This window comes from Pseudomonas sp. NPDC078416, from assembly GCF_050268485.1.
Taxonomy (GTDB): domain Bacteria; phylum Pseudomonadota; class Gammaproteobacteria; order Pseudomonadales; family Pseudomonadaceae; genus Aquipseudomonas.
In genome coordinates this window covers 1-57,671 of record NZ_JBNNGV010000016.1, presented here as the reverse complement: position 1 = coordinate 57,671, position 57,671 = coordinate 1, and the positions used below count along the sequence as shown (strand labels likewise).

General features: G+C 61.0%; 43 protein-coding genes and 1 pseudogene. 20 read left to right on the top strand and 24 right to left on the bottom strand.

Features of this window, described 5'->3' with window-relative positions; genetic code table 11:
• Positions 1-128 precede the first annotated feature (128 nt).
• From glgX to glgA, 6 genes are all read right to left on the bottom strand, one after another.
• Positions 129-2,315, bottom strand: a complete 2,187-nt coding sequence (gene glgX / locus ACQKEN_RS15405; RefSeq protein WP_427686714.1) for a glycogen debranching protein GlgX — start codon at positions 2,313-2,315, stop codon at positions 129-131.
• 200 nt (positions 2,316-2,515) lie between these two features.
• Positions 2,516-2,971: a DUF2934 domain-containing protein gene (locus ACQKEN_RS15400; RefSeq protein WP_427686712.1), complete on the bottom strand. Its 456-nt coding sequence runs from the start codon at positions 2,969-2,971 to the stop codon at positions 2,516-2,518.
• A 16-nt stretch (positions 2,972-2,987) separates the two neighbouring features.
• Positions 2,988-5,774 (bottom strand): malto-oligosyltrehalose synthase, encoded by a 2,787-nt coding sequence (locus tag ACQKEN_RS15395; protein WP_427686710.1) that lies wholly within the window; start codon positions 5,772-5,774, stop codon positions 2,988-2,990.
• Positions 5,771-7,855: a 4-alpha-glucanotransferase gene (malQ, locus tag ACQKEN_RS15390; protein ID WP_427686708.1), complete on the bottom strand. Its 2,085-nt coding sequence runs from the start codon at positions 7,853-7,855 to the stop codon at positions 5,771-5,773. Before malQ ends, ACQKEN_RS15395 begins: the two co-directional genes overlap by 4 nt.
• Entirely contained in the window at positions 7,845-9,671 is a 1,827-nt protein-coding gene (gene treZ, locus ACQKEN_RS15385; RefSeq protein ID WP_427686707.1) for a malto-oligosyltrehalose trehalohydrolase, read from the bottom strand. The genes malQ and treZ overlap by 11 nt, the downstream gene beginning before the upstream one ends.
• Before the next feature lie 25 nt (positions 9,672-9,696).
• Entirely contained in the window at positions 9,697-11,283 is a 1,587-nt protein-coding gene (glgA, locus tag ACQKEN_RS15380; RefSeq protein ID WP_427686705.1) for a glycogen synthase GlgA, read from the bottom strand.
• A 604-nt stretch (positions 11,284-11,887) separates the two neighbouring features.
• Here glgA and ACQKEN_RS15375 point away from each other — a divergent pair.
• Both ACQKEN_RS15375 and ACQKEN_RS15370 read left to right on the top strand, forming a co-directional pair.
• Positions 11,888-12,379, top strand: coding sequence for a GNAT family N-acetyltransferase (locus tag ACQKEN_RS15375; protein ID WP_427686703.1), 492 nt, complete (start codon positions 11,888-11,890; stop codon positions 12,377-12,379).
• A gap of 517 nt (positions 12,380-12,896) precedes the next feature.
• Positions 12,897-14,453: a TerC family protein gene (locus ACQKEN_RS15370; protein WP_427686702.1), complete on the top strand. Its 1,557-nt coding sequence runs from the start codon at positions 12,897-12,899 to the stop codon at positions 14,451-14,453.
• A gap of 84 nt (positions 14,454-14,537) precedes the next feature.
• Here ACQKEN_RS15370 and ACQKEN_RS15365 read toward each other — a convergent pair whose 3' ends face one another.
• Together ACQKEN_RS15365 and ACQKEN_RS15360 are read right to left on the bottom strand one after the other, a co-directional pair.
• Positions 14,538-16,283, bottom strand: coding sequence for a phosphoethanolamine transferase CptA (locus ACQKEN_RS15365; protein ID WP_427686700.1), 1,746 nt, complete (start codon positions 16,281-16,283; stop codon positions 14,538-14,540).
• A gap of 352 nt (positions 16,284-16,635) precedes the next feature.
• Positions 16,636-16,809, bottom strand: coding sequence for a DUF6026 family protein (locus tag ACQKEN_RS15360; protein WP_427686698.1), 174 nt, complete (start codon positions 16,807-16,809; stop codon positions 16,636-16,638).
• Between the two features lie 321 nt (positions 16,810-17,130).
• Between ACQKEN_RS15360 and gnd the strand changes: the two genes are divergently transcribed.
• The 4 genes from gnd (at position 17,131) to ACQKEN_RS15340 (ending at position 22,349) form a co-directional block, all read left to right on the top strand.
• A complete protein-coding gene (gnd, locus tag ACQKEN_RS15355; protein WP_427686696.1) occupies positions 17,131-18,108 on the top strand; it encodes a phosphogluconate dehydrogenase (NAD(+)-dependent, decarboxylating) in 978 nt (325 codons plus the stop codon).
• The gene (zwf, locus tag ACQKEN_RS15350; RefSeq protein WP_427686694.1) at positions 18,108-19,631 is read left to right on the top strand and encodes a glucose-6-phosphate dehydrogenase; all 1,524 of its coding nucleotides are present in this window, start codon (positions 18,108-18,110) and stop codon (positions 19,629-19,631) included. The genes gnd and zwf overlap by 1 nt, the downstream gene beginning before the upstream one ends.
• On the top strand, positions 19,628-20,446 hold the full coding sequence (locus tag ACQKEN_RS15345) for an HAD family hydrolase (protein WP_427686692.1): 819 nt from the start codon (positions 19,628-19,630) through the stop codon (positions 20,444-20,446). Before zwf ends, ACQKEN_RS15345 begins: the two co-directional genes overlap by 4 nt.
• Positions 20,447-20,543: 97 nt before the next feature.
• A complete protein-coding gene (locus tag ACQKEN_RS15340; RefSeq protein ID WP_427686690.1) occupies positions 20,544-22,349 on the top strand; it encodes a glycoside hydrolase family 15 protein in 1,806 nt (601 codons plus the stop codon).
• 559 nt (positions 22,350-22,908) lie between these two features.
• On the opposite strand, the gene alkB is transcribed toward ACQKEN_RS15340, so the two are convergent.
• From alkB to ACQKEN_RS15325, 3 genes are all read right to left on the bottom strand, one after another.
• Positions 22,909-23,586 carry a DNA oxidative demethylase AlkB gene (alkB, locus tag ACQKEN_RS15335; RefSeq protein WP_427686803.1) on the bottom strand — a complete coding sequence of 226 codons (678 nt, stop codon included), beginning with the start codon at positions 23,584-23,586 and terminating at the stop codon, positions 22,909-22,911.
• Positions 23,587-23,616: 30 nt separating this feature from the next.
• The gene (locus ACQKEN_RS15330) at positions 23,617-23,796 is read right to left on the bottom strand and encodes a hypothetical protein (RefSeq protein WP_427686688.1); all 180 of its coding nucleotides are present in this window, start codon (positions 23,794-23,796) and stop codon (positions 23,617-23,619) included.
• Between the two features lie 80 nt (positions 23,797-23,876).
• On the bottom strand, positions 23,877-24,182 hold the full coding sequence (locus ACQKEN_RS15325) for a DUF1883 domain-containing protein (RefSeq protein ID WP_427686686.1): 306 nt from the start codon (positions 24,180-24,182) through the stop codon (positions 23,877-23,879).
• A 230-nt stretch (positions 24,183-24,412) separates the two neighbouring features.
• Between ACQKEN_RS15325 and ACQKEN_RS15320 the strand changes: the two genes are divergently transcribed.
• A complete protein-coding gene (locus ACQKEN_RS15320) occupies positions 24,413-24,769 on the top strand; it encodes a hypothetical protein (protein ID WP_122534636.1) in 357 nt (118 codons plus the stop codon).
• A gap of 55 nt (positions 24,770-24,824) precedes the next feature.
• Here the strand turns inward: ACQKEN_RS15320 and ACQKEN_RS15315 are convergent, their stop codons facing one another.
• Entirely contained in the window at positions 24,825-25,106 is a 282-nt protein-coding gene (locus ACQKEN_RS15315) for a hypothetical protein (protein ID WP_065987192.1), read from the bottom strand.
• A gap of 180 nt (positions 25,107-25,286) precedes the next feature.
• Complete coding sequence (locus ACQKEN_RS15310; RefSeq protein WP_065987194.1) at positions 25,287-25,472, bottom strand: hypothetical protein; 186 nt, start codon at positions 25,470-25,472, stop codon at positions 25,287-25,289.
• Between the two features lie 349 nt (positions 25,473-25,821).
• On the opposite strand from ACQKEN_RS15310, the gene galU reads away from it, so the two are divergent.
• From galU to ACQKEN_RS15280, 6 genes and pseudogenes are all read left to right on the top strand, one after another.
• Positions 25,822-26,652 (top strand): UTP--glucose-1-phosphate uridylyltransferase GalU, encoded by an 831-nt coding sequence (galU, locus tag ACQKEN_RS15305; RefSeq protein WP_074885507.1) that lies wholly within the window; start codon positions 25,822-25,824, stop codon positions 26,650-26,652.
• A gap of 147 nt (positions 26,653-26,799) precedes the next feature.
• Positions 26,800-28,155 carry a glutathione-disulfide reductase gene (gorA, locus tag ACQKEN_RS15300; RefSeq protein WP_427686683.1) on the top strand — a complete coding sequence of 452 codons (1,356 nt, stop codon included), beginning with the start codon at positions 26,800-26,802 and terminating at the stop codon, positions 28,153-28,155.
• Positions 28,156-28,315: 160 nt separating this feature from the next.
• Positions 28,316-29,974: pseudogene (locus ACQKEN_RS15295) on the top strand (ATP-binding protein); the annotation flags it as partial.
• Between the two features lie 223 nt (positions 29,975-30,197).
• Positions 30,198-30,761 carry an alkyl hydroperoxide reductase subunit C gene (gene ahpC, locus ACQKEN_RS15290; RefSeq protein ID WP_065987199.1) on the top strand — a complete coding sequence of 188 codons (564 nt, stop codon included), beginning with the start codon at positions 30,198-30,200 and terminating at the stop codon, positions 30,759-30,761.
• Between the two features lie 156 nt (positions 30,762-30,917).
• Positions 30,918-32,480, top strand: a complete 1,563-nt coding sequence (gene ahpF / locus ACQKEN_RS15285; protein WP_427686680.1) for an alkyl hydroperoxide reductase subunit F — start codon at positions 30,918-30,920, stop codon at positions 32,478-32,480.
• Between the two features lie 342 nt (positions 32,481-32,822).
• Positions 32,823-33,128, top strand: coding sequence for a DUF1883 domain-containing protein (locus ACQKEN_RS15280; protein WP_074885497.1), 306 nt, complete (start codon positions 32,823-32,825; stop codon positions 33,126-33,128).
• 68 nt (positions 33,129-33,196) lie between these two features.
• Here the strand turns inward: ACQKEN_RS15280 and ACQKEN_RS15275 are convergent, their stop codons facing one another.
• Positions 33,197-34,936: a dipeptidase gene (locus tag ACQKEN_RS15275; RefSeq protein WP_427686678.1), complete on the bottom strand. Its 1,740-nt coding sequence runs from the start codon at positions 34,934-34,936 to the stop codon at positions 33,197-33,199.
• Between the two features lie 323 nt (positions 34,937-35,259).
• Between ACQKEN_RS15275 and ACQKEN_RS15270 the strand changes: the two genes are divergently transcribed.
• Together ACQKEN_RS15270 and ACQKEN_RS15265 are read left to right on the top strand one after the other, a co-directional pair.
• Positions 35,260-36,288, top strand: a complete 1,029-nt coding sequence (locus ACQKEN_RS15270; protein ID WP_427686676.1) for an alpha/beta fold hydrolase — start codon at positions 35,260-35,262, stop codon at positions 36,286-36,288.
• A 219-nt stretch (positions 36,289-36,507) separates the two neighbouring features.
• Complete coding sequence (locus tag ACQKEN_RS15265; protein ID WP_427686674.1) at positions 36,508-37,122, top strand: hypothetical protein; 615 nt, start codon at positions 36,508-36,510, stop codon at positions 37,120-37,122.
• 1,261 nt (positions 37,123-38,383) lie between these two features.
• Here the strand turns inward: ACQKEN_RS15265 and ACQKEN_RS15260 are convergent.
• The 8 genes from ACQKEN_RS15260 to ACQKEN_RS15225 all read right to left on the bottom strand — a co-directional run bounded on the left by ACQKEN_RS15260 (position 38,384) and on the right by ACQKEN_RS15225 (position 48,017).
• Entirely contained in the window at positions 38,384-39,319 is a 936-nt protein-coding gene (locus ACQKEN_RS15260; RefSeq protein ID WP_427686672.1) for a carbohydrate kinase family protein, read from the bottom strand.
• A 32-nt stretch (positions 39,320-39,351) separates the two neighbouring features.
• The gene (gene xylB / locus ACQKEN_RS15255; RefSeq protein ID WP_427686670.1) at positions 39,352-40,845 is read right to left on the bottom strand and encodes a xylulokinase; all 1,494 of its coding nucleotides are present in this window, start codon (positions 40,843-40,845) and stop codon (positions 39,352-39,354) included.
• Between the two features lie 23 nt (positions 40,846-40,868).
• On the bottom strand, positions 40,869-42,386 hold the full coding sequence (locus ACQKEN_RS15250; protein ID WP_427686668.1) for a mannitol dehydrogenase family protein: 1,518 nt from the start codon (positions 42,384-42,386) through the stop codon (positions 40,869-40,871).
• Between the two features lie 34 nt (positions 42,387-42,420).
• Positions 42,421-43,524 (bottom strand): ABC transporter ATP-binding protein, encoded by a 1,104-nt coding sequence (locus ACQKEN_RS15245; protein WP_427686666.1) that lies wholly within the window; start codon positions 43,522-43,524, stop codon positions 42,421-42,423.
• Positions 43,525-43,694: 170 nt separating this feature from the next.
• Positions 43,695-44,528: a carbohydrate ABC transporter permease gene (locus tag ACQKEN_RS15240; RefSeq protein ID WP_108121930.1), complete on the bottom strand. Its 834-nt coding sequence runs from the start codon at positions 44,526-44,528 to the stop codon at positions 43,695-43,697.
• 10 nt (positions 44,529-44,538) lie between these two features.
• On the bottom strand, positions 44,539-45,471 hold the full coding sequence (locus ACQKEN_RS15235; RefSeq protein WP_427686664.1) for a carbohydrate ABC transporter permease: 933 nt from the start codon (positions 45,469-45,471) through the stop codon (positions 44,539-44,541).
• 75 nt (positions 45,472-45,546) lie between these two features.
• Positions 45,547-46,869, bottom strand: coding sequence for an ABC transporter substrate-binding protein (locus ACQKEN_RS15230; protein ID WP_427686661.1), 1,323 nt, complete (start codon positions 46,867-46,869; stop codon positions 45,547-45,549).
• A gap of 242 nt (positions 46,870-47,111) precedes the next feature.
• The gene (locus ACQKEN_RS15225) at positions 47,112-48,017 is read right to left on the bottom strand and encodes an AraC family transcriptional regulator (protein WP_427686659.1); all 906 of its coding nucleotides are present in this window, start codon (positions 48,015-48,017) and stop codon (positions 47,112-47,114) included.
• A gap of 591 nt (positions 48,018-48,608) precedes the next feature.
• Here ACQKEN_RS15225 and cobF point away from each other — a divergent pair.
• Positions 48,609-49,370, top strand: coding sequence for a precorrin-6A synthase (deacetylating) (gene cobF / locus ACQKEN_RS15220; protein WP_427686657.1), 762 nt, complete (start codon positions 48,609-48,611; stop codon positions 49,368-49,370).
• A gap of 10 nt (positions 49,371-49,380) precedes the next feature.
• Here cobF and ACQKEN_RS15215 read toward each other — a convergent pair whose 3' ends face one another.
• Both ACQKEN_RS15215 and ACQKEN_RS15210 read right to left on the bottom strand, forming a co-directional pair.
• The gene (locus ACQKEN_RS15215; protein WP_427686655.1) at positions 49,381-50,586 is read right to left on the bottom strand and encodes a glycosyltransferase family 4 protein; all 1,206 of its coding nucleotides are present in this window, start codon (positions 50,584-50,586) and stop codon (positions 49,381-49,383) included.
• A gap of 88 nt (positions 50,587-50,674) precedes the next feature.
• On the bottom strand, positions 50,675-51,037 hold the full coding sequence (locus ACQKEN_RS15210; protein ID WP_427686653.1) for a response regulator: 363 nt from the start codon (positions 51,035-51,037) through the stop codon (positions 50,675-50,677).
• A 268-nt stretch (positions 51,038-51,305) separates the two neighbouring features.
• Between ACQKEN_RS15210 and ACQKEN_RS15205 the strand changes: the two genes are divergently transcribed.
• The 4 genes from ACQKEN_RS15205 to ACQKEN_RS15190 are packed head-to-tail and all read left to right on the top strand — an operon-like array spanning position 51,306 to position 57,475.
• Entirely contained in the window at positions 51,306-54,815 is a 3,510-nt protein-coding gene (locus ACQKEN_RS15205; protein WP_427686651.1) for a response regulator, read from the top strand.
• A 49-nt stretch (positions 54,816-54,864) separates the two neighbouring features.
• Positions 54,865-55,686 carry a CheR family methyltransferase gene (locus tag ACQKEN_RS15200; protein WP_427686649.1) on the top strand — a complete coding sequence of 274 codons (822 nt, stop codon included), beginning with the start codon at positions 54,865-54,867 and terminating at the stop codon, positions 55,684-55,686.
• Entirely contained in the window at positions 55,683-56,300 is a 618-nt protein-coding gene (locus ACQKEN_RS15195) for a chemotaxis protein CheB (RefSeq protein ID WP_427686647.1), read from the top strand. Before ACQKEN_RS15200 ends, ACQKEN_RS15195 begins: the two co-directional genes overlap by 4 nt.
• Positions 56,294-57,475, top strand: coding sequence for a hybrid sensor histidine kinase/response regulator (locus tag ACQKEN_RS15190; protein ID WP_427686645.1), 1,182 nt, complete (start codon positions 56,294-56,296; stop codon positions 57,473-57,475). The genes ACQKEN_RS15195 and ACQKEN_RS15190 overlap by 7 nt, the downstream gene beginning before the upstream one ends.
• The last annotated feature ends 196 nt before the right edge of the window (positions 57,476-57,671 follow it).

Genomic DNA, 57,671 nt, shown 5'->3' with positions numbered 1-57,671 from the left:
GGGCGCAGACTGGAAAACAGGGGGCCTTAAACGACGCTTGCCCGCGACCGGATCAGTCAACCATTACATCTGGCTGACTGACCCCGTCGCGGGCAAGCAGGTGTCGCTATAAATCCAGGCGCGAACCGTTACGCCTGTGGAGCCTTCTGCAGTTCAAACAGCAACAGCGAACGCGGCGTGACCGTGTACTCGCTGCCAAACTCGAACTGATCCTTGCCATCGATTTCCGGCTGATTGGTGTCGATCAGGCTGGTCCAGTTGAGGCCTTCCGGCACCTCCGGCAGCGTGAAGTTAACGCCGTCGTGGTGGGAGTTGACCACCAGCAGCAGCGTCGCTTCGGAGCCACGACGACGGATACCGGTTTCCTGCGCGCGGCCATCCATCAACATGCCCAGGCAGCGGCCGTTCGGGTCTTCCCACTGCTCGATGGTCATCTCTTCGCCGCTTGGCGACAGCCAGGTCACATCCTTGACGCCCAGCGCGTCGTTGTAATCGCCCACCAGGAAGCGGCTACGACGCAGGATCGGGTAGGACTGACGCAGCTTGATCAGACGCTTGACGAACGCCAGCAAGGCCTTGCCGTCTTCGTCCAGGTCCCAGTTGACCCAGCCGATCTCGCTGTCCTGGCAATAGGCGTTGTTGTTGCCGTGCTGGGTACGGGCGAATTCGTCACCGGCGACCACCATCGGCGTACCCTGAGCCAGCAGCAGCGTCGAGAAGAAGTTGCGCATCTGACGCAGACGCAGCGCGTTGATTTCCGGATCGTCGGTCGGACCTTCGACGCCACAGTTCCAGGAACGATTGTCGTTGCTGCCGTCCTGATTGTTCTCGTCGTTGTCTTCGTTGTGCTTGTCGTTGTACGACACCAGGTCGTGCAGCGTGAAGCCATCGTGGGCGGTGATGAAGTTAACCGAAGCGTACGGCCGGCGACCGCGCTGGTTGAACAGGTTGCCCGACGCCGTCATGCGGTTGGCGAAGTCTGCCAGCTGGCCTTCATCGCCTTTCCAGAACGCGCGAATGTTGTCGCGGAATTTGTCGTTCCACTCCGCCCAGCCCGGCGCGAAATTGCCGACCTGATAACCGCCTGGACCGCAGTCCCATGGCTCGGCGATCAGTTTTACCGAACGCAGCACCGGATCCTGACGGCAGGCCACGAGGAAGCTGTGGCGTTCGCTGAAACCATCGTGGTAACGGCCGAGGATGGTGGCCAGGTCGAAGCGGAAACCGTCGACGTGCATTTCGGTCGCCCAGTAACGCAGCGAGTCGGTGACCATCTGCAGGACGCACGGGTGGCTCAGGTCGAGGGTGTTGCCGGTACCGGAATCGTTGATGTAGAAGCGCTTGTCATCCGGCATCAGGCGGTAGTAGGAGGCGTTGTCGATACCGCGCATCGACAGGGTCGGGCCGCGCTCGTTGCCTTCGGCGGTGTGGTTGTAGACCACGTCCAGGATCACTTCCAGGTTGGCATGGTGCATGTGCGCAACCATTTCCTTGAACTCGGAAATCTTGCCGTGGGCCAGGTAACGTGGATCCGGTGCGAAAAACGCCAGGGTGTTGTAACCCCAGTAGTTGGTCATGCCCTTTTCCAGCAAGTGCTGGTCGTTAACGAAGGCGTGGATCGGCAGCAATTCGATCGAGGTGACGCCCAGGCCTTTGATGTGCTTGATCACGTCGTCGACCATCAGGCCGGCGAACGTGCCTTTGACTTCATCGGGCACCGATGGGTGACGCATGGTGAAACCGCGGGTGTGGGTCTCGTAGAAAATCGTCTTGTCCCACGGCACGTCCACGCGCTGCTCGCGGCCCCAGGTGTAAGCAGGGTCGATGACCTTGCACTTGGGCACGAACGGCGCGCTGTCGCGCTCGTCGAAGCTCAGATCGTCGTCCGGGTGACCGATGGTGTAACCGAACAAGGCTTCGGACCACTTCAGCTCGCCGACCAGTTGCTTGGCATACGGGTCGATCAGCAGTTTGTTGTGGTTGAAGCGATGGCCGTTTTTCGGATCGTACGGACCGTAGACGCGGTAGCCGTAGACCTGACCCGGGTGGGCGTCCGGCAGGTAACCGTGGAAGATTTCGTCGGTGTATTCCGGGAGCTCAATACGCTCAAGCTCCACTTCGCCGGCGGAGTCGAACAGGCACAGTTCGACTTTGGTGGCGTTGGCGGAGAAGATGGCGAAGTTGACGCCAAGGCCGTCCCAGCTGGCGCCCAGAGGGAAGGGCAGGCCTTCACGGATGCGCGATGCGGTGACTTCGGGGCTGCCAGCGTTGCCGGATTCATTCTGTGTAGCGGCTTTCTTATCTTGCGTGCTCATGTGTATTCCTGACGTGCGAATGAGTTCCTGAAGGCGAACAAAGCCGTGGCCTCAGTGCAGGACTGCGCCAGCGATGCAACAGGGTGGGTGCAACAGGGTGGTGCGACTGATTCAAAACTACCGCAGGGAAACGACCGTTTAGCGACGATCCCTGCGGCAGGGGTACTGGCTTTGCGACGATGACGCGTTACGCCTTGGGATCAGGGCGTAGGTGGCTTGGCTGCGGCAGGCTTCTTCGCAGAAGACTTGGCGGCGGGCTTGGCCGGTTTGGCGGAAGCGTCAGCACTGCTCGCCGGAGCCTTGGGCTTGGCAGCAGGCTTGGCCGGTGCCTTGGCCGCTGGTTTTGCGGCAGGCTTGGCGTCTGCTTTGGCATCGGCAGTACCGGCCGGTTTGTCCGCAGGCTTGGCCGCAGATTTCGCAGCCGGTTTTGCAGCGGCCTTAGGGGCAGGTTTGGCGGCGGCAGCCTTGGGCTCCGCTTTGCCGTCAAGCTTGGACTTCGCCGTCTTAGCAGCAGCCGGTTTTTTAGGCGACTTCGCCTCGGCGGCGGCCAGCTTGCTGGCCATTTCCCAGTGGCGGGCGTCTTGCCCATGTGGCTTGCCTTCCGTTTCCCAGATCTGGTGGGCAAGCTCGCTGATTCTTTTATCGTCGGCACTCATCTCGACACTCCCGGTATCACAAGGTTTGTATAAGCAGGTTTACAGAAATTTCCTTGAGCGCTGCGCTGAGCAACATTTCCTTGCTGGATGTGACTGTAGCCTGTGAAAAAAGTCCCTTCCAATTTGGATGTGAATCAGCGAACGGCAGGTTGATTCGTGTATCGCCCCAATTTGCTGCACTGATGAATGGAGTTTGCGCAGTGCCCAATAGTTCAGCCGGCAAGCGCGGAACCACAACAATAGCCCGCATCTCCTTCGTTACCCGGGCAAAAGCGAGGACGTGATCGGCCTGTTCCCCGACCACTTCCAGCGGTTGGTATTCGCCTTCACTGAACAGCGCGGGGTACTCATTGCGCAGGTTAAGCACCTGGGCAATCAACGCCTGCTTGATCCGGCCGTCGTGCCACTGGTTCAACAGCTCGGTGACCGGTGCGGACGCCTGCAACGCATGTTCGCGAGCGGGGTAGTCCACCGGACGACGGTTGTCCGGATCCACCAGGCTGAAGTCCCAGAACTCGGTGCCCTGATACAGGTCAGGCACACCGGGCGCAGTCATGCGCAGCAAAGTTTGCGCCAGACTGTTGAGCGCGCCGGCGGCAGCGATGCGATTGGCCGTGGCACCGATGGATTGACGCAGTGCCAGTCCGTCAGCGTTGAGCAGCACGTGCTCCAGAAACTCGCGGCAAGCGGTCTCGTAGGCTTCGTTGGGCGCGCTCCAGCTGCTGTGCAGTTTGGCTTCACGCAGGGCCTTTTCCTGCCACTGAGTCAGGCGCTTGGCATAGGCTTCGAAGGCGGGTTCGCCTTCAAGGTCCAGCGGCCAGCTGCCGATGATTGCTTGATACAGCATCAACTCGTCACCCGGGCTGATGGAGGTTTCGCCAGCCTTGAAGGGTGCCGACAGCTGCTGCCAGCGCTCGACCTGCTCGGCGTACCAGGGTGCCAGTTCGCTGAGCACGGCCAGACGGGTGCGGGTGTCTTCGCCGCGCTTGTGGTCGTGGGTGGCGGTGGTCAGCAGGTTGTTCGGGAAGGTCTGGTGACGCTCGATGCAGATCTGATGAAACGCCTCCGCCGGCGCACTGAAATGTTGCGGGTGAAAACCCACATCGTTGCGCGACAGCAGCACGGCGGAGCGATAGAACGAGGTGTCTTCCACCGACTTGGCCGCCACGGGCGAGGTCAGTTGCTGGAAACGGTTGCCGGCCTTGCGGCGCATTTCGCGCAACGGGCCCGTCGGGTAGTCGCGCAGCTTCTCGCCGCCCAGCCAGAGTTTCAGCGAATCCAGCACCGGCCAGTCGCCTTCGCCGAGCATTTCCCGCGCACCGTCCATGGCCTGCTGGAAAAAGCGCTCGTCTTCGGCTGAACGGCCGCAGGCGGTGAGGTAGGTGCGATAGACCGGGAAGTTGCTGACCAGCGCCAGCAGCGCGCGGCGGATGGCGCCAAGGGTCATGTCGCGGGTCATCACGTCACTGCGCGACACCTGCAGCAGTGCCTGGGCCAGGTTCTCGAAATCACCCGCCAGCGTGCCGTGCAGCACCAGATCACGAGCCTCCAGCACTTCCTTGTTGAAATCCTCGGTGCGTCCGCTGATGCGGCTCCACAGCTCGCCGAGCACCGCTTCACCTTTCGGATCGTGCTGCAGCAGCGACACCTGGTTCATGAATTCATAACCGGTGGTGCCGTCGACATTCCAGTCAGTGCGCAGCTGCTCGTCAGGGCCGAGGATCTTCTCGACGAAGATCGGCAGGCGATCAAGCTCGGTGCCTGCCGGGCGCAGTTTCATGAGGCTGTCGACGCGACGACGCAGCTTGCGGCAATAACCGCGCGGGTCGGCCAGCCCGTCGATGTGGTCGATGCGCAGACCGTCTACGAGGCCTTCAGCGATGAGTTCGAAAATCTTCCCGTGGGTGGCCTCGAACACCTGCGAGCGTTCGACCTTGAGGCCGCCCAGCTCGTTGATGTCGAAGAAGCGCCGCCAGTTGATGTCGTCGCCGGCTGTGCGCCAGCTGGCCAGACGGTAATCCTGCTGCTCAAGCAAACGGTGCAGGCGGTCGAAGCCTTCCGGTTTGCTGGAATCGAACTGCGCCAGACCGTCTTCGATGGCCTTGATGAGCTCCGGCTTGGCCTTGACCCGTTCCGCCAGCTCGGCTTTGGCCTGACGCGCACGCTCGTAGGCCTGAGGGAAATCGTCGAGATTGGCGAAACGCTGGGTCACATCGTCCAGTTCCGGACGCTTCGCAGCGCTCAGCAGCGGTGCGTAGGTGGCCGGGTTGATCGGGAAGTGGTGCTGATAGTGCTCGGCGTGGAAGCTGCCGGTCTCGGCATCGAAGCGCAGGGGGACCTCGCCGTTCTGCAGCACGGTGCCGTAGTCAGTGCTCAGGAACGGCAGCAACAATTGGCCCTTGAGCAGCGGGTCCGGGGAATTCCACTGGATGTCGAAGAACTTGGCGTACGGGCTGCGTTGGCCCCATTCGAGCAAGTCCAGCCACCAGGGGTTGTCATTACCGCCGACCGCCATGTGATTGGAGACGATGTCGAGAATCAGGCCCATGCCGTTCTCGCGCAACGCGGCAATCAGACGGCGCAAGGCTGGCTCACCGCCCAGCTCCGGGTTGATCACCCGTGGGTCGACCACGTCATAGCCGTGCATGGAACCGGCACGGGCTTTGAGCAGCGGCGAGGCGTAGATGTGGCTGATGCCCAGGCTGGCGAAGTAGGGCACCAGCCTGGTGGCGTCGTCGAGGGTGAAGTCTTTGTGGAACTGCAATCGCTGGGTGGCGCGTAGGGATTTAAGAGGGGTACTCATTTTTGATCACGCTCCGCGGCTTGTTTACGTGCCGCTTCCAGAATTTCAAGGCGTCGCGCTGCATCGGCGTTGTCCAGCAGTGAACCGCTGTCGCCGTTGAGCCGACGTCGCCAATTGGGATGACTGTCGATGGTGCCGGGGAAGTTCGCCTGCTCTTCGATACCGAGGGCGTCCTCGATCGGGAGCAGCACCAGCGGTGCCGGGGTGTGGCCAAGATAGGCAATGCTGTAGTCGATGATGTCGCTGGCGCTGATGTCGTCACCGCTGCCCGGCAGCGTGTAGTTCTGCTTCAGGGCCTTGATCAGACCTTTGCGTTCGCGCTCGCGGCCCTCACGCATCTTCTGCTCGGCCTCGTCATCGACGAGCCCCAGGGTTTTGTTCCACTGAATATCCAGCTCGCTCAGCCAGCCGGTGAGGGTGGGCAGGTCGTGGGTGCTGGTGGTGGCCAGTGCGTCTTTGGACCATTTGATGATCGGCTTGAACGTCGCGTCGTCCTGTTCGAACAGCAGCACGCGCATGCCGAGAATCTCGCGCTCGGACAGTTTCTCGTGCAGGCCTTCAGGCACGGTGCCGAGGTCTTCGCCCAAAACGATCGCTTCGTGACGCCAGGATTCCAGGCTCAACAGACGCAGCATGTCGTCCAGTGGGTAATTCAGGTAAGCGCCTTCACTCGCAGGCGATCCCAGCGGGACCACCCACAGGCGCTGCAGCCCCATCACGTGGTCGATGCGCAGGCCACCGGCGTGGGCGAAATTGGCCCGGAGCATCTCGATGAACGCCTGAAAGCCGTTGCGCTTGAGGCCGGTCGGCGAGAACGCCGAGATACCCCAGCTCTGGCCCGAGCGGTTGAGGATGTCCGGCGGTGCGCCCACGGTCAGCGCGGACAGCAGCTCGTCCTGGCGGCTCCAGGCCTGACTGCCGGCACCGTCTGCACCCACCGCCAAGTCGCCGATCAGGCCGACGCTCATGCCGCTCGAACGTGCTGCGGTCTGGGCGCGCTCAAGGCCGCGGGCGATCAGCCACTGCGCGAAGGCGTGAAAGCCGATCTCTCGCTCATGGGTTGCGGCAAAGGCGTCGAGCGCCGGGTCTTGAGGGTTCTTGTACTGCTCCGGCCATTCGTGCCAGTTACCACCAATGCCCAGCTCATCGCCGGCGTCACGCAAGGCTTCGAAGCGGCAGTGGTTTTCCAGCGCTTCGCCGCCCGCACGCCGGAAGCTGTTGAAATCTTCATGGAAGGGGTGATCGCTGCCGATGAACCCGGCATACAGCTCGCGTAGGAGGGCATATTTTGCCCTGGCGGCGGCGGGCCATTCGATGAGCTCCAGTGATTCCAGACGTTTGAACTCGTCAGCCAGGCCGGTTTTTTCGATCGCCAGCTCAACAGCACGGTCACCCAGAATAGTGCCTGGCGCTGCGTACAGCGCATTGAGGAACAGACGGCTGGACGGCGAGTAGGGGCTGTAGCGCTCGCTGTCGTTGGAAAACATCGCGTGAACCGGGCTGATTGCCACGGCCGAAGCGCCACGAGTGCCTGCGGCGCGAACGAACGCTTCCAGCCCTTGGGTATCACCGATACCGCCATCGCCTTCGCGACGCAGGTAGTACAGCTGAGTGGTCAGGCCCCAGTCGCGGGCGATCGCCTTCTTGCTGGCCATGGTCAGGCTGAAGCAGGTCTTTGGCGCCACGGCGAGGGTCAGATGTTGGCCATCTACTTCCAGTTGGTGATAGCCCACTGTGTCTAGCCCTGGCAGGGCGGCCTTGTCGGTCAGCTTCGCCTGGAGCAGCGAGCCGTCTTCCAGGGTCAGCGTGAACGCGGTGGCCGGCGCGAACCAGTTCGACAGGTCCAGGTCCTTGCCAAGGTCGACGGTCATCAACGGCGGCGGGGTGGCTGGCTGGCTTTCTTGGTTCAGGCGTTTGAGACTCGCTTCGACGTCTTCGTCCGTCTCGGCGGGGTAACCCAGGCCGCCGAGGACCTTGCGCAGGACCTCGGGGCTTACGTGTTGCGGTTTGGCGTTGGCGTCCTTCCAGTCAACCGACAGGCCCGCCTGGGCTGCCAGTTTTTCCAGTTGCTCATTGCTCATCCTGTTCCTCCACAACGTCACTCGATTTCAGGCTGACAATGGCCGTGTATGGATTGAGGGTGGCGGATGGGGAAAGTTCTGCGGACTTGGCGCGGGTCTGATGAAGGACTCTGTAAGCCGCGTAATCATCGGTGTCCACCGCCTCGGTGCCGAGGTTCAGATCGATGCGCAGCTCGCTGCCGTCACCCAGCTTCCAGCGGGCGCTGACCGCTTTGTCGCCGAGCTCTTTCACGCCGAGGGCGCTCGCGCCGTGCAGGCGAGGGAACAGCTCGGTCTTGCGGATGTGCAGCAAGGTTTTGTAGAGCTCAAGCCAGTTGCGATGGTCCTGACCCTTGTCGGTTTCCAGCAGCAACGCATCGAACGCCGGGCGTGAGGCCTCGAAGGTTTTCAGCGCGTTAGGGTCAGGGATCTGCTCGCGCTTGGCCGGGTCCTTGAACGCGGCGAAATCCTTGAACTCGCCGCGACGGCCTTCACGCACGGCGTCTGCCAGCTCGTCATGGAAGTCAGTGAAGAACAGGAAGGGTTCGCTCGCGCCCCATTCATCGCCCATGAACATCAGCGGAATCATCGGTGACAGCAGCAACAGCGCGGTCGCCGCCTGCAGTGCTTGCGGTGGGCTCAGCTGGACGAGGCGCTCGCCGAAGGCACGGTTGCCGATCTGATCGTGGTTCTGCAGAAACAACACGAAGGAGGTCGGCGGCAGGTGGCCGCTCGGTTCCCCCCGGGCATGACCATGGCGGGTGGATTCGCCTTGATAAACGAAACCTTCACCCAGTAGCCGGGCCAGTTTTTGCGTGGGTTTTTCGGCGAAGTCGGTGTAGTACGCGTCGGTCTCGCCGGTCAGCAGGACGTGCAGGGTGTTGTGGCCGTCATCGTTCCACTGGGCGTCGTAGCCCTGATCCATGCGCGCGGCTTCGTTGAATTCGTTTTCCAGGGTCAGCCAGACGTGACGCTCGGCCGGAATCGCATCGCGTACGTGCTGTGCCAGGTCTTGCAGGAAGGTCGGGTCTTCGATGGCGTGTACAGCGTCGAAACGCAGGCCATCGAACCGATAGTCCTGCAGCCACATCATGGTGTTGTGGATGAAGAAGTCGTGCACTTCACGACGGCGGAAATCGATCGCGTCGCCCCACGGGGTCTTCTTGTCGCTGCGGAAGAAATGCTTGGCGTAGGCGCCGAGGTAATTGCCGTCCGGACCGAAGTGGTTGTAGACCACGTCTAGAATGACCGCCAGGCCGAGACCGTGGGCGGTGTCGATCAGGTGCTTGAGCTGGTCGGGCGTGCCGTAGGACGACTGCGCGGCATAGGGCAGTACCCCGTCATAGCCCCAGTTGCGATCCCCCGGGAATTGCGCAATGGGCATTAATTCGATGGCGGTGATGCCGGTATCGACGAGGTGCTGGAGACGTTTTTCAACGCCCTCGTAGCCACCCAGTGCACCGACGTGCAGCTCGTAAATGACCGCCTCGTGCCAGGGCCTGCCTTGCCACCCAGTGTTCTGCCACTGGTAGGCGGTCTGGTCGACAACGATGCTGTAGCCGTGCACGTCGCCATCCTGAGCCCGGGAAGCGGGGTCAGGAACGGTGAGGGTGTTGTCTGCATCGAGGGCGACGTTGTAGCGATAGCGCGTGCCAGCACCACACTCGGTCTCGAGCACGAACCAGCCGTCCTGCTCTGGCTGAAGGGCCTGTGCAGGCCCGTTTTCGAATTCAACGCTGACGCTTTGGGCGTCCGGTGCCCAGAGGGCAAACCGGGTGTGTTGTGGATCGAGCATGACGGCGCCGTGGCGCCAGTTTTGATCCGTGCGCGAAGGCATCCGTAATTCCTTGATCAGTGAGTTATCAATAATGCAGTGCCGCGCCTGCGTTCTTCTTCAGCAGCTCCTGGTAAAGATCGGCATAGGGTTCTACCGCTTTGTGCCAATCGAACGGAGCGGCCATGGCGCGGCAACGCATGGCATTAAGCAGCAATGGACTTTCGAAGACCTTGAACGCGCGGGTCAGGGCCTCGGTGTAGCTCTCAACCGTGGACTCATCGAACAGAAAGCCGGTGCAGCCGTCTTCGATGGTGTCGGCGAGGCCGCCGGTGCGGCGTGCAATCGGCAGGGAGCCGAAGCGCTGCGCATACATCTGGCTCAAGCCGCACGGCTCGTAGCGCGATGGCATCAGCAGGAAGTCACTGCCGGCGAACATGCGACGTGCGTCGGTTTCGTTGAAGCCGACCCGTACGCTGACCTGGCCCGGGAAGCGGGCGGCGAGTTCGCGCATGGCGTCTTCTTCTTCAGGCTCGCCACGGCCGATGATCGCGACCTGGCCGCCGTTGTTGACGATGTACTCGGCAACCCCGATGGTCAGGTCCAGGCCCTTCTGGTAAACCAGACGGGAGACCACGGCGAACAACGGACCGGTGGACGGCTCCAGCTCGAACAGCTCGCGCACGTAGTCGGCGTTGATTTCCTTGCGCGTCCACTCATTAGGCGCGAAGCGGCAGATCAGGTGTTCGTCGGTGGCAGCGTCCCAGCTTTCGTCGATGCCGTTGGGGATGCCGCTGAGCTGGCCGCGATTAGCTTTGCTCTGCAGAAACCCTTCCAGGCCACAGCCGAAATCCGGGGTGGTGATTTCTTTGGCGTAGGTCGCGCTCACGGTGGTGATGTGGCTGGAGTACGCCATGCCGGCCTTGATGAACGACAGCTGACCGTAAAACTCCATGCCTTCCGGGTTCAGTGCTTCGTCCGGGATGCCCAGCTCACGGCTGGAGGCAATGCTGACAAAACCCTGATACGCCAGGTTGTGAATGGTGAAAATCGACGGCGTGGTCTGACCGCGCCATTTCATATACGCCGGCGCCAGGCCTGCTGGCCAGTCGTGGGCGTGAACCAGCTCGGGGCACCACTGGGTCTTGACCGCGCCGGCTGCGAAGTCAGCGGCTGCCAGGCCCAGACGGGCGAAGCGAATGTGGTTGTCTGACCAGTCGCGGCCGTCATTGTCACCGTAGGGCGTGCCTTCACGCTCGTACAACTCGGGACAGATCAGGACGTAGATGACCAGACCGTCTTTCATGTCCATCCGGCCGATCTTGCAAGGAGGCAGCGCGGCATGACCGGGCAGCTCACTGATGATGTGGATCGGGTTGCCACTATTGATTACCTGTGGATAGCCGGGAATCAGCACGCGTACATCGTGCAGGTGGCGCATGGCGCGCGGCAGTGCGGCAGACACATCGCCCAGGCCGCCGGTTTTCACCAGGTCGGCCATCTCTGAAGTCACGAACAGGACTTTCTTGCGGGTAACCGAAGAAATCACTGGTTGAACAGGAGGCAGTTGCAGCACAGGTGCGCTCGTCGTTGCGAAGACCGGCAGATGGGTCAGCTCGCTGGCCGGCTGATTAAAACTCTCTCCCTTCTGGGTTTTGACAGCGGCACTAATCATCGTTTTCTCCAGTTCGATATGCAGTGTTGGTACAGCACTTGGTTGTAAACGGCCATTTCCTATGGCCAGGCACACAAGACCTACGCAAGATCGATACCCATTTACCGACTGCACATTAGAGGACAAGGTGAAAGCGGACTCTGCTTCGATTTTTCAACAGCATAGTTGCTCTATTCACATGACCCCGGCGCCCGTGTAGAAGTTTCGACAATTTTTCAGGGCCGTGTCTGGCATGCAGGGTTGCGATGGGGTGGATCTTGAAATTCAGGGCGCTGTACCGATCTGCAACGCCCTGAGTGCGCCGCTGCGGAGCATGGGGTTTCGGCCCGTGTAACGGGGTGCCGCCGGTCGGATTGTTGGACAATCATCCAGGCGATGGTCTACTCCGGTGCAGCGCCTGCGCTTTTGTGGGACGCGGCGCGCACAATTCGATAGTGCTGCCTTTTCTCGGTGCGTGCCGGAATAATTCCTGACCGATCAGAGACATTTCCTACTTCTGTATAAGGATATTTTTTCGGCGAGGGCGTTAGAATCGCCGCCACGCGGCACGTCGTCCCACAGAGTCGAGTGCCTGTTGAGGTTTCTCCAGCGGTAGAGGAAGTCAATGCAAGCCCCTGAGGTTCTGGTACTGCAAGCCAGCTATAGCAACTCGGTTCACGCAGAAGCGATCGGATTTCTGCTCAATCAATACGCCGAAGATGCCATGGGTGGCGGTCAGTCGCTGTCGGTGGATACCCGTCAGCAACTGGCGATCGAACTGGCCAAGCGCCCCCATGCCTTCAGCGTACTGGCCTTCATCGCCGGCGAGCCGGTTGGCCTGGTCAACTGCTTTGAGGGTTTCTCGACCTTCGCTTGCCGGCCATTGGTCAACGTCCATGATGTCGTAGTGATCGCCTCGGCAAGGGGGCAGGGCATCAGCCAGAAGATGCTGGCCAAGGTCGAGGAAATCGCCCGCCAGCGCGGCTGCTGCAAAATCACCCTCGAAGTGCTGGAAGGCAACGAAGCCGCCAAAGGCGCCTACCGTAAGCTCGGCTTCGCCGACTACCAGCTTGACCCGCAAATGGGCCGCGCGCTGTTCTGGCAGAAAGCGCTGTAGCGGAGTGTTGCCAGCGGGACCGGCTTCAGCCGGGAAGGGGCTCATTCAGGCCCCTGCGCGACACCCGTTAATGATGTCGGGTGGAGACCGTAGGAGCCGGCTTGCTGGCGAATGCGTGGTGCCAGTCGACATCCGCACAGCTGACCCACCGCGTTCGCCAGCAAGCCGGCTCTACAGAGGCAACGCCGGCCCCCTCTTGCGTTCATTCACCATCCCGCCGAATACATGTGCGCGTGGCCTGCAACTGTTGCCCCGGCAACACCTTCCAAACCATTTGTAACAGTTCTGTCCTGTAAGGCGATTCCGAGAGCGCGATAGGATCGCCTCCCGTATTGCTTTCAGGACTCACATGTCGCTTTCTCTGGAACCTCCCAGTCGCCGACTCCCTTCAAACAGGGTCGCAGGCGTTCACTTCGCTTTATCCCGCTTGAACACGATATCTCCCTGGCTCGACTCACTTCGCCGTGTGTCGGGCCTTTTCATGTCCGTCCCATTGACTGTGAAGGGGCGCTGACCCATGGAATGGATTGCAGATCCCACGGCCTGGCTCGGCCTGTTGACCCTGATCGTGCTTGAGCTGGTGCTTGGCATCGACAACCTCGTTTTCATCGCCATCCTCGCCGACAAGCTGCCGCCCGAGCAGCGCGACCGTGCGCGAGTCCTGGGCCTGTCGCTGGCGTTGATCATGCGCCTGGGCCTGCTCGCGAGCATTTCGTGGATGGTTACGCTGACCGAGCCGCTGTTCGAGATTTTCGAGAAGAGCTTCTCCGGCCGCGACCTGATCATGCTGTTCGGCGGCGTGTTCCTGCTGTTCAAAGCGACCATGGAATTGCACGAGCGCCTCGAAGGCCACGTTACCCAGCGGGCAGGCAGCGCGACCTACGCGCTGTTCTGGCCCATCGTCGCGCAGATCGTGGTGCTCGACGCGGTGTTCTCCCTGGATGCGGTGATCACCGCCGTGGGCATGGTCGATGAGCTGTCGATCATGATGATCGCTGTAGTGTTCTCGATCGGCATCATGATCATCGCCAGCAAGCCGCTGACCGCCTTCGTCAACGCCCATCCGACGGTGATCATGCTGTGCCTGGGCTTCCTGATGATGATCGGCTTCAGCCTGACCGCCGACGGCCTGGGTTTCCATATCCCCAAGGGCTATCTGTATGCGGCCATTGGTTTCTCGATCCTGATCGAGGTGTTCAACCAGATCGCCCGGGCACGGCGCAAGCGCAGCGTCAAAGGCGACCTGCCACGCCGCGAGCGCACCGCCCATGCCGTGCTGCGCCTGTTGGGTGGCCGCAGGCCGAGCGCGGAGGAGGTCGGTGAGGAGATCGCCGACATGCTCGATGGCGACAGCGACGAGGTGGTGTTTGACCGCCGCGAGCGGGTCATGATCAGCGGCGTGCTTCAGTTGGCGCAGCGGCCCATTCGCGGTGTGATGACGGTGCGCAACGACATCGACGTGATCGATCTGGATGACACGCCGGAAGGCATTCGCCAGCGACTGGTCACCTCGTCGTACTCGCGGCTGCCGCTAATCCGCGGGGGCCGTATCGACGAGCCGCTGGGCTTCGTGCACAAGAAGGAAATGCTCAACGCCTGGCTGTCCGGCGCCGAGCCGAACATCGAGCACCTGGCGCGACCGACCCTCAACCTGCTGGAGAGCTTTTCGATCCTCAACGCTCTGGAACAGATGCGCGCGCAGTCGACGCACATTGCGTTCGTGATCAACGAATTCGGCGACTTCGCCGGCATCCTGACCATGACCGATATCCTCGAATCCATCGCCGGCGAGCTGCCGGACGCCAGTGAAATCGAGGGCCCGGATTTGATCGAAGAGGGCGAGGGCGTGCTGGTCAATGCCGCCATGAACCTGAGCCACCTGCGCGAACGCATCGGCTTCAAGGCGCGGGCGACCGGTGACTATCAGACCCTCGCCGGACTGGTGGTGAGCCTGCTGGATCGATTGCCGGTGACAGGCGACGAATTGCAGTGGGAGGGCTGGCACATGAAGGTCGTGCAAGTGCAGGAGCGTCGGGTGACCCGGGTGCTGTTGCGCCAGACTCCCTCTTCATAATCGTCGCTGACGTACCCCTCCCGACGGACATAAAAAAGGCCTGCATTGAGCAGGCCATTTCGTTTGCAGCGCAGGTTGACTCGCTTACTTCTGTACGACTTCGGGCATGGCGCCGGGCTGGCTGGCGGCTTTCTCCATGTGGGCAAAGTCGCTCAGGCCTTTCGGCGCATAGGGGTCGCCGATCAGTCGAGGCCGCGCCTTGAAGTCCAGGCTGACCAGGCTCTTGGTGGTGTCGAGTTCATCAAAGCTCAGCCCGGCCAGTTGCGCCCAGGTGTGGATCAGGTTCGAACTGGTGTAAGGGCGGTCGTGGATGCTCTCGAAATTCCAGTCATGGGTCTGCTTCCACTTCGGCGAGGCGTAGGCAATGAACGGCACGGTGTACATCGGGATGGTCGGTTTGTTCTCGTTACGGCCCAGGGTATTGCGGCCTGGCGAGTCATAGACGTCTTCGCCGTGGTCGGAGAGGTACAGCAGGAAGCCGTTCGGGTCGGCCTTGCCGTATTCCTTGATCAGGCTGGAGACCACGAAATCGTTGTACAGCACGGCGTTGTCGTAGCTGTTGTAGAACTCCAGCTTGCTGTCATCGATGTCCGCCGGTACGCCCTCACGTCCGCTGAATTTCGCAAATTCATCGGGGAAACGGTACTGATACGCCATGTGGGTGCCGAGCAGGTGAACCACGATCAGCTTGCGCGGTGCCGCATCGGTCAGTGCCTTGGCGAACGGCGCCAGCACGTCACCGTCGTACTGGCGGGCGTTCTGGTTGCGGTTGTTGTTCAGATAGACCTGCTCGTCAGCCTGCTCGGAAAAGGTGGTCAGCATGGTGTTGCGTTTGGTCATCGTCTGCTGGTTGGTGATCCAGAACGTCTTGTAGCCTGCCTGTTTCATCACGCTGACGATGGACGGCGTCTTGAGATAGAGATCCGGGTTTTCCTCATCCGCGAAGGTCAGCACTTGCTGCAGGGCCTCGATGGTGTAAGGCCGTGGGGTGATGACGTTATTGAACACCTGCAGCTGGTCCTTCATGGCGTCCAGGTTCGGTGTGGTCTGGCGCGGGTAGCCATAAAGATGCATGCGCCCGCGGTTGGTCGACTCGCCGATCACCAGCACCAGGGTGGTGGGCAGGTTGGCCTGCTGGTCCTTGAGATTCTTCAGCGGCGCAATGTTGCTGCTGCTGGTCAGCATGTCCTGCATGCCATCCAGTTGCTGGGTGTAGCGGTGATAGGCAACGATCATCTGCCATGGCACTGCGGGCTCAATGCGGGACTCGAAGGCTTCGAGGGCCGAGGCGGTGTCGTCATGGCGGGCGAACTGTTTGGCCAGCGGGTAGCCGATGATGCCGATCAACAGCGCTGCGGCAACGGCGTAGGCGCGGGGACGCGGCATGTATACCGGACGCAGGCGGGTCCACAGGAAAATTGCGAATGCGGTGTGGGCGATGAACGCCAGCACGATCCACCACGCAAAGTACTGGGTCATGTACTCGCCGGCTTCAGAGATGTTCGATTCGAACATGATGAAGATGACGCTCTGGGAAAACTCTTGCTGATAGATGAAGAAGTAGCCCAGGCTCGCCATGGAGCAGGCCCACAGAATCACGCCGATGACGGCCGCCATGATGCGCGTCTTTTGCGGGAACATCAGCATCGGCGCAAGCCAGATGCCGCTGATGACGAACGCTTGACGGAAACCGGCAAACCCGGTGATGCCGGTCAGTTGAATAAGCAGTTGGGTGATGCCGGAGAAGTACCAGAAAAACACGAACAGCCAGATTATGCCCGCCCAGTCGAAACCTTTCGGAGTCGCAGTGCTCCGTTTCATCGTTGCCATCAAGCGCTCCGCTATAGATCTTTCGGGCGGCAGAACACCGCCCGGATTCATTCCAGTGCCAGCAATTCGCCAGCAACCAACCTGTATAGGGCCGGGATTATGTTTTCAGGCGGGTGAAAATTTTGTCAGAAGAGCGTTGCGAATCGGGAGAGGGCAGCTACAGACACGCACGATAGAGCAGGGCGGGGAACGTAACAGACTGTGTCAGGTCCGACGAAGGGTCGAAATGTGCGCCAGGCACGCGGCAATGAACGCAAGGTATTGGGAAGGTACGGCGGGGGATCGAACGATGCGCCGGCAAGCCTGCAGTTCGGGCTTGCCTTGGATCAGGTGGCGCAGGGGGAGGCGCGGGTCAGGCGTGCAGGGCGGTGCCGCTGCCGATGTGCTGGGCGTGCTGCAGCATCGAAGTCAGCTGGGCGACTTTCTTCTGCAATACGGCGCGTTCTTCCCTGAGCTGGCGCAGCTCGTCACGACGGATGGTGACGTAAAGGGTCTGTGGAGCGTTGGCAGTCAGTACTGTGCCCATTGCACACCTCGCAAATGGCGGATTCAACTTCATAAGGTTCAAACAAGGACGTCTGCTACTCGGCATGTCCTGCTCACTACCTCTATCGGCCGGGATTCTGATTTCTTTTGCGAAAAAAAGGAACTTTTTTATTTTTGATTGTCGCGAACGTTTCTTGATCGCGAAAACGAGCGTCATAGGGCAGTCTTGCAGACCTCTGTGCCGATGCACATGAAACTTTTTTCACCGGGAAACCATAGTTTGCCTCCCCGGACTAACCCACTATGCGGCACTGGGCTATAAACTGAGGCACCTCTGAATTTGATTAAGGAGCACCTCTACATGCAACTCGGGATTGTTGGACTAGGCCGCATGGGCGGCAACATCGCACGTCGACTGATGCTCAATGGCCACACGACCGTGGTCTATGATCGCGATGAGAAGTCTCGCACCGTGCTCGCCAACGAAGGCTCCACGCCAGCCCATGACCTCGCGTCACTGGTGGCGGCACTGGACAAACCGCGGGCCGTCTGGGTGATGTTGCCTGCTGGCGCTCCAACCGAAGACACCATCAACGAGCTGGCCACTTTGCTCGATGCCGACGACGTGATCATCGACGGCGGCAACACCTTCTATAAGGACGACATACGCCGTTCCGTCGCGCTCAAAGACAAAAACCTGCACTACGTCGATGTTGGCACCTCAGGCGGCGTATGGGGCCTGGAACGCGGCTATTGCATGATGATCGGCGGCGAGACCGACGTCGTCACGCGCCTTGACCCGATCTTCAAGACCCTGGCCCCGGGCATCGGCGACATCCCGCGCACCAAGGACCGTGCCAAAGACGCCGATCCGCGTGCCGAGCACGGTTACATCCACGCCGGTCCGCCGGGCGCTGGCCACTTCGTCAAGATGATCCACAACGGCATCGAGTACGGCATGATGCAGGCCTTCGCCGAAGGCTTCGACATCCTCAAGACCAAGAATTCGGACAACCTCCCGGTTGAGCAGCGCTTCGACCTGAACCTGGGCGACATCGCCGAAGTCTGGCGCCGTGGCAGCGTGGTTTCCTCCTGGCTGCTGGACCTGACCGCCGACGCGCTGGCCACCGACCCACAGCTCAACGCCTATTCCGGCTCCGTGGCCGACAGCGGTGAAGGCCGCTGGACCATTGAGGCGGCCATGGAGCAGGCAGTACCGGTCCCCGTGCTGTCCACTTCGCTGTTCGCCCGCTTCCGCTCCCGTCAACAAAGCACGTACGGCGACAAGATGCTGTCCGCCATGCGTTTCGGATTCGGTGGTCATAAGGAACCAAAATAATGGGTTTATCCCGCAGCAAGCAGAATGCGCCGGTCGCTCCGGCGACCACGCTGTTCCTCTTCGGCGCCCATGGTGACCTGGTCAAGCGGCTGTTGATGCCGGCCCTCTACAACCTGTTTCGCGACGGGTTGGTGGGGGAAGACCTGCACATCGTCGGTGTTGACCACAACACCGTCAGCGATGCCGATTTCGCCAAAAAGCTCGAGGACTTCATTCGTCAGGAGGCGGCCAGCAAGGTCGCCCAGGGCGGCGAAGAGCCTCTGGACCCGGCGCTGTGGGGCAGCCTGTCGAAGCGCATCACCTACATCACCGGTGATTTTCTCGACGATTCCACATACGCGGACATCGACGCGAAGATCAAGAGCACGGGCACCCGCAACGCCGTGTTCTACCTGGCGACCGCACCGCGTTTCTTCAGCGAAGTGACCCAGCGTCTGGGTTCTTCCGGGCTGATGGTTGAAGACGACGAGAGCTTCCGTCGCGTGGTGATCGAGAAGCCGTTCGGCCACGATTTGCCCAGTGCGGTGGCATTGAACAACTGCTTGCTGAAGGTCATGAGCGAGAAGCAGATCTACCGGATCGACCACTATCTGGGCAAGGAAACGGTGCAGAACATTCTGGTCAGCCGTTTCTCCAACGGTCTGTTCGAGTCGTTCTGGAACAACCATTACATCGATCACGTGCAGATCACCGCGGCCGAAACCGTGGGCGTCGAAACCCGTGGCAGCTTTTACGAAACCACTGGCGCGTTGCGGGACATGGTGCCCAATCACCTGTTCCAGCTGCTGGCGATGGTGGCGATGGAGCCGCCGGCTGCATTCGGTGCTGATGCCGTGCGCGGCGAAAAGGCCAAGGTGGTCGGTGCGATCCGGCCCTGGTCGGAAATGGAAGCGCTGGCCAACTCGGTGCGCGGCCAGTATTCCGAGAGCAGCATCGACGGCAAGGCCGTGACCGGCTACCGCCAGGAAGACCGTGTCGATCCCGAGAGCAACACCGAAACCTACGTCGCCCTCAAGGTGATGATCGACAACTGGCGCTGGATGGGCGTGCCGTTCTACCTGCGCACCGGCAAGCGCATGAGCGTGCGCGACACCGAGATCTCCATATGCTTCAAACCCGCGCCTTACGCGCACTTTCGTGACACCGATGTCGGCCGTCCCGCGCCAAACTTTCTGAAGATCCAGATCCAGCCTGACGAAGGCATGTGGTTTGATCTGCAGGCAAAAAAGCCCGGGCCGACCCTCGACATGCAGACCATCGAGCTGGGCTTTGCCTACAAGGACTTCTTCGAGATGCAACCGTCGACGGGGTACGAAACCCTGATCTACGACTGCCTGACCGGCGACCAGACCCTGTTCCAGCGTGCCGACAACATCGAAAACGGCTGGCGTGCCGTGCAGCCCTTCATCGATGCCTGGGCCAAGGATCCGCAAGTGGAGCTGTACCATGCGGGCGAAGACGGGCCGTCGGCGGCCGATGAGTTGCTGGCCCGTGACGGCCGCACCTGGCAGCGCCTGGGATGAGTGACGTTTCGCAGTCCCTCATCCAGTTCATGCTGTCTGACATCGACGGCACGCTGCTGCACCCCGATCATAGCCTGAGCCAGGCCAACATCGACGCCGTGCGCAAGCTGCAGGAGGCCGGTATTTATTTCTCGGTCGCCAGCAGCCGTCCGCCGCGTGCCATGCGTCAGCAGATCGAAGCCCTGGGCATCAAGCTGCCGACCGTGGCATTCAATGGCGCCAACATCATCAATCCTGACGGCAGCCTGCTGAAGGCCCACCGCATTGATGCTGCAGCGGCGCGCACCAGCCTGGAGCTGTTCGCCAGCGAGGCGGTGGCGGTCTGGGTGTTCGCCGATGACCAGTGGTTTTTGCTCAATCCCGAAGGCGATTACGTCGACCATGAGCGCAATACGCTGGGCTACGACTTTGTTCAGGTCGACAGCTTCGACGAGTACCTGGACCGCATCGACAAGATCGTCGCCGCGAGCAAGGACTTCGAGCTGCTCAAGCGCCTCGAGGCCAAGCTCAACCCGCTGATCGCCGAGTCTGCACTGGCAGCGCGTTCACAATCCTACTACCTGGACGTCACCGCGCTGGACGCCAACAAGGGCACGGCCCTTGAGACGCTGGCCGATGCGTTGGGCGTGCCGCTGGCCCATACCGCAGCGATCGGCGATGCGGGCAACGACGTGGCGATGTTCCTCCGCGCCGGGCTGTCGATCGCGATGGGGCAGGCCGAAGTGGGTGTGAAGACCCAAGCCAACTATGTCACCGACAGCAATGCCGATGACGGGCTGGCCACGGCCATCGAGCGTTACATCCTGCCTCGATGATTCGGGGCAGCGGTTGCGCTGCTACTCGTGGGTGCAGCTACTCAAGGGCACGGCGCACAACAACGATAAAGTGCTCACCAAGAGAGATAACCGCCCGATGGCTGTATTGATCGAAGATTACGCGCTGCTCGGCAACTGCCGGACCGCAGCGCTGGTGGCCCGCGACGGGGCGCTGGACTGGCTGTGCTTCCCGCGCTTTGATGCGCCGGCCTGTTTCGCCGCACTACTCGGCGACAGCAACAACGGTCGCTGGAAGCTGGCCCCGGTTGACGGCAGTGCTCAATCGCGCCGCCGTTATCGCGACGGCACGCTGATTCTCGAAACCCTCTTCACCACCGACACAGGGCAGGCGCTGCTCATCGACTTCATGCCCATGGAGATCGACAGCAGCGTGGTGCGCCTCATTGTCGGCGTGGAAGGGCGCGTGGATTTCTCGATGGATCTGGCGATCCGCTTTGACTACGGCAGCACCGTGCCGTGGGTCGAGAAGCGCGAGCCGCACACCATGACCGCCGTTGCCGGTCCGGACATGCTGGTCTTGCGCACGCCTGCCGAACTGCACCCGATGGACCACCACACCGAGAGCCTGTTCAGCGTTGAGGCCGGTCAGCGGCTGGGCTTCGCGCTGTCCTGGCAGGCCTCCCACGAGCCGGTGCGCGAGGGCTTCGATGTCGAGTCGGCGCTGCGGCAGACCGAAACGTTCTGGCTTGATTTCTCCTCACGCTGTCCGGATGTCGGGCCCTGGACGGATCAGGTCAAGCGTTCGCTGATCACCCTCAAGGCCATGACCTATGCGCCCACCGGCGGCATCGTCGCGGCGGTGACCACCTCGCTGCCCGAGCAGTTGGGCGGCGAGCGCAACTGGGATTACCGCTTCTGCTGGCTGCGCGATGCGACCATGACCCTGCTGGCATTCATGAACCTGGGCTACTTCGAAGAAGCGACCGCCTGGCGCAACTGGCTGCTGCGCTCCATCGCGGGCAATCCGGAACAGGTGCAGATCATGTATGGACTGGCGGGGGAGCGGCGCTTGCTGGAGTATGAGTTGCCATGGTTGGCCGGCTACGAGCAATCGCGTCCCGTGCGGGTCGGCAATGGCGCGGCGAGTCAGGTGCAGCTGGACGTGTACGGCGAAGTCGCCGACGCCATGACCCAGGCGCTTAAAAACGGTTTGCCGGCGCTGCCCCGCAGCACGGAAATCCAGAAAGTGATCATGCCGTTTCTGGAAAAGGTCTGGCATCAACCGGACGCCGGCATCTGGGAAATCCGCTCGGCGCCACGGCATTTCACCCATTCCAAAGTCATGGCGTGGGTGTCATTCGACCGCAATGCCGGGGTCCTGGCCAAGAGCGACGACCCGGAAGACCGCGAACGGGGCAGGCACTATCGGGAGGTCGCCGATCAGATCCACGCCGACGTCTGCGCCAACGGTTACGACGCCGCACTGGGCAGCTTTGTGCAGACCTATGGCGGCACGGAACTGGACGCCAGCCTGCTGCAGATCGCGCTGACCGGCTTCCTCCCCGTCGACGACCCGCGCGTCACCGGCACCGTCACGCGGATTGAACAGTTGCTGATGAAAGACGGCCTGCTGCTGCGCTACGACAGCGAACGCAGCACCGACGGCGTGTCGGGCAGCGAAGGGACATTCCTGGTGTGTTCGTTCTGGCTGGCTGACGTCTACGTGCTGCAAGGCCGCGACGACGAAGCCCAAATCCTCTTCGAACGCCTGTGCGGTTTGTGCAACGACGTCGGCCTCCTCGCCGAACAATACGACCCCCAGCAAAACCGCATGCTCGGCAACTTCCCCCAGGCCTTCAGCCACATTGGCATCATCAACACAGCGCTGAACCTGCACCGCGTCATCTGCCCCGTTAAAAGCCGCGCCACCCCACAGCCCTAGTGGAAGAGGTCCAGGCGATCGTGCCGATCAGCGGGACCGGCTTTAGCCCGGGATGGACGCGGAGCGTCCGAGGCTGCATACCCACGCGGAGCGTGGGCACGATCAGCATCAGGGGACGGGTTTTGCGTTATACCGCGAGGTTGCAGGTGCTCACAGTGGCCTCTTCCCGGCTAAAGCCGGTCCCACTAAAGGCAGCGCGTGCAGTCATTGAGATTGGCGGCGCACTCTGTGGGACCGGCTTCAGCTGGAAGCTTTTGATCTGCTTTTGATCTTCGACCACAAAAGGCCCAAACACCGCCAATCGCGACTTGGGTGCAGGCCGAACGTAGACGGCGCGCAGTGGGCCGAGCCGCATGGATGCGGCGAGAGCGCCGTCAGGACAGGGATGTCCGTTCGGCGCGGGCCCACGGAGCGAGACCGGAGTGAAGGAACCCCGACGCAGGAGGGGCCCAACCAGGAGCATAAGCCCTTGGTTACTTGGGGCTTTATCAAGTAACTCGCCGAAGGCGAAACCGTCTGCCCCTAGGCAGACGCTCTTGATCCTCAAAAACAGCCCCGATCACCGCGCCTTACGAAAAGTAAAATTAATCCGCTGCTCCCCCAACTGCGGATGCTCCGCCTGCCGAATCGGCAACACCCCATGAAAACGCAACCGATCAACCCCGCCCCACACCACCACATCCCCATGAAACAAAGGCACCCGCTGGGTCGGATCACCGCGCTCAAGCCCGCCAAACAAAAACATCGCCGGCAACCCCAGCGAGACCGACACCACCGGCCACTCCAAACCGCGCTCATCCTTGTCCTGATGAAGCGACATCTTGGCCCCGGGGATATAACGATTGATCAGACACGCATCCGGCACAAACCCCGCAAAGCCTGCCGCCGAAGCCCCCGCCACCGCGAGCTCCATGAAGACCTGGGGCATTGCCGGCCATGGCTGCCCCGTGAGGGGATCAATCGGAGAATATTTATAGCCACTTCGATCAGTGGTCCAGCCGAACTCCCCGCAACTGCTCAGCGCCACCGACATCGTGTAGCCACCGGGCGTGACCATGTTGCGGAACGGCGCCTGAGTCAGAACCGACTCCAGGGCAGGCAGCAATGGCTCGATAAAGGGCAGGGCAAAGCCACGGAACACGTACGACTCCGGCCCGATCTGCTCCCGTGAAGGCGGTTGCGGCGTATCCTCCGCGAACAGATCGAACGTCGCCGGCGTCGTGCCTTTGCGCTGCATCACCATGGGCGTCCCCGTTTCAGGTTGGGTCTACAGCGCCTTGCTGACCTTTACATCGCTGATGACATCGCCACCTTCGCCGTGCATCTTCTGCAGGGCCGCCAGCGCTTCCTCGGGGGAAGGTGACTGCAACAGGGCAAATTCGAAACGACGCTCGCCGTTGAGCTTATAGCTGATGGCATATTTGACGACGGGGGCAGGGGTGCTCACATTTGACTCCTTGGAAAAGCTGACCGGATGTTCGCAAAAAAAACACGAAGATTTCACGCCATCCGGTGTTCAATGGCGCATCAGCTCAGACGCGAGGACGAGCGGCGGACAATTTTGATCGAATGGGTGAAAGCGGTTTTGCGCCCACCGTTGCTGTCCAGTTTGCGGCCAGCGGTGTCGATGGTGATGTTCCAGAACCCGGTGCTCGGCACTGCTATCTTGGCCGGGAAACGGTCGAAGGCGCCGCCGTGGTAGGTGTGACGGCCGCCGTTTTTGAAGCTGCGGAAGTTGGCATCACTCATCAGGCGTATGTTGCAGAGCTGGGAGCACTCGATGACGACCACGTCCTCTTCGTTGAGGTGCTCGCGCTGGTGTACGAATTTCATGGGTGTCTCCGGAGACAGCGTTCTCGAAAACCCGAAACCATAGCACGGCGAGCCTGGGCATTGATCATCCCGGCGGGTTTTATTGCGCTGCTCTCAGCTCAGCTCAGCTCAGCTCAGCTCCGTGCGGCGCTGAGAGCAAGGCCGGCAGTCAAGCGGGCCGTTAAAAAAGCAGACCCACGGGATTTAATCCGGGTCGGGCTTGTCGTAAGCACCTTTACTGGAGGGATTGTATGAAATTGGCGGTTGTTATTCTGGCCCTGGCGATGACCGGTTGCGCCACAGTTACGGACATCGAACACACCCCGGCGACCATGAGCGTCATGTCCGGCAAGTCGCCGAAGGATTATGCCGCGTGCTTTGTCGGACGCATCTCTGACAGCCGCAAGCCGCCGCAGATCGAGCCGCACAAAGAGGGCCTGCGCATCATCGTTCCACAGAAGTTGCTGACCAGTGACCCTGCTGCCATCGTCGACATCGAGACCCGCTCCAGCGGCAGCTCGATCAAGCTGTTCGAGCGCTTGTCGAACAACCCCCTGCGGCCCAAGGACGTGCAGCACGCCGTGACGGCCTGTATCTCGGGCGAGTGACGCGGTTGCGGGGCGGATCAAGCGTGACGCGGTTCAACGGTCAGAGGGTGAGACGTTATTTGCAGACCACCAGCACCGTGCGGTTTTTATAGTTGCCGACATCTACACCCAGGGTTTTGTCATCTTCCTTGGGTTGCGGCGTGCCATTGGTGCTGACGATGTTGTAACCGGTGCCCGCGCAGGAAGCGTCAGCCTTTTCGTAACAGGCGGCCCAGGACATGGCTTCGCCGGAGCAGTCGATGCTCAGTGCCTGCTTGCCGTCCTTGAGATAGGTGTTCTGCGCAGTCGCGCAGCCGGTCAGGGCCAGTACAGCAATGACGGATAAGATCTTGATCATGGTGGAATGCTTCGCGATGAGGGGCGGTGTGGGAATTGCTAGTCTGAGACTGAGAGGCGGTGCCATCGTTCCGGCATCACCGTAGAATTTTTGCAGGACTCCCGCGGCGGCATCCGTGGCCGAAGCTGCGCAAGAGAGGCCTCGGCCGCACTCCATTGCAGAGAGGGCCGGGCCGCCTGATCAGTCCTTCTTGTCAGCCCGACGACGCGGGGCTGGCGTGTCTTCAAACACGGCGGCGACTTCAATGGCGCTGCTCTCGCTGGAAAACGGGCCTGCCACGGCTTCACCGTCGTGGCCTACCAGCCACCATTGGCCGTCCTGGAGCTTTTTGATCTGGTACCCGTTCACGCTTTTGACTTCAGACATCGACTCGTCTCGATTAGTGATTCAGGCGCCCATGATAATCGGCAAATGCCAAAGGGCAATCGCACAATTTCCCACGGGCGATGGCGAACAGGGCTACGCTTGCGAAGGTCACCGAACGGCGGTTACGCGGCGCTGGATGCCCTCGTACGAAGGACAGCATGGAATTCCAATAATCAGTGGGTGAAGCGTGGCGAGGGAACTGGTTGCTGAGCTATTTGCGGAACTATCTGCGGAACTATCTGCGTCAGCGTTCCTCTACCTAGGCAGCGAACGGCCAGTAGCGGCGTTGTAAGGTTATCGCCGCCTCATTAGACTGCGCCGCAACACCCCCAGCTCATCAAGGATTTATATGATCAAGAAATGCTTGTTCCCTGCAGCCGGATACGGCACTCGCTTTTTGCCAGCGACCAAGGCCATGCCCAAAGAGATGCTGGCAGTTGTCAACAAGCCACTGATCCAATACGGCGTAGAAGAGGCCCTGGAGGCCGGTTTGACCGAAATCTCCATCGTCACCGGCCGCGGCAAGCGCGCGCTGGAAGACCACTTCGATATCAGCTACGAGCTCGAACACCAGATCAAAGGCACCGACAAAGAGAAATACCTGGTCGGCATCCGCAAACTGATCGACGAATGCAGCTTCTCCTACACCCGTCAAACCGAAATGAAAGGTCTGGGCCACGCAATCCTCAGCGGCCGCCCTCTGATTGGCAACGAAGCATTTGCCGTGGTTCTGGCGGATGACTTGTGTGTCAATCCCGGCGGTGACGGTGTCCTGGAGCAGATGGTCAAGCTGCACAAGCAATACAAATGCTCCATCGTCGCCATTCAGGAAGTGCCTGCCGATCAGACTCACAAATACGGCGTAATCGCTGGTGAAGAGATCAAGCCTGGCCTGTTCCGCGTGACCGACATGGTCGAGAAGCCAAAGCCTGAAGATGCTCCTTCGAATCTGGCGATCATTGGCCGTTACATCCTCACGCCGGACATTTTCGAGAAAATCGAAAACACCGAGCCGGGCAAAGGCGGTGAAATCCAGATCACGGACGCCTTGATGAAGCAAGCTGCTGAAGGCAACGTACTGGCCTACAAATTCAAAGGCACGCGTTTCGATTGCGGCGGTGCGGCCGGCTACGTCGAAGCTACCAACTTCTGCTTCGAGCATTTCTACAAAGAACTGTAATCAGCACATAACAGCAGCTGTACTGGCTTTTGCCACGCCGCTGTATGTAAGACAAAGCCACCTTCGGGTGGCTTTGTCGTTTCTGTCCTGCGGAACTTGCCGAGCGCGCTCAAGCGGTTATGCTAGCGCATCGCTTAGGAGAGACACATGAGCTACGACTTTGACCTTTTTGTAATTGGCGCAGGCTCGGCCGGCGTCCGGGCGGCGCGGTTTTCCGCCGGTTTCGGGGCGCGCGTGGCCGTCGCCGAGAGCCGTTACCTGGGAGGCACTTGCGTCAACGTCGGTTGCGTGCCGAAGAAGCTGATGGTCTACGGCGCGCACTATTCCGAAGACTTCGAACAAGCCAAAGGCTATGGCTGGAGCAGTGGCGAAGCGCATTTCGACTGGCCCACTCTGATCGCCAACAAAAACCGTGAAATCAGTCGCCTCAACGGCGTCTACCGCAAGCTGCTGGACAGCAGCGGGGTGACACTGATGGAGGGCCACGCGCGCCTGCGCGGCCCCCATGAAGTCGAAATCAACGGCCAGGTTCACACCGCCGAGCACATCATGATCGCCACTGGTGGCTGGCCGCAGGTGCCGGACATTCCAGGCCGCGAGCACGCCATCACCTCCAACGAAGTGTTCTTCCTCGAGCAGATGCCCAAGCGCGTTGTCGTCGTGGGCGGCGGCTACATCGCCGTGGAGTTCGCCTCGATCTTCAACGGCCTGGGCGCTGACGTTTCGCTGATGTACCGCGGCGAGTTGTTCCTGCGCGGCTTCGACGAAAGCGTACGCACCCATCTGCACGAAGAACTCGCCAAGCGCGACATGGACATTCGCTTCAAGACCGAAATCAACCGCATCGAGAAGCTGGCCGACGGCACCTTGCAGCTGAGCCTGAACGACGGCAGCACGTTCAACACCGATTGCGTGTTCTACGCCACCGGGCGCCGTCCGATGCTCGATAACCTGGGCATGGACACCGTCAACGTCGAACGGGATGACAAGGGCTTCATCAAGGTCAACGGTGACTACCAGACCAGCGAGCCGTCGATCATCGCCGTCGGCGACATCATTGGCCGCGTGCAGTTGACGCCGGTGGCGCTGGCCGAGGGCATGGCCGTTGCACGGCGCCTGTTCAAGCCCGAGCAGTACCGCCCGGTGGATTACCGCCACATTCCCACCGCCGTGTTCAGCCTGCCGAACATCGGCACGGTTGGTCTCACCGAGGCCGAAGCCATGAAGGACGGGTATGAGGTGCAGGTGTTCGAAAGCAAGTTCCGGCCAATGAAGCTGTCGCTGACCGACAACCAGGAGCGCACCCTGATGAAGCTGGTGGTCGACGCCAAAACCGACCGCGTGCTGGGTTGCCACATGGTTGGCCCGGACGCCGGCGAGATCATCCAGAGCCTGGCGATCGCGCTCAAGGCGGGCGCCACCAAGCAGATTTTCGACGACACCATCGGCGTCCATCCTACGGCGGCGGAAGAATTCGTCACCATGCGCACACCGACGCGCTAAGCATTACCCAGGCACGTGTTGTTGAACATCGCACAGCACACGTGAACGGTCCGGCCTCCATGGAGGGAGCCGGACGAGCCATTGCTTTTAGGGACGGACCCACTCTTTGACCAGCACGAGTTTTTCGGCAGCCATGCCCTTGAATCCAGCAGGACCTGACGACCAGGTGCTTTCCAGAACCGAAGCGCTTGAGGAAAGTGAGCGGCAGTTTCGCAGCCTCGCCGACAACATGAGTCAGTTGGCCTGGATCGCTGACCCTGCCGGGCGCATCCATTGGTACAACGAACGCTGGTACAGCTACACCGGTACATCCCATGAAGCGATGATGGCGCTGGGCTGGCGATCGTTGCATCACCCTGACCATGGCCAGCGGGTCGAGTCGCGCCTGCAGCGCTGCTTTGCGACCGGCTCGTTGTGGGAGGACACGTTCCCGCTGCGGGGCAAGGACGGCCAGTACCGCTGGTTCCTCTCCCGCGCGCTGCCGATCCGCGATGAGCGCGGCAGCATCACCCATTGGTTGAGCACAAGCACGGACATCACGGCGCAGGTCAGCGCCGAGGACGCGCTGCGCGAGCTCAATGAGAGTCTGGAGCAGCGCGTCGCCGCGCGCACTCGCGAGCTGGCGGAAAGCAATGAGCGCCTGCAGATCGAAATCAACGAGCGCGCCCAGGCGGAAGAGGCGCTGCGCCACGCGCAGAAAATGGACGCCATTGGCCAGTTGACTGGCGGCATCGCCCATGACTTCAACAACATGCTGACCGGCGTGCTCGGCGCGCTGGACCTGATTCAGCGTCGGGTGGCCGCAGGGCGCGTGTCGGAGATCGATCGTTACATCGAAGCCGCCATGGGCTCGGCCAACCGCGCTGCGTCGCTCACCCATAGGCTGCTGGCGTTCGCCCGTCGCCAGTCCCTCAATCAGAGGCCCGTCGACGTCAACCACATGGTGACGTCGATGGAAGAGCTGCTGCGCCGGACCATTGGCGAAAGCATCGAACTGGAGGTCGATCTGCACACGACCTCGTGCCTGACCAACACCGATGAGCACCAACTGGAAAACGCCTTGCTCAACTTGGTGATCAACGCCCGGGACGCGATGCCCGATGGCGGCCGGCTGCTGATTCAGACCGAGCTGACCCACATTGCCCTTTTGCAGGATGCGCTGGCACCGGGTGACTACGTGCGCCTGCGTGTCCAGGACACCGGGCAGGGCATGTCCAGCGAGGTCATTGCGCGGGCGTTCGATCCGTTCTTCACCACCAAGCCGATCGGGCAGGGCACCGGGCTGGGCCTGTCGATGGTCTATGGCTTCATCAACCAGACCGGTGGCCGGGTCAGTATTTCCAGTGAAGAAGGGCGCGGCACGCGGATTGATTTGCTGCTGCCCTGTCATCACGATGTTGCCGAACTTCCACCTGCCGTCGCTCGCAGCATCGAACCGCCCCGCGCCAGCCTGGGCGAGCGCGTGCTGGTGGTCGAAGACGAGCCTGACGTGCGCATGCTGGTGGTGGATGTGTTGAAAGACCTGGGCTATCGCGTCAACGTGGCCTGCGACAGCCATGAGGCGCTGATCGTGCTGCAGGACGCCGAGCCGATTGACCTGCTGGTGACGGACGTCGGGCTGCCGGGTTTGAACGGACGCCAGCTGGCAGAGGTGGCCCGCCAGCATCGTTCCGGGCTGAAGGTGCTGTTCATCACCGGCTATGCGCGGGAAGCTGAAGTGCGAGGCGACTTCCTCGACGATGGCATGGATCTGCTCACCAAACCCTTCAGTATCGACGAACTTGCCGTGCGTGTGCGCAGTCTTATCGAGACGCGCTGAATCACGTGTGGGACCGGCTTTAGCCGGGAAGCTTCTTTACATGAATGGGCGGGTGACCCTACCGCATCCTCTTCAACAACGTCTTCTATTAATAAAGCATCCTGATAGTCAAAACCAATCGTCAGCATGAGCTTTGCCAATGAGTCCCTGCCGACGATTTTGCGTAGTATCCTCCCCATCGAATTTGTTACACCCATTTTCACAACCCTCAGGAGATTCACTGATGCCTATCATCAACAGCCAAGTCAAACCGTTCACGGCAACTGCTTTCAAGAACGGCAACTTCGTAGAAGTGTCGGACGCCGACCTGAAAGGCAAATGGTCTGTGGTGTTCTTCTACCCGGCTGACTTCACCTTCGTTTGCCCAACCGAGCTGGAAGACCTGGCGGACAACTACGCCGAGTTCCAGAAACTGGGCGTCGAAATCTACAGCGTTTCCACTGACACCCACTTTGCCCACGCTGCCTGGCACAACACCTCGCCAGCCATCGGCAAAATCCAGTACACCATGATCGGTGACCCGACCCTGAAAATCTCCCGCAACTTCGACGTCCTGATCGAAGAAGCAGGTCTGGCTGACCGCGGTACTTTCGTGATCAACCCGGAAGGCGAAATCAAAATCGTCGAACTGAACGACGGCGGTGTTGGCCGTGACGCTTCCGAGCTGCTGCGCAAAATCAAGGCCGCTCAGTACGTTGCTGCACACCCGGGCGAAGTCTGCCCAGCCAAGTGGAAAGAAGGCGAGGCCACTCTGGCGCCGTCCCTGGACCTGGTTGGCAAGATCTAAGTCGTCATGACCGGATCGGGGGCGATGAGCCCATGAGCACGTAAACCGCATCGCCCCCAAAAAACGCCCGGGCGGTCATCGCTCGGGCGTTTTTTTTGTAGAACCCGCTAGATCCTGAACGTATCCAGACCTGAAAGTGAAGAAGGAAGCCGAACCATGTTGGACGCCAATCTTAAAGCTCAGTTGAAATCTTACCTGGAGCGGATCACTCGCCCGATCGAGATCATTGCGTCCCTTGATGACGGCGCAAAATCCCAGGAAATGCTGGCATTGCTCAACGACATCGTCAGCAGCTCCGACAAGATTACCCTGGACACCAATGGCAACGATGTACGCACGCCTTCCTTCGCCCTGAACAGCCCGGGCCAGGACATCAAGTTGCGCTTCGCCGGTTTGCCAATGGGTCACGAATTCACCTCGCTGGTGCTGGCGCTGCTGCAAGTCGGCGGCTATCCGTCCAAATCCTCCGAGGAAACCATCGAGCAGGCCCGTAGCCTGACCGGTGAGTTCAAGTTTGAAACCTACTTCTCGCTGACCTGCCAGAACTGCCCGGACGTAGTCCAGGCGCTGAACCTGCTTGCGGTGCTCAACCCCAACGTGCAGCACGTCGCCATCGAAGGCAGCCTGTTCCAGCAGGAAGTGACCGACCGCCAGATCATGTCGGTGCCAAGCATCTACCTGAATGGCGAGCTGTTCGGCCAGGGCCGCATGAACCTGGAAGAAATTCTGGCGAAGATCGACACCAGTGCCGGCGACCGCCAGGCCGAGAAGCTGAATGCCAAGGAAGCCTTCGACGTCCTCGTCGTTGGTGGTGGCCCGGCCGGTTCGTCGGCGGCGATCTACGCTGCCCGTAAAGGCATCCGCACCGCTGTGGCAGCCGAGCGTTTCGGCGGTCAGGTGCTGGACACGATGGCGATCGAGAACTTCATTTCGATGCAGCACACCGAAGGGCCGAAGCTGGTGGTGGCGCTGGAAGAGCACGTCAAGCAGTACGAAGTGGACGTCATCAACCTGCAACGCGGCGAGCAGCTGATCCCGGGCAAAAACGGCGAGCTGCACCAGGTCAAGTTCGCCAGCGGCGGCGTGCTGAAAGGCAAGACGGTGATTCTGGCGACCGGCGCACGCTGGCGCGAAATGAACGTGCCGGGCGAGCAGCAATACCGCAACAAGGGCGTGGCGTACTGCCCGCACTGTGACGGTCCGTTGTTCAAAGGCAAGCGTGTGGCGGTGATCGGCGGTGGCAACTCCGGTGTGGAAGCGGCCATCGACCTGGCGGGTATCGTGTCTCACGTGACCCTGCTGGAATTCGACGCCAACCTGCGCGCCGATGCGGTCCTGCAACGCAAGCTGCACAGCCTGCCCAACGTGACGGTGCTGACCAGTGCGTTGACCAGCGAAGTGACCGGCGACGGGCAGAAGGTCAACGGCCTGCGCTACAAGAACCGCCTCACCAGTGAAGAAATCACTATTGAGCTGGAAGGTATCTTCGTGCAGATCGGTCTGCTGCCGAACACCGAATGGCTCAAGGGCACCGTTGAGCTGTCGCCACGGGGCGAGATCATCATTGATCAACGCGGTGAGACGTCCATCCCGGGCATCTTCGCTGCCGGCGACGTGACCACCGTGCCGTACAAGCAGATCGTGATCGCGGTCGGCGAGGGCGCCAAAGCCTCCCTCAGTGCCTTCGATCACCTGATCCGCACCAGCGCCCCGGCGTGATGGTTTATTAGTGGGACCGGCTTCAGCCGGGAAGGCGTCGGTCGCCATACTGCAAAAATGATGGCGTACACACCGACCTCTTCCCGGCTGAAGCCGGTCCCACTAACAGCAGCCCATGCATCCAGAGGGCCAGCGGGTGTACCCCGACTTGTGGGACCGGCTTTAGCCGGGAATGCGTCGGTTGCCATACCATTGAACCCAGGCTGCAGACATAAAAAAACCTCATGAGCGATCATGAGGTTTTTTTGGGTCTGTCGCTCAGGCGGTCATGTAAGCAACGCCTTCCAGGCCAGGCCTCCGTGATATTCTCGCGCCCGTTTTCATCACTGCCGTGGGATCCCCGTGAAATTCATCCACCAACGCGAACACCTGAATGAAGGCGATATCGTGGTGATCGAGTCCTCGAACGCCTGCAACATCCGCCTCATGAGTGACGCCAACTTCCGCAGTTTCAAGAACGGCGGTCGGCACACTTATCACGGCGGCGCCTTCGACCGCTTTCCGGCGAAGATCGTCGTGCCCAGCACCGGCTTCTGGAACATCACCCTGGACACGGTCACCCAACGGGCGATCAGCGTGACGCGCAAGCCCAACCTCAAACACTCGATCAAGATCGTGCGCCGGTCAGGCTCAAAACTTCAGAACTGAGTCCTGACGTCTTTGCACTCAGCGCCCCAAATCAGGCCCGCCATTGCAGCGGGCCCGAGGCACAGCGGTCAGAGTTTCGGCAACTGACCGATGCGGCCCATCATCTCGGTGACGATCTGCAAGTCCAGCAGGAACTGCTCGGTGGTCTTGAACTCGGCGTCGGTGTGACCGGTGTATTTGACGTCGGGTTTGGCCAGACCGAACTGCACGCCGTTTGGCAACTCATGCACTGACGTGGCCCCGGCGGACGTGCCGAACTTGTGCTCCATGCCCAGGTTCTCGGTGGCCACGGCCAACAGCGCCTTGACCCACTCGCCCTCGGGATTGCGGTACATCGGCTCGGCGATCGAGTAATCAAAGCCTGGCGTGATCTGGCTCTGTTGGGTCCAGGCGGTCAGCTTGCGTGCGATTTCCGCCTTCAGCGCTTCCGGTGACTTGCCCCTTGGCACGCGCAGATTGACCGCCAGCTTGAAGGCCTTGTCGTCCATCGCCACGTAGGTCAGGGAGGCCGTCAGCGGCCCCATGAACTCATCGCTGAAGCCGACGCCCAGTTTGCTACCCAGATAATCCAGGCCCCAGTTTTCAGCGGCGTAGCGCGCGGCGTCGGTGATCGCGTTGTGCTTGAGCGCGACTTTGCCGTCCAGACCGTTAATGAAATCGAGCATCCGCGCCACCGGGTTGACCCCCGACTCTGGCTCGGAAGAATGCGCCGACACGCCGGTGACCGTCAGCTTGACGTCTTTGCCGGCGACTTCTGCGTCGATCTTGAAGTTGCCGCCGTTGCGTTGGGCGTAATCGGCGCCGGCTTTCTGCAATTCGGTCGCCAGTTCAGCAGGGCGATCGCTAACCAGTGTAACGACGGATTTCGACGGGATCTGATTAGTCGCCATGCCGCCGGTCATCGAAGTGATTTCCGCCCCAGTGCCTTCGGCAGTGCGACGGGGGAAGCTGGCCATGACCGTGCCGTAGCCCTTTTCCGCGATGACCACCGGGTAGCTGCCGTCGAGGGCCAGGTTGTAGGCCGGCGTCGGGTTGCGCTCGAAGTAATAGGGAATGGCGTCGCCGGAGGTTTCTTCGGTGGTGTCGATCAGCAGCTTGAAGTTGCGCGCCAGCGGCAGCTTCTCTTCCTTGATCACCTTCATGGCGTACAGCGCGACGACGATGCCGTTCTTGTCATCCTCGGTGCCGCGCCCGTACATGCGGTCGCCGATCAGGGTCACCTTGAACGGATCGAGGCGAGTGCCGTCCGCCAGCACCCAGTTTTCCGGGGTGACCGGAACCACGTCGGCATGGGCATGGATCCCCACTACCTCAGGGCTTGAGCCTTCGAGGGACACTTCATAGACGCGGTTGTCGATGTTGCGGAAGGTCAGGTTGAACGACTGGGCGAGGGTTTTGATTTTCTCGGCAATCTTCACGAACGCCGGGTTGTCGTGCTGGGCGACGCCTTCGGTCTGGAACGTGGGAATCGCGACTAGCTCGCGCAGGGTTTCGGTGGCGGCGCTGCCGTATTTCACCCGCGCGTAGACCCCCAGCAGGCGATGGATATCGTTCTGCTCATCGGCGGACAGCTTTTTGTTGGCGAGGAAGGCGCTGATGGCCGGCTCGATGCCCGCCGCCTTGGCCACATCTGTGGTGCTGACGGTCTTGAGGAACTGGCGGAAATCGGTGACGGCGTTTTCCTTGAAGCTGCCGACAATCGTGCTGCTCTGTTGCGCGGTGAGGTTGGCAAAGGCAGCCGGTGCAAAGGCGGAGACGCCGGCGAACATCAAGGTGGCGGCGGCGAGTTTTTTGAGCGAAAAATCCATTGGGTGGGGCATTCCTTGGCAGGCATGTTGAAAGAAATGTCTGATCATTCGATCAGAAACCACCGCACGCTACCATCGCCGGTGGAGCAGCGGGAGTCCTCAGTCGGATATCTGTCGCCTACAAGGGTAAAAGCGGCGCAGAACCGTAAATGACTCAGGCCATTGAATGGCCTGAAAAAATAGGCGTGAACTCGCCTCGCTCATACGCCATAACCGTCTACGCTGATGGCGCAGCGCGACGGCATGGTGTTGATGTACATGGTTTTCCGGAGCCTCAAATCTTTCAGGCGCTAGCACGCCGGGCTTTATCACTAAGGAACTCCATGAAACTGCGTCATTACGCTGACCGGACGCTGTGTGCGTTGCTGGTCATGATGAGTGTGGGCATCTGCCAGGCGGCAGAGCAGCAACGGGTGAACATCGGCTCGTTGAACATGACCGGCGGCAAGATCTCGCGTTGCGACTTGGGTTATCGCACCTACGGCACGCTGGCAGAAGATCGCAATAACGTCGTGCTGGTGACCACCTGGCTCGCCGGACGGACCTCCGATCAGGCTGACATGATCGGCCCTGGCAAGTTGGTGGACACCAATCGCTGGTACGTGGTGGCGATGGACGCCATCGGCAACGGCGTGTCCTGCTCGCCGTCCAACAGCCCCAGCGCGCCGCGTCTGAAATTCCCGCAGTTCGGCATCCGCGACATGGTCAAGGCGCAACATCGGTTGCTGGCCATGTACCTGGGCATCGATCACGCCCACGCCATCGTCGGCATTTCCATGGGCGGCATGCAGGCGCTGCAGTGGGCGGTGATGTACCCGGACTTCGCCAGCAAGGTGGTGACCATCGTCGGCACGCCACACCCGACCGAACGTGACCTCAATGCCTGGAATGCAGAACTGGCCGCCATCGAGCGGGCGCCGGGCTGGAATGACGGCAACTATGCGCCGGGCACGACCTTCAAACAGCTCACGGCGATACACAATGGTTATCTATGGACGCCTGAGCGTAGTGCGGCCAAGACCCTCGGCAGCCGCCCCGCACCTGCCGGCAAGCTGCCCGCCACCCCGGGCAATCAGCCTTTCAGTACGGTCGACTGGTACCGGCAATTGCAGGCCATGACGTCCTTTGATCTGTTGCGTCAGGGCGATATGGCCATGCTGGCCAAGAAGATCAAGGCGCAGCTGTTAGTCATCACGTCAGAACAGGACCGCATGGTGGACCCGGCGCCTTCCAAGGCGCTGGCCGCTCAAAAGCGCGCGCAGTTGCTGGTGCTCAACAGCGATTGCGGGCACATGGCGCCGGCGTGTGAGGCAGACAAGGTGAATGAGGCGGTGAAGGCGTTCCTGAAATAGGAAGGCGGCCTCCGGTTGTCAGCGGTGCACTGGCCCGTACGGCAAGCCGGCGGCGAGAACCTGCCGCAGACGGCAAGCATTGTCGATTATTGCGGTCAGTTCCGTCTTGAGGGGTGGTCTGCAGGCCCGTGCTGGCGGGCCTTTCAGGCGTATCAGGCGGTGTGGCATCGGTTTTGCTGCTGTCGGGGTACATCGGACAACCTGAACAGGAGGTGAAAGATGTTAATCGGCAACAGTGCCATCCAGCAGTTCGTGTCGAAGGCTGTGAGCCATACGCACTACGCCACGGCGGACACGGATGCCTACACCAGCGCCATGGCCGGCGCCGCCACACCCGTGGCGGCGATTGCGAGCAATGGTGAAGGCGCGACGCAAAGCAGTAACGACGGTAAGCAGGGCTATGACGAGTCATTTGCCAAAATGATGGTGAACTTGAAGGCCGCGGCGGCCAACACGGCATCGTCGGTGACGGATGATGACAAGGCAGCAGCCGCTGCGGCGTTTGTGTCCAGTGCTGACAAGCAGGTCGCGTCCTCTGACAGCGTCAGCAAGGGCGTCTCCGATGAACTGGCGGCCAGTGATGGCGCAGCGGGTTCTGACGGCTCGGGTTCGGTGAAGGATCAGTTTCTGTCCTACATGAACCAGACGGACGCGGAGAAGGTGCGGCAGCGCTTGACGGGCGTCAGCAAGGCGGAATACGACGCCATGACGCCGCAGGAGCAGGCGGCGGTGGACAAGCAGGTGACGGAGCTGCAGAAGCAGAAGACGGATCAGCAGGTCGCTGAGCAGGAGGTGAAGACCAGGATCGCCATGGCCAAGGCGGAAATGGCCTAACGGCAGGGGGTTCGTAAGATCAAGGGCGTCTGCCTGAGGGCAGACGTTTCGCCTTCGGCGGTTTTCTTCAGATCAAGGGCGTCTGCCTAACGGCAGACATTTCGCCTTCGGCGAGTTACTTGGAAAAACACCCCAAGTAACCAAGGGTGCCTGCTCCTGGTTTGGCTCCTCCTTCGTCGGAGTACCCTCATTTCGGTCTCGCTCCGTGGGCCCGCGCCGAACGGACATCCATGTCCTGACGGCGCTCTCGCCGCATCCCTGCGGCTCGACCCACTCCGCGAGACCTCCGTTCAGCCTGCACCCAAGTCGCGATTTATGTCGTCTGGACTTTTTGTGAAAGAAGATCAAGGGCGAGAGCAAAAGCTTCCCGGCTAAAGCCGGTCCCACTACCGCATGCGCATTCATTTGTAGGAGCGCGCTTGCCCGCGATGGCGTCCTGTCAGCCACGCAGCCGCCACTGACCCACCGCATTCGCGGGCAAGCGCGCTCCTACAGTGGATCTTCATCACGCCGAAGGACTTTTCCGAACACGCAGGCCGCAGATGGGGTTGCCGATCCTGATCGTTCCCACGCTCCGCGTGGTAACGCCGCCCCCGACGCTCCGCGTCCCGCAGACGACGCGCCTCAAGGCCTGGGCAGGTGACGCGGAGCGTCACGGGATGCATGCCCACGCGGAGCGTGGGAACGATCACAAAATGTCGGCGCCTGAGCTGGCCTCTTCCCGGCTAAAGCCGGTCCCACTAACAGCAGCGCGTGCAGCAAATTTACTGATCGTTCCCACGCTCCGCGTGGTAACGCCGCCCCCGACGCTCCGCGTCCCGCAGACGACGCGCATTCAGGCCTGGGGAAGTGACGCGGAGCGTCACGGAAAGCATGCCCACGCGGAGCGTGGGAACGATCACAGCGTGTCGCGGTGCTTTAGTGGGACCGGCTTTAGCCGGGAAGCTCTTGATCTGCTTTTGATCTTCATACACAGAGGGTCCAAACACCGCCAATCGCGACTTGGGTGCAGGCTGAACGCAGACGACGCGGAGTGGGCCGAGCGGCATGGATGCCGCGAGAGCGCCGTCAGGACATGGATGTCCGTTCGGCGCGGGCCCACGGAGCGTCGTCGGAGTGAAGGAACCCCGACGCAGGAGGGGCCCAACCAGGAGCAAGCACCCTTGGTTACTTGGGGTGCTTTTCCAAGTAACTCGCCGAAGGCGAAACAGTCTGCCCCCAGGCAGACGCTGTTGATCTTGATCTGAAAAGGGCCAGACGCCTAGACCACCTCCGCCCGATAGGGCAAATCCGGCCCCTCCCGCGTACAGGTCACCGCCGCTGCCGCCACGGCAAACTCCAGCATCTTCGTCAGCGTCGCCTTATCCACCCCCGCAAGGGCAGCGGGTGCATCCAGACCCCGCTCCGTCAGAAACGCAATCAACGCCGCCTGAAACGTATCACCGGCGCCCACCGTATCCACGGTCTCCACCTTGCGCGCCGCCACCGACCACGTGCCCAGTGCCCGCGTGAATATCGTCGCGCCCTGACGACCGCGGGTCATGATCACCCACTGGCAATTGTCCTTCAGCCAACCCTCGGCAACCGCCGCCGCATCCTTCTGCGGATACAACAGCTCCAGATCCTCATCACTGACCTTGATGATGTGCGCCTGCTCGGCAAACTTCGCCACCTGACTGCGCCACAGCTCGATGCTCGGCGCCGGATTCAGGCGCACGTTGGGATCGAAGGTAATCAGCCGCTTGCCGCTTTCCCGCCGGACCAGCGTCAGCAGCGCATCAGCGACCGGCTGCACCACCAGCGAGAACGAACCCACGTGCAAGCCGCGCACGCTGTCGTCCAAAGTCGGCAGGTGCTCGACGCTCAACATCCGATCGGCGCAGCCTTCGCCGCGAAAGCTGTATTGCGGCGAGCCGTCGGCGCCCACGGCGACCATCGACAGCGTGGTGGGCGCGTCGATATGCACCAGAAAGTCATCGCGCACGCCTTCTTCGGCCAGCACCTTCAACAGGCGCTTGCCCAAGTAATCGCTGGAGATGCCGGCGAAGAAGCCGGCATCGATGCCCAGCCTGCGCAGCCCGACGGCGACGTTGAATGGCGAGCCGCCGGCGATGGCCTGATACCCCACTTTATTGCTTTGTCCGCTGTCCGGCTGACAGAAAAAGTCGAACAGTGCTTCGCCACAGACCAGATACATAGTTGCTCCATAAAGGCCGACGGGGCTGTCCGTCAGAGGCCCTGCAATTGAGTGCGATAGTGCTGATACACCGCCTGATACGCCGCAACGTGTTCGGCCACCGGGCGGGTTTCGCTGGCCGGATCGAGGCTGACGCACCGTTCGGTCAGCGCCTGCAGCGATTCGACGTCGCCGTTACCCCCGGCATCGGCATGGGCATGACACCACGCCGCCTGAATCGCTGCGCCCAAGGCTGCCGCTTCGGTGCCGGTGGTGCAGATGACCGGCGTGTCCATGATGTCGGCGACGATCTGCCGCCAGACCGCGCTTTTAGCGCCGCCGCCGATCAGGCGGATGTTATCGCTCTTAATGCCGCTGTCGCGCAACAGGTCCAGGCCGTAACGCAGGCCGAAGGTGGTGCCCTCGACCACCGCGCGGCAGAGGTTGGCTTGAGTCAGGTTGGCGCTGTCCAGCCCCAGAATGCTGCCGGTGGCGTGGGGCAGGGCGGGCACGCGTTCGCCGTTGAGGAACGGCAGCACGAGCACGCCCTGGGCGCCAATCGGCGAGGAGGCGACGGCTGCGTTGAACGCCCCGATGTCCAGGGCGAACAGCTCGCGGATGGCACTGGTGGCGTTGGTCAGGTTCATGGTGCAGATCAGCGGCAGCCAGCCGCCCGACGAGGAGCAGAAGGTCGCCACCGACGGCTGTGCGCTGACGTTGCCTGCATCGGCAAAGGCGTAGACCGTGCCCGACGACCCCAGGCTCATGGTGATCGAGCCCGGCGCGATATTGCCGGTGCCGATGGCGCCCATCATGTTGTCGCCGCCGCCGCTGGATACGATGGCCTTCGGGTTGAGGCCCAGACGCTCGGCGATCGCGGGGAGAATAGTGCCCACCGGTTGATGCGCTTCGATCAGTTCCGGGAGCGCCTTGACCAGCCGGCCACTGGGGTCGATGTGCTGAAGAATGTCGAGGTCCCACTCGCGGGTACGCACGTTGAAATAACCGGTGCCCGACGCATCGCCGAATTCGCTGCAACTGCGGCCGGTCAACCAGTAATTGAGGTAGTCGTGGGGCAGGAGGATCTTGTCGATGCGGGAAAACAGCTCGGGAAACTGCTCCTTGCTCCACAGCAGTTTGGAGACCGTGTAACCCGGTGCGATGGCAATGCCGAGACGTTCCAGCGACCCGGCTTGACCGCCCAGATACGCCAGCAGACGATCATTCTCGGGCGAAGACTCGGTGTCGCACCACAGCTTGGCCGGGCGCAGCACCTGGCCTGATTCATCCAGCATCACCAGGCCATGTTGCTGCCCGGACACGCCGATGGCCTGGATGTCCGCGCCGGACACCCCGGCCTGCTGCAAGGCCGCCGCCGTCGCCTGCTCGAACGCATCGAGCCATTCCTGCACATCCTGTTCGCGGCGCCCGTTGGCGCCACTGATCATGTGATGGGCGCCCGAGCCTTCGCCCAGAACCTTGCCGCTGACCGCATCCAGAACAATCGCCTTGGTGCCTTGGGTACCGCAATCGATGCCGAGAAACATGTTCACCTCGTTAGCTCTGAAGCTCAGGCGGTTTTCGCCAACAGGTTTTCAAGGGTTTTGCTGACGCCCAACTGCTTCAGGCTGTTCAGGTTGTGCTCGAACGATGCCACGAACTCAGGGGACTGAGGAATCGCCGCCCCGAAGATTTCTTCCACCTCCAGCAGGCGCTGGGTGACCAGCACGTCATCGGCCACCAGCGCCTTGCAAAAGTCCGCGCGCGGGTCGACGACGGTGTACGGCACGCCGTTCTCCCCGGTGAAGTCGCCGGTGCGGTTGCCCTGCAGGTACAGCGCCCAAGCCGCGACCACCAGCGAAGCGCGGTCCATGTTGCCGCTGTCCAGGATCAGACGATTGATGGTCGGCACGGTGAATTTCGGGAATTTTGACGAGCCGTCGGAGCACACGCGCTCAAGCTGGTCGGCAATCGCCTGATTGGAAAACCGATCAATCAGCGTCTGTTTGTACTCGGTCAGGTCGATACCCGGCACCGGCGCCAGTTGCGGGGTGACGTCCAGGTCCATGTAGGTGCGGATGTACTCGACGAACAGCGGGTCGTTCATGGTTTCGTGGACGAAGCGATAACCCTTCAGCGCGCCGAGGTAGGTCAGCGCCAGGTGGCTGCCGTTGAGCAGCTTGATCTTCATTTCTTCGTACGGAGTGACGTCGTCGGTGAACTGCACGCCGACCTTTTCCCAGGCCGGACGGCCGTTGACGAATTTGTCTTCAAGCACCCATTGCACGAACGGCTCGCAGACCACCGGCCAGGCGTCGTCGATGCCTTTCTGGTCATGCAGTTGCAGGCGGTGGGCGGTGCTGGTCATGGGCGTAATGCGGTCAACCATGGCGTTGGGAAAGCTGACGTTTTCAGCGATCCAGTCATGCAACTCCGGGTCGCGCAGTTTGGCGAATGCCAGCAGGGCCTTGCGTGTCACCGCGCCATTGTGCGGCAGGTTATCGCAGGACATCAGGGTGAACGCCGGCGTGCCTTCGGCGCGTCGGCGGGTCAGGGCGGCGCACAGATAACCGAACACGGTTTTTGGCGTGGCGGGGTGTTCGAGGTCGTACTGGATCTGCGGCAGATGGCTCATGAATTCGCCGGTGCTGTCGTCGATGCAGTAGCCGCCTTCGGTGATGGTCAGCGAGACGATGCGGATGTCCGGGCTGGCGAGTTTGTCGATCAGCGCCAGGTCGCTGTCTGTGGACATGAGCATCTGGCTCATCGCGCCGATCACGCGGGTTTCGGTGTCCGGTGTGTCGCCCAGTTCGAACAGCGTGTAGAGGAAGTCCTGGCCCTTGAGCGCGTCAAAATTGCCGCGGTCTTCTTCGCGCAGGCTGACCCCACAGATGGCCCAGTCCAGGCCTTCGCCGCTGCCTTCATTGGCGCCGAGGGACATCAGCGCGTCGGTGTAAAACGCCTGGTGGGCGCGGTGGAAACCGCCGACGCCGATGTGGGCAATGCCTTGGCGACGCTCGTCGAGGGCGTAGGCGGGGATGGCGATCCCGGCGCCCAGGTTGGAGAGGTTCTGCTTGTTCAGTTTCATGACGGTGTTCCCGAATGCTGTGGAGTGCGAGGGATCAGGCAGCGGCCTGCAGCGCGCGACGAATGACCTGGCCTTGGGCGTCGAACAGGTGGCAGTGCGCGCTGTTCAGGTGCAGTTTCAGGGTTTCGCCGTACTGGCTGGCCAGGTCGCCGCGAATCCGCATGGTCAGCGGCTCGCCGGAGGTGGTGCGCACGTGGCAATAGGTGTCGCTGCCCAGGCGTTCGCTGACGTCGGCGATGACGGTCAACTGGCAATCACCCTCGTTGGCCAGCTCCAGGTGCTCGGGACGAATGCCCAGGGTCACCGAGTCGCCCACGCTCTGCTGTGCGTTGGTGAAGGGCAGCAGCACTTTCGTCCCCGCGTCCAGGGTCACTTCACAGGCCGAGGCTTCGACGCGGCTGATCGTGCCCTGGAGGAAGCCCATTTTCGGCGTGCCGAGAAAGCCCGCGACGAACAGGTTGGCCGGGTGGTGGTACAGCTCCAGCGGTGAGCCGACCTGTTCAACGCGGCCGCCGTTAAGCACGACCACCTTGTCGGCCAGGGTCATGGCTTCAACCTGATCGTGGGTGACATAGATCATCGTCGCTTGCAGCTCTTTGTGCAGGCGCGACAACTCCAGCCGGGTCTGCACGCGCAGGGCGGCGTCGAGGTTGGACAGGGGTTCATCGAACAGGAAGATTTTCGGGTTGCGCACGATGGCGCGACCGATCGCGACGCGCTGGCGCTGACCGCCGGACAGTTGCTTGGGCTTGCGCTCCAGCAGCGGGCCCAGCTCGAGAATGCGCGCGGCTTCATCGACCTTTTTCTTGACCTCGTCCTTTGGCGTGCCGGCCAGGTCCAGCGCGAACGACAGGTTTTTGCCGACGGTCATGTGCGGGTACAGGGCGTAGGTCTGAAACACCATCGCCAGGTCGCGCTTGGCGGGGGTGACTTGGGTGATCTCGCGGCCATCCAGTTCGATGCTGCCGCTGGTGACGTCTTCCAGACCGGCGATCAGGCGCAGGAGGGTGGATTTGCCGCAGCCCGACGGACCGACGAAGACCACGAATTCACGGTCCTTCACGTCCAGGTCGATGCCTTTGATGATCTGGTGGCCGTCGAAGCCTTTTTGCAGATTTCTGATTGTCAGGTTAGCCATGATGGGCTCCAGTTTTATTCTTCAAAATGTCGGGCGGCGTACATCTACCTGCGGGATCGTTCCCACGCTCAGCGTGGTAACGCCGCCCTTGACGCTCTGCGTCGGCTCTTTGGACGCGGAGCGTCCGGACGCTGGTTACCACGCAGAGCGTGGGAACCATCATGTTTCGGTTATTTCACCGCACCAAACGACAGCCCGCGAACCAGTTGTTTCTGGCTGATCCACCCAAAGATCAGGATCGGCGCGCAGGCCAGGGTCGACACTGCTGACAATTTGGCCCAGAACAACCCTTCAGGGCTGGAATAGGAAGCGATCAGCGCAGTCAGCGGCGCGGCATTCGAGGAAGTCAGGTTCAGCGACCAGAACGCCTCGTTCCAGCACAGGATCAGCGACAGCAGCGCCGTCGAGGCCAGCCCGCCCTTGCAGATCGGAATAAGCACCCGAAAGATTTCCTGGCGCGTGGTCGCACCGTCCAGCCGCGACGCTTCGAGAATCTCCCCGGGGATGTCCTTGAAGTAGGTGTAAATCATCCACACCACGATCGGCAGGTTGATCAGCGTGTAGATCACGATCAGCGCGATGCGCGAATCCAGCAGGCCGAAGGTTTTGGCCAGCAGGTAGATCGGCATCAGCACGCCCACCGGCGGCAGCATCTTGGTCGAGAGCATCCACAGCAGCGTGCCCTTGGTGCGTTTGGTTTCGAAAAACGCCATGGAGTAGGCCGCCGGCACGGCGATCAGCAGGCACAGGATGGTCGCGCTGAAGGAGATCAGGATCGAGTTCCAGGCGAAGTGGAAGTAGTCACTGCGCTCCTGGATGTGCAGGTAGTTTTCCAGGGTCGGCGTGAAGAAGAACTGCGGCGGCGTGGCGAACGCATCGATCTCGGTCTTGAAGCTGGTCAGGACCATCCAGAAGATCGGGAAGAAAATCAGCGCTGCGATCAGCCACGACAAGGTGCCGAGCAGGGCACTTTGCAGGCGACGGGATTGTTTGAGCGTCATCATGGCCTTGCCCTCAAGACTTGTCGGTGAGGTTTTTGCCGATCATCCGTACCAGGATGATCGCGGCAATGTTGGCGATCACGACGGCAATCAAGCCGCCCGCCGATGCCATGCCCACGTCGAATTGCAGCAGTGCCTGGTTGTAGATCAGGTACGCCAGATTGGTGGAAGCGAAGCCCGGGCCGCCGTTGGTGGTGGTGAAGATTTCGGCGAACACCGAGAGCAGGAAGATCGTTTCGATCATTACCACCACGGCGATCGGGCGCGCCAGGTGCGGCAGGGTCAGGTGCCAGAAGATCGCGATCGGGCCGGCCCCGTCCAGACGCGCCGCTTCTTTCTGTTCCTGATCCAGCGACTGCATGGCGGTCATCAGGATGAGGATCGCGAAGGGCAGCCACTGCCACGACACGATGATGATGATCGACAGCATCGGGTAATTCGCCAGCCAGTCCACCGGCTGCGCCCCGAACAGTTTCCAGACCCAGGCGAGGATGCCGGACACCGGGTGAAAAATCAGGTTCTTCCAGATCAGGGCGCTGACCGTCGGCATGATGAAGAACGGCGAAATCAGCAGCACGCGCACGATGCCGCGACCGAAAAATTCACTGGCTTCCAGCAGCGCCGAGATCAACACGCCGAGGATGACGCTGATGGCCAGCACACTGCCGACCAGCAACAGCGTGTTCATGGCGCCAGGCAGAAAGCCCGCGTCGGTGACGAAAAATTCGAAGTTCTCCAGCCCGACGAATTCGTTTTCGCCGGGGTTGAGCAGGTTGTAGCGGATCAGCGAAAAGTAGATGGTCATGCCCAGCGGCACGATCATCCAGACCAGCAGCAACAGCACCGAGGGGCTGACCAGAAACCAGCCGGGCTTGGTGACGCTGCCCTTGACGGCCGATTTATCATCGGCCGCAGCGCTGCGCGGGGTGAGGGTTGAGGTGTTCATGTCGACTCCGAACCGGGCAAAAGCGTGAACGTGGGCGGCAGGCAATCGGCGCCTGCCGCCTTCAGGCAGCGGGTGTCAGCCCTTCTTCGGGTAACCCGCGCGCTTCATCTCACGCTCGGCCACGCTCTGCGCGCTGGTCAGGGCCTGATCCACGGTGGATGTGCCTACCAGTGCCGCCGAGAACTGCTGGCCGACGGAGGTGCCGATCGACTGGAACTCGGGGATGGTCACCAGCTGGATGCCGACGTAAGGCACCGGCTTCAGCGTCGGTGACTTAGGCGTGACCGCCTTGAGGGATTCCAGGGTGATGTTGGCGAACGGCGCGGCTTGTTTGTAGGCATCGGTGTAGGTCGATGCGCGGGTGCCTGGCGGCACGTTGGACACGCCGTCTTTCTCGGCGACCAGCGCGGCGTACTCTTTGGACGTGGCCCATTCGGTGAAGGCGCGCGCGTCCTTGTCGTTCTTCGCGCTGGTCGGGATCGCCAGTGCCCACGAGTACAGCCACGCCGAGCCTTTGTCGGTGACTTCATGGGGCGCATAGGTGAAGCCTACGCTGTCGGCGACTTTGCTCTGGGATTTGTCGGTAACGAACGAGCCAGCGACGCTGGCATCGACCCAGATCGCGCACTTGCCGCTGTTGAACAGGGCGAGATTTTCGTTGAAGCCGTTGCTGGAGGCGCCGGGCGGGCCGTCTTTTTTCATGACGTTGGTGTAGAAGGTCAGCGCGTTCTTCCATTCAGGCTGGTCGAATTGCGGCTTCCACTGTTCGTCGAACCAGCGCGCGCCAAACGAGTTGGCGATGGTGGTGATCAGCGCCATGTTCTCGCCCCAGCCGGCCTTGCCGCGCAGGCAGATGCCGTACTGTTCCTTGGACTTGTCGGTCAGCTTGTCGGCGAACTCGGAGATCTGCGTCCAGGTCGGACGCTCCGGCATGGTCAGGCCGGCGGCCTTGAACAGGTCTTTGCGGTAGTAGGTGATCGAGCTTTCTGCATAGAACGGCAGGGCGAAGAGTTTGCCGTCGACCGACAAGCCATCGCGTACCGACGGGAATACGTCGTCCAGCGCGTAGGACGCAGGCAGATTGGTCATTTCCTTGAGCCAGCCCTTGGCGCCCCAGAGTGAGGCTTCGTACATGCCGATGGTCAACACGTCGAACTGGCCGCCTTTGGTGGCGATGTCGGTGGTCAGACGCTGACGCAGCACGTTTTCTTCCAGCACGACCCACTTGAGCTTGATGTCCGGGTGCTGTTCTTCGAAGGTCTTGGACAGCCGCTGCATGCGGATCATGTCGCTGTTGTTGACGGTGGCGATGGTCACATCACCGGCAGTGGCGGTGGTGCAGAGAGACAGGAGGGTCAGACAGGTACCGGCAAGGAGAACATTTGCAGAGGTCTTCATTTATCACTCCTCTTCTGCGCCCAGGCGGACGTCAGAAGCTTGGTTATTGTTTTTGTTTCTTCCGGAGGCCAGGAAGAATGTCAGTTGATTACAGCCTTGTGCGCGCTGGTTGACAAATCCTGCGACGCACTTGAACTGATACTTTTTTGCACTGGGAATTCCGACGGCCACGTCGTAGAACTGCACCAGCGCATGGTGCGGGGCAGTTCCAGCGTAGTTGAAGGGCGGGAAGGGGCAACGAATCAGTACAGGTTTTGTTCGGTCAGGCGCTGCACGGCGAGGCGGCGATAGTGCGAAGGGGTCATGCCTTTGAGCTTCTGGAAGCGTCGATTGAAGTTGGAGATGTTATTGAAACCCGACTCGAAGCAGATGTCGGTCACCGGCCGGTCGCCGTCGGCGAGCAGTTCGCAGGACTTGCTGATGCGCAGTCGGTTGACGAATTCGACAAAGCAGCGCCCTGTGGCCTGCTTGAACACGCGGGAGAAATAGGTCGGCTTCATGCCCAGGTAGTCCGCCACTTCTTCCAGGGGCAGCTCGCGGGCGTAATGGGTGAAGATGTATTCCACGGCCTTGTTGGTGCGCTCCACGGCGTGATCATCGGACAGTTGCGACGCGGTGGTGCCCGACAGCAACTGGAAATCATCACTGGCCGCCAGTACTTCCAGCAAAATGAAGAAATGCCCCAGGCGCGTCATGCCCGTGGTGTCGGCGATTTTCTGCATCAGTCTGGTGGCCTGGCGGATGGTGCGCTTGCAGCGGAATTCGATGCCGTACTGCGCGCGTTCGAGCAGCGGCGCCAGGGTCTTGAGTTCGGCGAACACCTGATTGCCGCTTTCCAGCAGCTCCTCGGTAAAGTTGACCAGCATGTCGCGCTTGGGCACGACTTCGTCTTCCTCGATCTGGCTGATCCAGTTGTGGGGAAGATTGGGGCCGGTGAGAAACAGCGTCTCGGGGTAGAAATTGCCGATGTAATCGCCGACGAAGACCTTGCCGGAACTGGCCACGATCAGGTGCAGTTCGTATTCCTTATGAAAATGCCAGCGCACCAGCGGACAGGGAAACCCGTGCTCGCGGTAGATGATCGACAGCCCGTTGTGGTCATCCATCAACTCGTAGGAAGGGTCGGTGACTCTTGTTGTTTTGGTCATGCGCGTGCCGGTCTGGGGAGTGGCGTGGGAATAATGTGCACTATTTGCCGGGCGGAATACAGATGCGGGTTTTAAACAGATGCAGATGGGCGCGTGGCTTCAGTAGGACCGGCTTCAGCCGGGAAGAGGGTGGCATGAACACCCTCAATTCTGCGCTGTGTCGTTCTACGCCTTCCCGGCTAAAGCCGGTCCCACTAGGTGACCGCAGTGTTTCAGTGGGAACCGGCTTCAGCCGGGAAGAGGCCAGCTTGAACGCCCTCAAATTTGCGGTGTGACAACCGACGCTTTCCCGGCTAAAGCCAGTCCCACTAGGTGACCGCGGTGTTCAGTGGGACCGGCTTCAGCCGGGAAGAGGCCCAGCTTGAACACCCTCAAATTTGCGGTGTGACAACCGACGCTTTCCCGGATAAAGCCGGTCCGACCAGGTGATCGCGGTGTTTCAGTAGGACCGGCTTCAGCCGGGAAGAGGCCGGTTTGAGCATCGTCAATCCTGCGGCGTGACGCTGATCTGCGGAGGGGACTAACCACACCCATCAACAACCCGATACGCTGATGCACCTTCCGCAAATGCCTCCAGAGAACCGCCACCCCATGAAAAAAATCCTCGTGATCGGCATCGGCGCGGGCAATCCCGAGCACATCACCGTTCAGGCGATCAAGGCGCTGAACAGCACCCAAGTGTTTTTCATCCTCGACAAGGGCTATGCCAATGACGACTTGCTGGCGTTGCGTCGGGAGGTTTGCGAGCGTTACATCGAGGGCCATAACTATCGTCTGGTGCAGGTGAGCGATCCCAGGCGCAGGGACGATTCGGCGTCTTATCGCAGCGGGATCGAACACTGGCACGAGCAGCGCGCCGTGTTGTTCGAGCAGCTGATCGCCGATGAAATAAAGCCAGGCGAGACCGGCGCTTTTCTGGTGTGGGGCGATCCGGCGCTGTACGACAGCACAATGAGGATTCTCGATCAGGTGCTCGCCCGCGGCCGTGAGTCATTTGCCTACGACGTCATTCCCGGCATCACCAGCGTGCAGGCGCTCGCGGCCGGGCATCGCATCGGCCTGAACCGTATCGGCGAGCCGATCCACATCACCACCGGCCGGGAGCTTGCAGCAGAGCAGGGCGGGCACATAACAAACAGCGTGGTGATGCTCGACGCCCATTGCACCTTCGAGCGGTTTATCGATGAAGATCTGCACATCTATTGGGGCGCTTATCTGGGCACTCCTGACGAGATCCTCATTTCAGGCCCGCTGCACGAAGTCAGCGCGCAGATACGTCAGGTACGTGAATCAGCGCGGGCGCAGAAGGGCTGGATTATGGATACCTATCTGTTGCGCCGCGCCGTCCGTTAGATAAATCGCCTCAGGCGTTTTTGTTCTTGGCTTCGATCCACTGGGACATGTACTGGGTGCTCTTGTGCTGATGGTGGCGAAGCATGGCGCCGGTGAAGTTGGCCGTGCGATGGGCCTCAAGGGAGTTCCGCAGCGCGAGGATGCGGTCAATCAGCACGGCGCAATGGCGGTCATGGCCAAAGCGCGCCGGCAGCAGTTGCCAGCCATCCCGTTGCGCCTGTTCCCAGCGCGCCTGATCGGTGTAGAGACTGACTGCCGCGTCGGCCAGCCCCTGCGCATCACAGGCCACGGCTCCGGGAAATGCCAGTTCGCCGTGCATGGCCTCGGCGCCGATGGGCGTGGTGACCGTTGGCGTGCCGCAAATCATGGCATCGATGATCTTGCCCTTGATCCCTGCGCCGAATCGCAATGGCGCCAGGGAAACCCGCGCAGCGCCCGTCACCTCCAGCGCGTCTTCGGCCCAGTTCATGATGTGAAACCCTTGGGCGGCGTTATGCAGGGCCGCAGCCTTTGGCGGCGTGTAGGCGCCGTACACATGAACCTGAGCGGCGGGCAATCGCGCGCGAATCAGCGGCCAGACGGTGTTTTTCAGCCACAGCACCGCATCCCAGTTCGGCGCGTGGCGGAAGTTGCCAATGGTGATGAAGTGCGCCCGGTCTTCAAAGGAGCGAGCGCCATCGGGCACCTCCCTTACCAGCAGCGGGACCCAGTGCAACTGGGAAGCGGGCACTGAAAATGCCTTGGTCAGCAGTTCTATCTCGACGTCGGACACCATCAGGCTCAGGTCACTGCGGTGGATCGCGGCGATCTCGCGCTGGGCCAGGTCAGTGGTCGCCATGCGGGTGAACAGTTGATCCCGCGACGTCTGAAAATAATCAGTCAGGTCAGCATCGGGCTTGCCGTCGAGCCCTTCCTTGACCGCCTGGTGACGGGCATGGCGCAGGCTCTGCAGGTCGGAACTTTCAAGGAGGCGAAGCGCGTTGGGGCAGTGCTTTTCCACCCGCCAGCCGAACTGCTCTTCCATCAGAAACTGGTCGAACAGCACCACGTCGGGCTGCAGCTCACCGATGAAGGCGTCAAAACTGCTGTGGTTGAGGGCGATGGCGACTTCAGTGATGCCCAGTACGGCCAGGTCGGCCTTGTGCTCGCCTTCGGTGGCGGCGCTGGCGAACGTAATCTGCCAGCCCTGTTCGAGGAAGCAGTCGATCAGTTGCATGACATGTCCGCTGGCCGCCGACGATCGCGGCTCGGGCCACACGTAGCCGATGATCAGCACATGGATCGAGGATCGCTGCGCCCGTTGCTCAGTTGCCAAGAATGCCCTTGACCTTGTCGCGAAGCTGGTCGATGGAAAACGGCTTGCCGATGTTGTGCATGCCCTCTGGCACATCAACAGAATCCGCGTAGCCACTGGCGAACAGCACGGGAATGTCCGGGCGGATCTCGCGTGCCTTCAGTGCGAGGTCCTTACCGTTCATGTCGGGCAGGCCCAGGTCAGTCATCATCAGGTCGATGGTTTGGCCAGCGTTGTGCAAAACCGCGAGGGCCTCGGCGGCGTCGGCGGCTTCAAGCACTTTGTAGTCGAGCTCTTCGAGGACGTCGACAATCAACATCCGGACGATGTTGTCATCTTCGACCACCAGAATCGTGCGGGGTGAATCGGACATGGCAAGTTCCTTAATTGGGCAGGGAGCGCATCGCACGGCATGGGGTTTACAGCGTTTCGCTGGGGGCGCAATTGTGACAAGTTCTTCGCCGCAACAACACGATTCAATTGAGTGTAGTGGCTTTTGGATTGCACTCAAATGTACAGTGCGCGCCCGAATGTTCTCGATCTATTGTCAGAAAATTCAACCTTATACGTCTGAAGCTGGAGTTTTTGCCGAGGTTTGCGGCAAACTCCGTCGTTTAGACGAATCCGCCTGAGCCCTCGCGATGATCACCAACTCTGCAGTCGATGAGCAACGTTTCCGCAAACTGTTAAGCCGCAACGTCAGTTTACCTCTGGCCGTCGGCGTGCTGAGTGCGGCTTTCTTCGTCATTCTGATTTCCTACCTGTTGTCGGCGATCCAGTGGGTCGAGCACACCGACCGGGTCATCAACAACATCAATCGCTCGCTCAAGCTGTCGGTGGACATGGAAACCGGGATGCGCGGCTTCCTGCTGACCGGCGACGAGCGTTTTCTCGATCCCTACGAAGTGGCCAAGCCAGCCATCAGCACCGAACTCAAGGGCCTTGAAGAGCTGGTCGCCGACAACCCCGATCAAGTGGATCGCTTCAAGCGACTGGCCGCGCTGCAATCATCGTGGAACGAGTTTGCCCAGGAGATGATTACCTTGCGCCGCACCGGCGGCGACTACCAGACGCCGATCAAGGACCGTCGCGGCAAGCGCCTGGCCGACGAGATGCGTGAGGAGTACGAACAGGCGGCAAGCGTCGAGCATCAGCTGCGTCTGACACGCAATACCGACGTGACCCACACCACCGTGATGTCAGTCTCGCTGTACATCGCCTTCATTCTCATTGTCAGCGGGATTCTTGCCTGGGTCGGGCGTCGGGACATGACCACGCTGTCCGACACCTACGCGGCCAACCTCAAGGCCCAGCAGCTGGACGCCGAACGCTTGTCCCACGTCGCCTGGCTGCGCAATGGTCAGAGCGAACTGGCCGAGCAGGTCATCGGCCAGCTCACCCTCAACCTGCTGGGGCGTAATGTGCTGCACTTCTTCGCCCAGTACCTGGGCGCGGTGGTGGCGGCGGTGTACGTGCGTCAGGAGCACGGCGGTCTGGTGCGCGTGGCTTCCTATGGTTTCTCCCGCGAGCAGGAACAGCACGAGCAGTCGATCTACAGCGGTGAAGGCGTGGTCGGCAAAGCGGCCGAGCAGGATCAGATCATCACCCTGGATAACGTCCCTCAGGATTACTTCAAAGTCACGTCCGGCCTGGGCGAAGGCTCGCCGCGCAGTGTCGTGGTAGTGCCGACCAGCAATGATGACCACGTCAACGGCGTGATCGAACTGGGCTTTCTGCGCGAGCTGACGCCCCGTGACCTGGAGTTCCTTGAGCTGGTAGCCGAGAACGTCGGCACGTCCATCGAAGCGGCGCGCTATCGCCAGCGCTTGCAGGAAGTGCTCGCCGAAACCCAGCAGCTCAACGAGGAGCTTCAGGTGCAGCAGGAAGAACTGCGCACCGCCAACGAAGAGCTGGAAGAGCAGTCGCGGATTCTCAAGGAATCCCAGGCCCACCTGGAAACCCAGCAGGCCGAGCTTGAGCAGACCAACGAGCAGTTGGCCGAGCAGGGCAAGGCGCTGGCTGACCAGCGTGACGCCCTGGACCGCAATAACGAAGAATTGCACATCGCCCAGATTGAGCTGGAAGCCCGCGCCGACGAACTGCAACGTTCCAGCAAATACAAATCCGAATTCCTCGCGAACATGTCCCACGAGCTGCGCACGCCGCTCAACAGTTCGCTGATTCTGGCCAAGCTGCTGTCGGAAAATCCCCAGGACAACCTCACCGCCGAGCAGGTCAAGTTCGCCGAGTCGATCTACTCGGCCGGCAATGACCTGCTCAATTTGATCAACGACATTCTGGATATTTCCAAGGTCGAGGCCGGCAAGCTGGACATGCGCCCGGAGAACAGCAGTGTCAGCCGTCTGGTGGACGGCCTGCGCATGACGTTCCAGCCGCTGGCGTCAGAGAAGAAGCTGGAATTCTCGGTGGAAATTCAGTCGGGCACGCCGGTGTCCCTTTACACCGATCGCCAGCGCCTGGAGCAGATCCTCAAAAACCTGCTGTCCAACGCGATCAAGTTCACTGAAAGCGGCACCGTCAGCCTGACTGTTTCCCGTCAGCCCGGCGAAGGCGTGGCCTTCACCGTGCGCGATTCCGGCATCGGTATCGCCGAAGAGCAGCAGGAAAGCATTTTCGAAGCGTTCCGTCAGGCGGATGGCACCACCAATCGCCGCTACGGCGGCACGGGCCTGGGCCTGTCGATTTCCCGCGATCTGGCACGCCTGCTGGGCGGCTCGATCAGTGTGACCAGCGCGCCGGGTCAGGGCAGTATTTTCACCCTGGTGCTGCCGGAAGAATACGTCGAGCTGGAGCCTTCGCAGTACGCCGATGCGCCCGTGGCTGCCGTGCAGCCTGCGCCCGTTGCGGCCCGTATCACGCCGCCGACGCCAGTGGCCGCCAAGGCTGCACCGCCCGCAGAGCCGATTCCGCGTTTTGCCGATGACCGTGAAAAGGCGCCGTTCACCAAGCGCTGTATTCTGGTGATCGAAGATGAGGTGCGTTTTGCCCATATCCTCTATGACCTGGCCCATGAGCTTGGCTACAACTGCCTGGTGGCCCACGCTGCGGACGAGGGCTTCGATCTGGCGTCCTCTTTCGTGCCGGACGCCGTCCTGCTGGACATGCGCCTGCCGGACCATTCCGGTCTCACTGTTCTGCAGCGCCTCAAAGAGCTGCCAAGCACCCGGCACATTCCGGTGCATGTGATTTCCGTCGAAGACCGTCAGGAAGCCGCGCTGCAAATGGGCGCGATCGGCTATGCGGTGAAGCCGACCACCCGCGAAGAGCTCAAGGACGTCTTCGCCCGCCTCGAAGCCAAGCTCACGCAGAAGGTCAAACGCATCCTGCTGGTCGAAGACGATGCCTTGCAGCGTGACAGCATCGCGCGCCTGATCGGTGACGACGACATCGAGATTACGGCGGTCGGCTTCGCTCAGGACGCCCTTGATCTGCTGCGCGACAACGCCTACGACTGCATGATCATCGACCTGAAACTGCCGGACATGCTCGGCAACGAGCTGCTCAAGCGCATGTCCACCGACGAGATCTGCGCGTTCCCGCCGGTCATCGTCTACACCGGGCGCAACCTGACCCGTGACGAAGAAGCAGAGCTGCTGCGCTACTCGCGGACCATCATCATCAAAGGTGCGCGTTCGCCGGAGCGCCTGCTCGATGAGGTGACGCTGTTCCTGCACAAGGTCGAGTCGCAGCTGTCGAACGAGCGCCAGAAGATGCTCAAGACCGCGCGCAGTCGCGACCGCGTGTTCGAAGGGCGCAAGATCCTGGTGGTCGACGACGACGTGCGCAACATCTTCGCCCTGACCAGCGCGCTGGAGCACAAAGGCGCGATCGTCGAGGTCGGGCGCAACGGGCTGGAAGCGATCGAGAAGCTCAACACTGTCGATGACATCGATCTGGTGCTGATGGACGTGATGATGCCGGAAATGGACGGCTACGAAGCCACCATCGAGATCCGCAAGAACCCGCGCTGGCGCAAGCTGCCGATCATTGCCGTCACCGCCAAAGCGATGAAGGACGATCAGGATCGCTGCCTGCAAGCCGGTTCCAACGACTACCTGGCAAAACCGATCGATCTGGATCGACTGTTCTCGCTGATTCGCGTGTGGATGCCGAAGATGGAACGTATCTGAATGAACCGGATCAATTGACCGCCTTTTTGCCCGATCCAGAGTGTTGCCGATGCACCAAGAACGAGACGCCGATATCGAGTTACGCTTGCTGATTGAAGCGATTTACTTGAAGTACAGCTACGATTTCCGCGATTACTCGGGTGCGTCGGTGAAACGACGTGTCGCCCACGCGTTGCGCCAATTTGAACTGAAGACCATTTCCGCGTTGCAGGAGCGCGTGCTGCATGACCCTTCGGCGTTCATGCAGCTGCTGCAATTCCTGACGATCCCGGTCAGCGAGATGTTCCGCGACCCGACGCACTTCCTGGCGATCCGCGAAGAAGTCGTGCCGCTGCTCAAGACCTACCCGTCGGTGAAAATCTGGATTGCCGGGTGCAGCACCGGGGAGGAGGTTTACTCGATGGCGATCCTGCTGCGCGAGGAAGGCCTGCTCGATCGGACGATCATCTACGCCACCGACATCAACCCCAATTCCCTGGAGAAGGCCAAACAAGGCATCTTCTCCATGGAAAACATGCGTGGTTATAACGAGAACTACCTGAAGGCCGGCGGCAAGCGGCTATTCTCGGAGTACTACACCGCCGCCTACGATTACGCGATTTTCGACAAGACCCTGCGAGAGAATGTCACTTTCGCCGATCACAGTCTGGCGACCGACAGCGTGTTCTCGGAGACGCAGTTGATCTCCTGCCGCAACGTGCTGATCTATTTCAACAAGAAGCTGCAGGACCGCGCGTTCGGGCTGTTTCACGAGTCCCTGTGCCACCGCGGATTCCTCGTGCTGGGCAGCAAGGAAACCCTGGATTTTTCCGCCTACAAAAACCAGTTCGACCCTCTGGTCAAACTCGAGCGGATCTACCGCAAATCATGAGAACGTCGTTTCCTGGCACTACCCCGGAGCAGACCGCACTGCCGGCGGTGGACGCGATTGTGGTCGGCGCATCGGCCGGCGGCGTCGAAGCGTTGCTGAAGATTTTCCGTACCTTGCCTCGGGGCTTTCGGCTGCCCATCCTTGCGGTACTGCACGTGCCGGATCAGCGTCGCAGTCAGTTGGCCGAGGTCTTTGCCGTGAACCTGGCGATACCGGTCAAGGAAGCGGACGATAAAGAGACCATCAAGCCGGGCACGCTGTACTTCGCCGGGCCGGGCTATCACCTGTCGATCGAGAACGATCTGAGCCTGTCGCTGAGTCAGGAGGAGCGGGTGCATCATTCACGCCCGAGCATCGATATCCTGTTCGAATCGGCCGCAGACGCCTATGGTGACCGACTGGCCGGCGTGTTGCTGACCGGTGCCAACAGCGACGGCGCGCGCGGCATTGCACGAATCAAGGAGTACGGTGGTCTCACCGTGGTCCAGGACCCGGCCCAGGCGCTCGCGCGGGCCATGCCCGAAGCGGCGCTTGCCCTTCATACGCCGGATTTTCTACTGCCTTTGCCCGACATTGGGTCCTTGCTTGTCGAGCTGGAACGAATTGCATGCTGAGTGAAATCAAAGCCAAACTGCTGATCGTGGATGATCTGCCGGAGAACCTGCTCGCGCTTGAAGCGTTGATCAAGCGTGAGGACCGTCAGGTGTTCAAGGCGTTGTCTGCGGACGAGGCGTTGTCGTTGCTGCTCGAGCACGAGTTTGCGATGGCGATTCTCGACGTGCAGATGCCAGGGATGAACGGCTTCGAACTCGCCGAGCTGATGCGCGGTACCGAGAAGACCAAGAACATTCCGATTGTGTTCGTCAGTGCCGCCGGGCGAGAGCTCAATTACGCGTTCAAGGGCTATGAAAGCGGTGCAGTGGATTTCCTGCACAAGCCCCTCGATATTCATGCGGTGAAGAGCAAGGTCAACGTCTTTGTCGACTTGTATCGTCAGCGCAAGGCCCTGAAGCAGCAGCTCGAAGAGCTCGAACACAGCCGCGCGGAGCAGGAAGCCCTGATGCGCGAGCTGAAGTCGACGCAGAGCGAGCTGGAGCGAGCGATCCGTATGCGCGATGACTTCATGTCGATCGTCTCCCACGAGGTCCGTACGCCGCTCAATGGGCTGATTCTCGAAACCCAGCTGCGCAAGCTGCACCTGGCCAAGGACAACGCGTCGGCGTTCACCATGGAAAAACTCCGGGCCATGGTGGATCGCGATGAGCGGCAGATCCAGAGTCTGATCCGGCTGATCGAGGACATGCTCGACGTGTCGCGGATTCGGACGGGCAAGCTGTCGATTCGTACCAGTCCATTCGATTTGTCGGAGCTGGTGGTCAATCTGGTGGAAAGCTATTCGGCGCAGATCGCCGCGGCCGGCAGTGTGGTAACGCTGCACGCGACGACGCCTGTGATTGGCGTGTGGGATGAGTTTCGCATTGAGCAGGTGGTGGCGAATCTGTTGACCAATGCGTTGCGCTACGGGGCGCACAAGCCGATCGAGTTGCGGGTGTACAGCGAGGCCGGCGAGGCGCGGGTGGAGGTGCGCGATCACGGGATCGGGATCAGCGCGGAAAACCAGAAGCGCATTTTTCAGCAGTTCGAGCGGGTCGCGGCGAGTCATGCGGTGGCGGGGCTTGGCTTGGGGCTGTTTATCTCCGATCAGATCGTGGGCGCTCATGGCGGGCGGATCAGTGTGGAGAGCGAGGAAGGGGCGGGGTCGATGTTTCGGGTTTCATTGCCGCTCTGATTGGCGGCGATGCTTGTTACGCCAACATCAAAAGCGTCTGCCTGGGGGCAGACGGTTTCGCCTTCGGCGAGTTACTTGGAAAAGCACCCCAAGTAACCAAGGGTGCTTGCTCCTGGTTGGGCTCCTCCTTCGTCGGAGTACCTTCACTCCGGTCTCGCTCCGTGGGCCCGCCGCCATCCGCCATCCATGGCGGGGG

Bases quoted from the DNA above. Each gene is read 5' to 3' on its own strand.
- glgX (WP_427686714.1), bottom strand. From the start codon at position 2,315: ATGAGCACGCAAGATAAGAAAGCCGCTACACAGAATGAATCCGGCAAC.
- ACQKEN_RS15400 (WP_427686712.1), bottom strand. From the start codon at position 2,971: ATGAGTGCCGACGATAAAAGAATCAGCGAGCTTGCCCACCAGATCTGG.
- ACQKEN_RS15395 (WP_427686710.1), bottom strand. From the start codon at position 5,774: ATGAGTACCCCTCTTAAATCCCTACGCGCCACCCAGCGATTGCAGTTC.
- malQ (WP_427686708.1), bottom strand. From the start codon at position 7,855: ATGAGCAATGAGCAACTGGAAAAACTGGCAGCCCAGGCGGGCCTGTCG.
- treZ (WP_427686707.1), bottom strand. From the start codon at position 9,671: ATGCCTTCGCGCACGGATCAAAACTGGCGCCACGGCGCCGTCATGCTC.
- glgA (WP_427686705.1), bottom strand. From the start codon at position 11,283: ATGATTAGTGCCGCTGTCAAAACCCAGAAGGGAGAGAGTTTTAATCAG.
- ACQKEN_RS15375 (WP_427686703.1), top strand. From the start codon at position 11,888: ATGCAAGCCCCTGAGGTTCTGGTACTGCAAGCCAGCTATAGCAACTCG.
- ACQKEN_RS15370 (WP_427686702.1), top strand. From the start codon at position 12,897: ATGGAATGGATTGCAGATCCCACGGCCTGGCTCGGCCTGTTGACCCTG.
- ACQKEN_RS15365 (WP_427686700.1), bottom strand. From the start codon at position 16,283: ATGGCAACGATGAAACGGAGCACTGCGACTCCGAAAGGTTTCGACTGG.
- ACQKEN_RS15360 (WP_427686698.1), bottom strand. From the start codon at position 16,809: ATGGGCACAGTACTGACTGCCAACGCTCCACAGACCCTTTACGTCACC.
- gnd (WP_427686696.1), top strand. From the start codon at position 17,131: ATGCAACTCGGGATTGTTGGACTAGGCCGCATGGGCGGCAACATCGCA.
- zwf (WP_427686694.1), top strand. From the start codon at position 18,108: ATGGGTTTATCCCGCAGCAAGCAGAATGCGCCGGTCGCTCCGGCGACC.
- ACQKEN_RS15345 (WP_427686692.1), top strand. From the start codon at position 19,628: ATGAGTGACGTTTCGCAGTCCCTCATCCAGTTCATGCTGTCTGACATC.
- ACQKEN_RS15340 (WP_427686690.1), top strand. From the start codon at position 20,544: ATGGCTGTATTGATCGAAGATTACGCGCTGCTCGGCAACTGCCGGACC.
- alkB (WP_427686803.1), bottom strand. From the start codon at position 23,586: ATGCAGCGCAAAGGCACGACGCCGGCGACGTTCGATCTGTTCGCGGAG.
- ACQKEN_RS15325 (WP_427686686.1), bottom strand. From the start codon at position 24,182: ATGAAATTCGTACACCAGCGCGAGCACCTCAACGAAGAGGACGTGGTC.
- ACQKEN_RS15320 (WP_122534636.1), top strand. From the start codon at position 24,413: ATGAAATTGGCGGTTGTTATTCTGGCCCTGGCGATGACCGGTTGCGCC.
- ACQKEN_RS15315 (WP_065987192.1), bottom strand. From the start codon at position 25,106: ATGATCAAGATCTTATCCGTCATTGCTGTACTGGCCCTGACCGGCTGC.
- ACQKEN_RS15310 (WP_065987194.1), bottom strand. From the start codon at position 25,472: ATGTCTGAAGTCAAAAGCGTGAACGGGTACCAGATCAAAAAGCTCCAG.
- galU (WP_074885507.1), top strand. From the start codon at position 25,822: ATGATCAAGAAATGCTTGTTCCCTGCAGCCGGATACGGCACTCGCTTT.
- gorA (WP_427686683.1), top strand. From the start codon at position 26,800: ATGAGCTACGACTTTGACCTTTTTGTAATTGGCGCAGGCTCGGCCGGC.
- ahpC (WP_065987199.1), top strand. From the start codon at position 30,198: ATGCCTATCATCAACAGCCAAGTCAAACCGTTCACGGCAACTGCTTTC.
- ahpF (WP_427686680.1), top strand. From the start codon at position 30,918: ATGTTGGACGCCAATCTTAAAGCTCAGTTGAAATCTTACCTGGAGCGG.
- ACQKEN_RS15275 (WP_427686678.1), bottom strand. From the start codon at position 34,936: ATGGATTTTTCGCTCAAAAAACTCGCCGCCGCCACCTTGATGTTCGCC.
- ACQKEN_RS15270 (WP_427686676.1), top strand. From the start codon at position 35,260: ATGAAACTGCGTCATTACGCTGACCGGACGCTGTGTGCGTTGCTGGTC.
- ACQKEN_RS15265 (WP_427686674.1), top strand. From the start codon at position 36,508: ATGTTAATCGGCAACAGTGCCATCCAGCAGTTCGTGTCGAAGGCTGTG.
- ACQKEN_RS15260 (WP_427686672.1), bottom strand. From the start codon at position 39,319: ATGTATCTGGTCTGTGGCGAAGCACTGTTCGACTTTTTCTGTCAGCCG.
- xylB (WP_427686670.1), bottom strand. From the start codon at position 40,845: ATGTTTCTCGGCATCGATTGCGGTACCCAAGGCACCAAGGCGATTGTT.
- ACQKEN_RS15250 (WP_427686668.1), bottom strand. From the start codon at position 42,386: ATGAAACTGAACAAGCAGAACCTCTCCAACCTGGGCGCCGGGATCGCC.
- ACQKEN_RS15245 (WP_427686666.1), bottom strand. From the start codon at position 43,524: ATGGCTAACCTGACAATCAGAAATCTGCAAAAAGGCTTCGACGGCCAC.
- ACQKEN_RS15240 (WP_108121930.1), bottom strand. From the start codon at position 44,528: ATGATGACGCTCAAACAATCCCGTCGCCTGCAAAGTGCCCTGCTCGGC.
- ACQKEN_RS15235 (WP_427686664.1), bottom strand. From the start codon at position 45,471: ATGAACACCTCAACCCTCACCCCGCGCAGCGCTGCGGCCGATGATAAA.
- ACQKEN_RS15230 (WP_427686661.1), bottom strand. From the start codon at position 46,869: ATGAAGACCTCTGCAAATGTTCTCCTTGCCGGTACCTGTCTGACCCTC.
- ACQKEN_RS15225 (WP_427686659.1), bottom strand. From the start codon at position 48,017: ATGACCAAAACAACAAGAGTCACCGACCCTTCCTACGAGTTGATGGAT.
- cobF (WP_427686657.1), top strand. From the start codon at position 48,609: ATGAAAAAAATCCTCGTGATCGGCATCGGCGCGGGCAATCCCGAGCAC.
- ACQKEN_RS15215 (WP_427686655.1), bottom strand. From the start codon at position 50,586: ATGCAACTGATCGACTGCTTCCTCGAACAGGGCTGGCAGATTACGTTC.
- ACQKEN_RS15210 (WP_427686653.1), bottom strand. From the start codon at position 51,037: ATGTCCGATTCACCCCGCACGATTCTGGTGGTCGAAGATGACAACATC.
- ACQKEN_RS15205 (WP_427686651.1), top strand. From the start codon at position 51,306: ATGATCACCAACTCTGCAGTCGATGAGCAACGTTTCCGCAAACTGTTA.
- ACQKEN_RS15200 (WP_427686649.1), top strand. From the start codon at position 54,865: ATGCACCAAGAACGAGACGCCGATATCGAGTTACGCTTGCTGATTGAA.
- ACQKEN_RS15195 (WP_427686647.1), top strand. From the start codon at position 55,683: ATGAGAACGTCGTTTCCTGGCACTACCCCGGAGCAGACCGCACTGCCG.
- ACQKEN_RS15190 (WP_427686645.1), top strand. From the start codon at position 56,294: ATGCTGAGTGAAATCAAAGCCAAACTGCTGATCGTGGATGATCTGCCG.